Raw genomic sequence first — 56,720 nt, 5'->3', positions numbered from 1 at the left:
GAGGAGCGGCCCTGCGATGTTGCCACCAACGTCGCAGGGCCTTTTTCTCAAACGCTCGTCGTCAGGGCCGCCAGGTCGAATTCACCCTTCTGGACGCCGGACGTGAACGCCGCCCACTCCGCCGGGGTGAACACCAGGACGGGACCGTCCTGCACCTTGCTGTCGCGTAGTGCGACGTTTCCGTCGACGAGGGGGGCAACCTCGACACAGGCGTCTGCGCCATTGCAGAAGGTGCTCTTCCGCCAAGCCGCCTTCATAGGGTGGTTGTGCATTATCTCCCCAAATAGCTAAAGGGGCTCCATTGCCCCTTGTTGAGGTGGTCGTCTCTAACGTCGCCACAACATGGCTTTGCGCTGGATGAGCACGCGGGACTCGTTCTCATCGAGCGCCTCCGCCTTGATGTGTTCGAAGGCGGTTTCGTAACCGGCCACGCGTTCGAGGTCTTCAACGAAGTGGGCAGTATACAAGTGTTCTAGATACACAACATCGTCAAATGCCGCAAACTGCAGGTGAATAAACGCACCGGTGTTGACCGGGTGAAGTGCGTCCAGGGTGAGGACGTGCACACCGACATGCGGCAGCAGGGAGACCTCCAGGAGATGCTCCATCTGCTCGCGCATGACCGAGGGCTCACCGAAACGGCGCATGAGCGCCGCCTCGTCCAGCACTACTGTCAACCGGCAGGGATCCAGACGGTGCAGGACGCGCCGCTGCCGATCGAGGCGGACCTCCACCCGGCTCCGGACACCGCTGTGCGTGATGCGTGAGATGCCGCGGGTGGCCAGGATGACTTCCCGCGCGTAATCCTCGGTCTGCAGGAGGCCGGGCACAATCTGGGGCTCCCAGGATCGCTGAGAGATCGCCTCCGCCTCAAGCCCCAGGAATCTTGTGTACTCCTCGGGCAGAGCGTCCTCGTAATCTTCCCACCACCCCCGTTGCTCCGCATCCCGCAACAGGCCGATGAGCTCATCAAATTTGTCTCCACCAACCCGATAGAGCTTCACCATGGCCTTGATGTCGTCGGCGCTGGGCATGGTTCTGGCGGCCTCGATGCGGCTGATCTTGCTCGGGGACCAGCCGAGCTCCCTGGCCGCCTTGGCCCCGGTGAGCTTCTGGCGCTCGCGAAGCAAGCGCAGCTCCTGGCCGAGCCGCAGCCTGCGTACCGTCGGACTGCCCTGCTGCGATGGCACCGTCCGATCTCCTTGTCGGGAAGGAAGGTGTAGCCGGAAGGGATCGTTTGGGGGTCCGGCTTTCGGGACCGTTCGCTCAATCTTACCCTGCAAGTTGCACGCGCAGTGCCGTTTGCCCTTGCCAGAAGGCTTTCACGGAGAGAGCGTGGGAGCAAGACAACCTCCGTGAATCTCCATGGGTACGGCGATGTCTTCCTGCTGGGCGTCCTACCCAGGGAGTCTTCGACACTTGTCGTGCAAGTTGCACGGCAAGCAGAGGAGCAAGGTGCGAAGAAATTCAAATCTTCCTTGTTCAAGGTATTGCAGCAACAAGGACGTCGGAGGACGATCGGAGCAGGAGGGTTCTTGAGAGTGAGGAGGCTGGGCATGACGACATCACCGCACGCACCGGGCCTTCCGCCAATGACCGCGCGCCCGCTTGAGGGCCGCCCCGCCGGCAACGTCGCCGTCCCGCGAACGATTCACATCCCCAGGGAGGCCGCTTGCCGGAAGGATCTCGTCATCGCCTGAGAAACCTCGCGCCACATAAGCCGGCGCGCACGCCCGTCACATCAGGGCACGAAAAAAGCCGGGCCGAGGCTGATCACCGATTCACCGCATATGGGCTGCCACCCTGCGGCGAAACCGGTCATCAGCCGTCGGACCGGCAAAGAAGCCACCTCTAGAAATGCCGCGAAAGGGGTCTTCTATGTACCCACAAGGTACCAAGGGACTCGGCCGAATCAAGTCCCGGATCCGGGAACTCATCGCATGGGCCGATCGCGAAATCTGCATGGAGCCCGACGAATTCGCCCACCACGTCGGCTGGACCGTGACCAGGACCGGATTCGGCGCCCGTTCCTACCGTGACCCACGCTTCGACCAGCTCAGCATGCCACGCCGGGTGCCGGAGGAGGTGACCTGAGTGTCGCGTAACCCGCGTAACCAGATCTACCCCGCCAACGAGGACCTGCCCGCCGCCCGGGGCGGCCGGCCGCTGGTCCGGCTCTGGCGGGTGCGCACCGAGCTGTTGCTGCTCGCCGTGCTGGCGCTGTTCACGCTCACCTTGCTCGGCGCGACCCAGGAGGGCCGGTGGCTCCCCTTCGTCATGCTGACGAGCGCGATCTCGGTCCCGGCCGTCACCAGGACCGGCCGCAACTGGGTCACCGCCCACTTCTGGTGCGTGGCCTCCAGGCACCGCCTGCAGCGGGTCTGCCTGGAGACCACGATGCACACCAGGGCCGGCCGGATCCCCCTGGTGCTGTGGATCACGCCGACCGCGACCGGCGAGAAAGCCCTGATCCTCACGAGGGCGGGCATCTGCGCCGAGGAGTTCGAGGCGTACAGCGAAGAGATCGCGGCGGCCTGCTGGGCCAGGAGCGTCAACGTCTACCGGCACCGCACGCGGGCTCAGCTGGTCATCGTGGAGATCGTCCGGCGCGACGAGATCCCCGGCGCCACCTCCCCCGGGCTGGACCGGCTCTATGGCCGGCACGCCTGGATCTCGCTGAGACCCGACCTCGAGGAGCCGCCTGATCTGCGCACGCCGGTAGTGCTGCCGCAGGTCGGCTGAAAGCCTGGGGACAAGGGGCCTTTCCCCAGGGGGTAAGCCCCGGAGACCGCGGGGGCTCCGGGGCTTCCCCACGCGCGCGGCACGAGCCAAGATGAGTTCATCTGGCGAACTCAGGAGTCGTGATGACGTCGACCGTCCACCGGACTTGTCCCCTCTGCGAGGCCGTCTGCGGCCTGACCCTCACCCTCGACGAGGGCGGGCATGTGACCAGCGTCCGCGGTGACAAGGACGATCCGTTCAGCAAGGGGTTCATCTGCCCGAAGGGGGCCAGCCTCGGCCGCCTCGACGAGGACCCCGACCGCCTGCGCAAGCCGCTGATCAGAGAGGGCGACCTGTGGCGCGAGGTCGGCTGGGACGAGGCGTTCGCCGCCGTGAAGGCGGGGCTCGACCGGGTCGTCGACCGCCAGTCCATCGCGATCTACCTCGGCAACCCGAACGCGCACACCATGGCGGGCGCCCTGTACGGCGCGCCGCTGATCAAGGCGCTCGGCACCCGCAACGTCTTCTCGGCCAGCACCGCCGACCAGATGCCCAAGCACGTGGCCAGCGGTCTGATGTTCGGGCACCCCCTGGCCATCCCGGTCCCCGACCTGGACCGCACGGACTACCTGCTCATGCTGGGCGCCAACCCGCTGGAGTCCAACGGCTCGCTGTGCACCGCGCCCGACTTCCCGGGGCGGCTGAAGGCCCTGCGCGGGCGCGGCGGCCGGCTGGTCGTGGTCGACCCGCGCCGTACGCGGACCGCCGCGCTGGCCGACGAGCACGTGTTCGTCCGGCCGGGAACCGATGCCTACCTGCTGTTCGGCATCGTCCACACGCTCTTCGCCGAGGACCTGGTCACCCCCTCACACCAGGTCAACGGGCTGGCCGAAGTACGCGAGGCGGCCAAGCACTTCCCGCCCGAGTCGGTGTCCCGCCGCACCGGTGTGCCCGCGGCCGTGATCGTGCGGCTGGCCAGGGAGCTGGCGGCGGCGCGTACGGCGGCCGTGTACGCCAGGATCGGCACCTGCACGGCCGAGTTCGGCACGCTGGCCCAGTGGCTGGTGGACGTGCTCAACGTGCTCACCGGCAACCTGGACAGGCCGGGCGGCGCGATGTTCCCCAAGCCCGCGACGGAATTCGGGATGCGGCGAGGGAGCGCCGGCGCCTGGAGGAGCGGCGGGAGCGAAGCGACCAGAGCGGGGGAAGGCGACGGCATCCGGGCGACCGAGCCCGCCTCACGGAGTGAGGCCATGAGAACGCGCAGGCCCTACACGGTGGGCAGGTGGAAGAGCCGCGTACGGGGGCTGCCCGAGACGAACGGCGAGCTGCCCGTGGCCACGCTCGCCGACGAGATCGAGACGCCGGGCGAGGGCCAGGTCAAGTTCCTGATCACGGTGGCGGGCAACCCCGTGCTGTCGGCGCCCCACGGGGCCCGGCTGGACGCGGCCTTCGAGCGACTCGACTTCATGGTGAGCGTGGACCCGTACCTGAACGAGACGACCAGGCACGCGAACGTCATCCTGCCGCCGCCGCGGGTCCTGCAGTCGGGGCACTACGACTTCGCGCTGCTCGGGTTCGCGGTGCGCAACTACGCGCGATACTCGCCGCCGTCGCTGCCGCTGGACGGGCGGCCGTCGGAGGCCCAGATCCTGGCCAGACTGGCCATGATCGCCTCGGGCCTGGAAGGGGACCTGGACGCGTTCGTCATCGACGAGATGCTGCGCAAGGCCGCGGAGACGCCGGGCTCGGGAATCGAGGGGCGGGACATCGCGGAGCTGCGGGAAGCCCTGGAGGGCGAGACCGGCGGCGAACGCAGGCTGGACCTGATGCTCCGGCTCGGCCCGTACGGCGTGTGGGCCGGCAAGGGCGACCTGTCGCTGCGCAAGCTGCTCGACAACCCGCACGGCCTGGACCTGGGCGCCCTCGAGCCGCGGCTGGACGAGGTGCTGAAGACCGCCTCCGGGCTGGTGGAGCTCGCGCCGCCGCAGCTCATCGAGGACGTCGAGCGGCTGCGGAGCAAGCTGGACGAGGAGCCGCCGGAGATCGTGCTGATCGGGCGGCGGCACCTGCGCTCGAACAACAGCTGGATGCACAACGTGGGCCCGCTGGTCGGCGGCAGCAACACCTGCACGCTGCAGATCAATCCGGCCGACGTGGCCCGGCTCGGGCTGGGCGGGGAGGCCGTGGTCCGCTCGGCGAAAGGACAGCTCACGGTGCCTCTGGAGCCCACCGACACGATCATGCCGGGCGTGGTCAGCCTGCCTCACGGCTGGGGACACGCGGGCAGCGCGCAGAGCGTCGCGGCCGAGCACGCGGGCGTCAGCGTGAACACGCTCACCGACGAATCCGCGGTCGATATACCGAGTGGTAACGCAGTGTTCAACGGAGTTCCGGTCACGATTTCACCAACCGGGGTGATCATCGCACATTAGGGTGTCGCGCGTGACTATCGCGCCAGAAGAGGACCGCCTGAACGCCCAGATCTCCTTCGCCATCGAAATCGACAAGTTGAAGCGGATCATCCGCCGCAACCATCTCATCGACGGTTCGCGGCGGGAGAACACCGCAGAGCACTCCTGGTACGTGGGCATGATGGCGATGCTCCTCGGCGAGCATGCCCCGCCGGGGACCGATCTCCAACGGGTGGTGGCCATGTTGCTGGTGCACGACCTGGTGGAGATCGACGCCGGTGACACCTTCATCTACGACCCGGTGGAGGTCGCCGCCCAGGCCGAGGCCGAGCGGGCCGCCGCCGACCGCATCTTCGGCCTGCTCCCCGCCGACCAGACGGCGTGGCTGCGGGAGCTGTGGGACGAGTTCGAGGCCAGGCAGACGCCGGAGGCGAGGTTCGCCAAGGCGCTCGACCGTTTCGCCCCGATCCTGGCCAACCATCACACCGAGGGTGGCACGTGGCCGCTGTTCAAGGTCACGGCGGCAGAGGTCAGGGAGAAGGTGCGGATCATCGAGGAGGGCTCGCCCTCGCTCGGCACGTACGCCCTGGAACTGGTCGAACTCTCGGTGGCCAGGGGACACCTGTCCGAGTGACCCCCACATGGCTGGGGTAGGGGGACTTGTGTGAAAGAGGAAGTACGAGCGAAACGTCGGCAATTGCGAGGTTTCGCCGGTCCGGTTGCCCTCGCCGATCGGCTCGAGAAGTCGAAGGCCATGGACCGGCCGGTCAGAGTGCTGGCCAAGGCCGTACGCAACCGCATCGGCCCGGGCTGGCTGCGCGACCTGCTACACGGCGTGCCCATGGGCGAGCCGCTACACCCGCCGCTGGCCTCGATCAGCCTGGGCTGCTGGATGTCGACGGCCGTGCTGGACCTGGCCGGCGCGGATCCCCGGGCCGCACGCCTGCTGCTGGCCACGGGCGTCGCCAACGCGCTACCCACCATGGCCGCCGGGCTTACCGACTGGTCCTCGCTCCACCGCGAGCAGCAGCGGGTGGGCTTCGTCCACATGCTGTCGAACCTGACCGCGCTCGGCCTGTTCTCCGCCTCTCTGGTGGCCCGCGTACGCGGGCGGGAGCGCGCCGGCCGGATGCTGTCCTTCGCCGGGCTGGGCGTGGGCACGCTGGGGGCCTACCTGGGCGGCCACATGGCCTACCGGCAGGCAGCCGGGGCCAACCACGCTCCCCAGGTCACGCACCTGGTGCCGCTGGGCTGGCACGACCTGTGCCCCATCAGGGACCTGCCGGACGGCCGCCCGGTGGCCCGGCGACTCGGCTATATCCAGCTCTTCGTGCTGCGCCGGGGCGACGCCGTGACCGTGCTCGCCGACCACTGCCCGCACCTGGCCGGCCCGCTGCACCAGGGCCGCCTGGTCATGGACGACGGCGAGGCGTGCGTGATCTGCCCGTGGCACGGCAGCACGTTCCGGCTGGCCGACGGCTCGGTGCGGCACGGGCCCGCGACCGCTCCCGCACCGGTGTTCGAGACGCGGATCCGGCGGGACGGCACAATTCAGGTACGCCCGGGCTTGACGTGAACTTAAGTTGAGGTTCTACCGTCGGGATCATGGCAAAGATCCTGGTGACCGGCGCGACCGGCAATGTTGGCAAGCATGTGGTGGCCCAGCTCGCGGAGGCCGGACTGGAGGTGCGGGCGCTCGTCAGAGACCCCGGGCGCGCCCGCCTGCCCGTCGAGATGGTGCGCGGCGACCTGACCGTGCCCGAGACGCTGCACCCGGCCTTGGAGGACGTCGAGAGCGTGTTCCTGCTCTGGCCGGGCTTCGCGGCCGAAACCGCCGCGGGCGCGGTCGCGGCGATCGCCAAGCACGCGCGGCGCGTGGTCTATTTGTCGGCTGACGTGACGGACCTGGCCGAGGACGAGGAGCCGACGCTGTTCCACCAGGCCGTGGAGCGACTGATCCGGCATTCCGGGCTCGGCTGGACATTCTTGCGGCCTGGCGGTTTCGCCACGAACACGCTCATGTGGGCCGACCAGATCAAACAGGGGGTCGTGCGCTGGCCGTACGGGCAGGCGGCCAGATCCCTGATCCACGAGAAGGACATCGCGGCCGTGGCCGCGCACGTGCTCACCTCGGCAGGCCACGGCGGCGCCAAGTACGTCCTCACCGGACCGGAACGACTGACCCAGGCCGAGCAGGTGCGCGTCATCGGCGAGGCGATCGGGCGCGAGGTGCGCTGGGCGGAGTTGCCGCCCGAGAAGGCCCGTGACGAGCTCATGGCGGCCTGGGGCGACCCGGCGTTCGTGGACGGCGCGCTGGAGGCGTGGAAGGAGTTCGTGACGAGCCCGGAGCAGGTCACCGACACCGTCGAGCGGCTGCTCGGCAGGCCCGCGCTGACCTTCCGCCAGTGGGCCGAGGACCACGCGGCGGACTTCAGCTGACCTCGTCCGCCGGGTGCTCCACGAGCGCCAGGATGCGGCTCGACATGAATCTGGCCGTGCGCACGGGGGTGCCGCTGCGGGTGACCTCGCTCACCTCGACGAGCCCCCGGCGCGTGGCCACCTCGACCCGCCGACCGGCGCGGGTGGCCCTGATCTCGTAAGTGCGCGGGGTTCCGCCCGCGTCGATGACGATCTCCACCCGATCACCCTTCATGTACGGGTTATACCCGCAGCTGACTATCCGTACACCAGTACGATAATCGCCACAACCCCCACGCACACGATGACGCCGCGCAGCACGGGAGCCGGAATGCGCCGCCCCAGCTTGGCTCCCAGAAACCCGCCCGCCATCGCACCCGCCGCCACCGCGGCCACGGCCGGCCAGTCCACGTCCGCGACCATCACGAACAGCACGGCGGCCACGGCGTTGACGACCAGCGCGAGGACGTTCTTGGCGGCGTTCACCCGCTGGAGGTGGTCGTCGAGGAAGCTGCCGAGCAGGCCGATCAGCAGCACTCCCTGGGCGGCGCCGAAATACCCGCCGTAGATGCCCGCGGCCAGCACGCCCGCCCACAGCGCCGCGCCGCCGTGCGGGTGCGCGTGCTCGCGCCGCTCGGCCAGCCACCGGTTGAGCCTGGGCTGCACCACGACCAGCACGCAGGCCACCGCGATCAGTGCCACGACGACGACCTCGAACACGTCCGGATCCAGGAACAGCAGCAGGATCCCGCCGATCAGCGCACCTGTCGCCGAGGCCAGGCCCAGGCGCAGCAGGCGCTCGCGCTGGCCCTGGAGTTCGGTGCGGTAGCCGTACGCGGCGGTGAAGGAGCCGGGCACGAGGCCGATGGTGTTGGAGACGTTGGCGATGACGGGATCGATGCCGATGGCCACCAGGGTCGGGAAGGTGATCAGTGAGCCCGACCCGACGACCGCGTTGATGGCGCCCGCCACCGCCCCGGCCGCGCAGATCACGGCCAGTTCCCACCCCGTCACAAACGCTCCCTAGCTGTCTGGACTCTTGGGGGGTGTGAACAAGCCGCCAAGGCCCTCCAGGACCTTGCCCATCTCCGATGGGACGATCCAGATCTTATTGGCTTCGCCCTTGGCGATCTCCGGCAGGGTCTGCAGGTACTGGTAAGCGAGCAGCTGCTGGTCGGGCTTCCCCTCGTGGATGGCCTTGAACACCATCCCGATCGCGTCCGCCTGCCCCTTTGCGCGCATGGCCTGCGCCTCGGCCTCCGCCTGCGCCCGCAGCACGGCCGCCTCCGCCTCGCCGCGCGCCCGCAGCACCGACGCCTGCTTCTCGCCCTCCGCCTGCAGGATCGCCGCCTGGCGCTGGCCCTCGGCGGTCAGCACGGCGGCGCGCTTGTCGCGGTCGGCGCGCATCTGCTTCTCCATCGAGTCCTGGATGGAGGCGGGCGGGTCGATGGCCTTCAGCTCGACCCGGTTGACGCGGATGCCCCACTTGCCGGTCGCCTCGTCGAGCACCCCGCGCAGCGCGGTGTTGATGTCCTCGCGCGAGGTCAGCGTGCGTTCCAGGTCCATGCCGCCGACCACGTTGCGCAGCGTCGTGACCGTGAGCTGCTCGACGCCGACCAGGAAGTTCGCGATCTCGTACGTGGCCGCCTTCGGATTGGTGACCTGGAAGTAGATCACGGTGTCGATGGAGACCACCAGGTTGTCGGAGGTGATCACCGGCTGCGGCGGGAACGACACCACCTGCTCCCGCAGGTCGATCATGTCCTTGATGCGGTCGATGAACGGCACCACCAGGTTGAGCCCCGGCGTCAGCGTCCTGTGGTAGCGGCCGAGCCGCTCGATGATGGCCGCCGTGGCCTGGGGAATGATGCGGACGGTACGGGCCACCCCGAAGCCCACCGCGGCGACCACGACGAGGGCGACGATGAGCTGCTCGGTGGACATGGCGACGCTCCGAAGTCGAGGGAACCGACTCCGTAGATGATATTGCGTTTGCGCTTCTGACGGCCTTTATGGGCATAAATGGTGCACGCCAGGCTAGTGGGCGCGGGCGTACCAGCGGCCCTCCACGCCGCGCTCCAGCGAGAGCGGCACCCCGAACGTCTGGGAGAGGTTGTCCGCGGTCATGACGTGCTCCAGCGGCCCCTGGGCCACCACGGAGCCGTGCCGCAGCAGCAGCCCGTGCGTGAACCCGCTGGGCACCTCCTCCACATGGTGCGTCACCAGCACCAGCGTCGGCGCCCGGTAGTCGCCCGCCAGCAGCGACAGGCGGCGCACCAGGTCCTCGCGGCCGCCCAGGTCGAGCCCCGCCGCGGGCTCGTCGAGCAGGAGCATCTCGGGGTCGGGCATCAGCGCGCGGGCGATCTGCACCCGCTTGCGCTCACCCTCCGACAGCGTGCCGAACTGCCGCCTGATCAGATGGGCCGCCCCCATCATGTCGATCAGCTCGACGGCTCTGGTCACGTCGTTGGAGTCGTATTCCTCGGTCCAGCGGCCCATGATCCCGTAGGAGGCGGTCAACACGAGATCGATGACCTTCTCCTCCGGAGGTATGCGCTCGGCCAGCGCGGCGCTCGCCAGCCCGATGCGCGGCCGCAGATCGAACACGTCCGCCTGTCCGAGTCTCTCGCCGAGCACCTCGATCACGCCCTCGCTCGGATAGAGCAACGTAGCAGCGACCTGCAGCAACGTGGTCTTGCCCGCGCCGTTGGGACCGATGACGACCCACCGCTCGTCCTCGTTGACCGTCCAGTCGATGCCGCGCAGCAGGGCCGCTCCGTCGCGCCTGACGGCAACGTCCTGGAGCCGCAGCACCTGACCACCCATCCCCGATCCCTCCCTTTGGAGTCACCCTCGGGACAAACCTATTGCAGCGGGAGCGCTTATCGTGGATCGGTGCGCCCTGAATCGCCTGTCTGCCCATCCCTGGTCGCCTGGGGCAACGCGTGGCTGGCCGGCCACGTCGGCCTCGACGAGGCGGCTGACCACGTGGAAGCCGCCGGCGGGCCCACCGTCGCGGGCGAGGTCCCGCTGCGTAAATACCTCGCAAACCTGCGCGCCGACGGCCTGCGCGAGATGCGGCTCGCCCTGCCCGCGCCCGGAGATCCGCTGGGGTTGTCCGGCCCCGCGTCGTTCAACTCCGCAGCGGTGGACGTCGGTCAGGCCGTGATCGCCGTGCTCGACGGGCACAACCTCGGCCTGGTGCCCGCGCCGGACCGGCGCGGGTCGTCCTATGCGGGGGTACGCCTGGACGTGCATGACTCCGGACCCGTTCGCCACGACCTGCCGTCGCTGGCCGAGGCCGAGCGGGAGCTGTCGGACGCGATGCGGTCGGCCACCGAGGCCCTGGCCTCCGTCGCCGGTCCCGCGCAGGCCCGTCCCGAGCTGGGACAGCAGGACGGCGGGCTGGCACCCGGCTACCCGGCGCGGGCGCACCGCGTCTCCGCGCTGGCCGCTCGGCTGGCCGCGGTGCTGCGCCTGGCCGACGAGCGCGGGCTCACGACGGGACAGCTCGCCACGCGCGGCGCCGCCCTGCGCGAGCTCGACCGCGCGGTACGCCGTGCGCTCGTCGCCGCCCACCACGCGATCTTCGAGCCCATCAGGAATCACTGACCCGCCACATCCTGATCAGCTTGTCCTTGCCCGCGGTGACGATGGCCGGATGGTCGTCGACGGGGACGATGCCCACCGCGTACACGCCGCTCTTGTGCGCCTTGACCGGCTTGCCGAGCGACTTGCGGGTCTCGGGGTCCCACAGCCTGATCGTGCCGTCGGTGCTGCCGGACAACAGCACCGTGCGGTCGGCCACGGATCCGAAGGACAGCGAGTAGATGATCTTCTTGTGGCCGGACATGGTGCCGATGGTCTTGCCGTTCTTGGGGTCCCAGATCCGGATTTTTCCGTCTTTGCCGCCCGATGCCACGACCGTCTTGCCGTCGACCTTGCCCACCGTGACGGCGTACACGCCCTTCGAATGCCCCTTGTACGCCTTCCCGTACGCCTTGCGCTTGGCCATGTCCCACATCCGCACCGACTCGTCCTCGCTGGCCGAGATCGCGATCGCGCGGTCGCCGAGGTGGGTGGCGCTGAGCCAGTTCACCGGCCTGCGGTGGGCCCTGACGAGCTTGCCCGTGGCCTTGCGCTTCTTCAGGTCCCAGAACCTCAGGTAGCCGTTGGCGTCGCCGGTGACCGCGATCCACTTCCCCTTGACCTTGGTCACCGCGACGGCGTAGACGGCGTTGCCGTGCCAGCCGAGGACCTTGCCCTTGCGGGTCTTGAGGTTCCACAGGCGGACGCTGCCGTCGTAGCCGCCCGAGACGGCGATGGGGGTCTTGCCCATCATGGCGGCGGCGACGCCGTACACCTCTTCGCTGTGGCCCTTCAGGGTGGCCAGGCTCTTGTGCTTGGCCAGGTCCCACAGGCGTACCCGGCCGTCCTGGCCGCCGGTGACCAGCCAGGTCTTGCCGCCCATGGCCACCGCGGACAGCGTCTGGACGCCCTTGGTGTGGCCCTTGAGTGACTTTCCGTCCTGCTTGCCCAGCGCCGGGACCGTCTGCTGCCGGGGCTGTTCCTGGACGGGGGTGGGGGTCGGGGTGACCGTGACGACGGTGGGGGTGGGCGTCGGAGGCGGCGTCGGGGTGGCGGAGGTGGTCGCCTGGGCCAGGTTCGCCTTGCCCGGTGTGGTGCCGAGCATCCGCGGGCCGAAGTACAGCACGCCGCCGGCCAGGGTCAGCGCCACGACCAGCGTGCTCGCCACCAAGGCCGCCCGCCTGCGCCTCGCCTTGGCCGCGTCCGGCCTCTCCTCGATGGGGGAGTGCTTGAAGAACGCGTCGTTGTCGACCGGGCCGCCCTGCTCGGACCCCGGCGTCCGGCTCCAGCCTTCGTGCCCTTGACCAGGCCCGAGCATGGACGCTCGTCCCGGCGCAGGCGCTCGCCCGGGTGAACCCGCGTGGCCCGCCGCAGGTGGCGTGCCGGGCCGGCCGGGCGTCCCCTGATACGGCGGGGCGTTCATCGGATACGGCGGCGGCAAGTACTGCGGGGCCGGTGCGGGCGGCTGCGGCGGCACATACGGCGGGCTCGCCGGATACCCGCCGGCGGGCGCCTGCGGTGGCGGGTAGGCGCCGCCCGACGGGTTGGCCCAGCCGGAAGCCGCAGGGGCCGGCGGCCGGCCTTCCGGCGCCGCCCACCCCGGCGCGCCCGGCGGCTCCCCCTGCGGACTGACCCACCCCGAACCGGGAGGAGCCGCAGCCGGGCCGGAAGCAGGTGGAGGGGTCTGGGCGGCGGCCAGTTGGGAGCCGGTGGTGAGGGCTTCCTCGTCGTCGTGCTGCCCCGCCTTCCCTTGGTTCTCCAGCAGGGCGAACAGCACCTCGGCCGCCGTGGGCCGATCCTCGGCGCGCTTGCTCAGGCATGCCTGCACGATCGGCCGCAGGTCGTCGGGCAGCACCGACAGGTCCGGCTCCTCGTTCATCACCCGGTAGATGACCGCAGGCAGGCTGTCCTGGCCGAAGGCGGGCCGCCCCGTGGCGGCGTACAGCATCGTCAGGGCCCAGCTGAACATGTCGCTGGGCGCCCCCACCCGCTCAGCCGAGATCTGCTCGGGCGACATGTAGGCCGGCGTCCCCACAACCCCGCTGCTGATCGTCATCGCCGAGTCCAGCGCCCTGGCGATGCCGAAGTCGATCACGCGCGGCCCGTCGCCGCCGATGAGCACGTTGCTCGGCTTGAAGTCCCGGTGGACGATGCCCGCGCGATGGATGGCGGCCAGCGCGGTCACGGTGCCGACGGCCAGGCGGTAGAGCACGCCGCCCGCGCGCGGTCCCTCCCGCTGCACCACGACCTGCAGCGACACGCCCTCGACCAGCTCGCTGACGATGTAGGGCTGCTCGCCGTCCATGTTCGCGTCCAGGACCTGGGCCGTGCAGAACTGCGCGACCCGGCGCGCCGCGGCCACCTCGCGCATGAACCGCTCGCTGTCCAGCCCCGGCTTGTCGAGCCGGGTGTTCAGCAGCTTGATCGCCACGAGCCGCCCGTCGGGCGCCTCCCCCTCGAAGACGATCCCCTGCGCCCCCTTGCCCAGGCGGCCGAGCAGCCGGTAGCTGCCCAGCGTCTGCGGGTCGCCCGCCTGTAAGGGGTGCGTTTCCGGCACCTGGTTCCCCCCTTGTGCTAGACCCCCGATCACAAGCGTGATGGGCTTGCACGAAGCCCCGCAAGCCATCCCAGGTCACGAAAGATCAACGCTCTTTGCGAAAAATTTCCCCTACGCAATAATCATGGAGAAGATCGGGGATTTCCAGCACCGCACGGGGAGCCGTCACATGCGCAAAAGCCTCAGCCTGTTTTTAGCCGGTGGACTCGCCGCCGGGACCATGGCCGCTCCGGCCCAGGCCACCACCACCACCGCGGCCCCCGCGACGACGGCCGCCGCGACGACGAAGCTGGCGCCGTACTCGAACTTCAAGATCTCGGTCAAGCACACCAAGCGCACCAAGCGCGGCAGCAAGATCAACTATTACGTACGGGCGACGAACCTGGGCCCGCACTACGCCGACTACTACTGGATGGGCGGCGAGGTGCCCAAGGGCATCGTGTCCACCCTGCGCTGGAGCGGCCCGAAGGGCACCGAGTGCACCTGGGAGGACCGCTGGTTCTGGTGCTGGAGCCCGACGCAGCTGGAGAAGGGCGAGACCGACTGGCTCAACTTCCAGGTGACGCTGAAGAAGGGCACCAAGGGCACCGCCACGGCCCGCGTCGGCGTGCTGTCGTTCGACGTCGACCAGGGCATGGAGAACATCGACGAGGAAGAGCTCGAGCGCCTCGGCATCAAGGGCTACCACTGGCTCAAGAAGGTCAAGACCACGATCGTCACGCCGCCGCGCCGACCCTCGCGGAGCTACACGCCGCCGCCCCCGGTCAGGGAGTACGACCCGCCGTCCAGCCACGTGGAAGAGAACAAGAAGAAGGACACCTGACCCATCACCCCAGGCCGTGCCGTACGGCGTAGAGCGCGGCCTGGGTGCGGTCCTGCACGCCCAGCTTCATCAGCACGTTGGAGACGTGAGTCTTGACCGTCTTCTCCGCGACGGCCAGGCTCCTGGCGATCTCCCTGTTGGACCGGCCGGCCGCGATGAGCGCGAGCACCTCACGCTCGCGCTCGGTCAGCGGCACCGGCGCGGGCGCCCCCGGGGCGGCGCCGGCGGACAGCATCGCCTCGGCCGCCTCGGGCGCGAGCAGCACCTGGCCGCCGTGCACGGCACGCACCGCCTGGACCAGAGCGGGCGGGTCGACGTCCTTGTAGAGGAACCCGGACGCGCCCGCACGCATCGCCGGGCCCACGTCCGACCGGTCGCTCACCGACGTCAGCACGACCACCCTGGTCGGCGAGCCGGACAGCCGCTCCAGCGCGCCGAGGCCGTCGAGCACCGGCATCTTCAGGTCCAGCAGCAGCACGTCGGGGGCCAGCTCAGCGACCAGCTCGACGGCCTGCGCCCCGTCGCCCGCCTCGCCGACGACCGTGATGTCGTCGTGCAGGTCCAGAAAGGTGCGCAGCCCCTGCCGCACCACCGGATGATCGTCCGCGATCAGCACCCGGATCAAACGCCCACCTCCACGCGTACCGTGGTCCCCTGACCGCGGGCCGACTCTACGGTCATGACCCCGCCGACGGCCTCTGCCCTGTCCCGCATCGACACCAGGCCGAGGCCGCGCGAGTCCACCTGCTCGAACCCGCTGCCGTCGTCGCTGACAGTCAGGGCCAGCTTGCCATCCTCGTACGACAGGCGTACGCGGACCTGGGCGGCGCCGGAGTGCCTGAGGGCGTTGTGCAGCGCCTCCTGAGCCACGCGTAACACCGCGACCTCCACCGCCGAGTCCAGCGGCGGCAGCTCGGCGCAGTCGAACGCGACCACGGACGGGTGGAGCCGATCGAGCATGCGTACGTGCTTGCGCAGCGTCTCGGCCAGCCCGTGCCGGTCGAGCTCGGCCGGGCGCAGCTCGACGATCACCGCGCGCAGCTCCGCCAGGGCCTCGCCGGCCAGGCGCTGGACGCGTTCGAGCTCCACGGCCGCCTGGTCCGGGGCGCTCTCCAGCATGGCGCCGGCGGCCTGGGCGGTGAGCCTGAGTGAGAACAGCTTCTGTGTGACGGCGTCGTGCAGCTCGCGCGCCACCCGGTTGCGCTCCTCCAGCATGGCGAGCTCGCGACCGCGCTCGTAGAGCCTGGCGTTGGCCAGCGCGATCGCGGCGTGCGCGGCGAAGAGCGTGAGCAGGTCCTGATCCGCCTGCGTGAAGCCGCCGAGCTTGCGCTTGTTGGCCAGGAAGATGATGCCGAGCACCTGCTCGCCGTCGCGGATGGGGACGCCCAGGAAGTCCTTCATCACCGGGTGCGCCTTCGGCCACCACTCGAACCTCGGGTCCTTCCGCAGGTCGGGCAGCCTGACGGGGTCGCCCTCGCGGAGCATCGCGCCGAGCATGCCATGCTGTCTCGGCAGCGGCCCGATGGCGTCCCACTGCTTGTCGGTGATCCCCTCGGCGACGAACTCGGCGAACGAGCCGTCCTCGTCGGGCACGCCGAGCGCGGCGTAGCGGGCGTCGAGCAGGCGCTGCGCCGAGCGTACGATGACCTGCAGCACCTCGCGGACCGACAGGTGGCGGGTGACCGCGAGCACCGCCGAGCTCACCGCCTGCAGGATCGCGTCTCGGTCGGCCGTCACGGCACCCACCCTACCGATGGGAAATCCACCGAACGGGCCTTGCCGGTGGTCCTAGGACGATGTGCCCAGGCCGGGACCGCCCTCAGCCCGATGTCCGCGGGCCGCCGCGTTCCTAGCGTCGAAGCATGACGAACACCGCACTCATCACCGGCGCTTCCCGCGGTCTCGGCCTCGCCCTGGCGAGGTCGCTGGCAGGCGGTGGCTGGAACCTCGTGCTCACCGCCCGCGGGGCGGACGACCTGGAGCGGGTGGCGGCCGAGCTGGGCGCCACCGCGATCCCCGGCGACGTGACGGACCCCGCGCACGTCGAGCGGCTGGCCCGGGCGGTGCCCGAGCTGGACCTGCTCGTCAACAACGCCAGCGACCTGGGCGTGACCCCGCTGCCACCGCTGGCGGGCTATCCGCTGGAGGCGTTCAGTGCGCTGCTGGAGACGAACGTGACCGCTCCCCTCGCCCTCGTCCAGGCCACGCTGCCGGCCCTGCGCTCGGCGGGCGGCGCCGTCGTGAACATCACCTCGGACGCCGCCACGGGCGCGTACGAGGGCTGGGGCGGCTACGGCGCCAGCAAGGCGGCGCTGGAGCAGCTGTCGAACGTGCTGGCCGCCGAAGAGCCCGGGGTACGGGTCTGGTGGGTGGACCCCGGAGAGATGAACACCCGCATGCTCGCCGACGCCGTGGGCACCGAGGAGGCGGCCGCCGCCACCGATCCGGCCAAGGTGGCCGCCGCGCTGCACGACCTGATCGGCTCCCGCCCCGCCAGCGGAAAAGTGAGCCTGCAATGACGCTGGCACTCGACTTCGACCTGCCGCCCGGACTGTCGGCCCACGAACCGCCCGAGGCGAGGGGGATGTCCAGGGACGCGGTACGGCTGCTGGTCTCGCGCGGCGACCTGGCGCCCGAACACCACCATTTCCGCGACCTGCCGGGACTCCTCGATCCCGGGGACCTGATCGTGGTCAACAACTCGGCGACGCTGCCCGCGGCCGTCCGGCTGGACCGGCTGGCCGTGCACTTCTCCACGGCACGCGAGGACGGCACCTGGCTGGTCGAGCTGCGGCGGCGTACCCCCAAGGCGTCGGAGCCGTATGGCGGGGGCGAGGCCGGCGAGTGGCTGCCGCTGCCGGGGCGGGCCACGCTGCGGCTGATCGAGCGGGAGACGCCGCGGCTGTGGCGGGCGCGGCTGGACCGGGACGTGGAGGCGTACCTGCGCGCGTACGGGGCGCCGATCCGTTACTCCTACGTGGACCGGGATTGGCCGATCGAGGTCTACCAGACGGTCTTCGCGACCGTGCCGGGCAGCGCGGAGATGCCGAGCGCGGCGCGGCCGTTCACCGCCGATCTGGTGGCGGCGCTCGTGGCCGGCGGGATCGGGATCGCGCCGATCACCCTGCACACGGGGGTGGCCTCGCCGGAAAAGGACGAGCCGCCGTACGCGGAGCGCTACGAAGTGCCCGCCTCGACCGCGCGGCTGGTCAACCTGACCAGGGAGAGCGGCAACCGGGTGGTGGCGGCGGGCACGACCGTCGTACGGGCCCTGGAGACGGCCGTGGGCGCGGACGGGCGAGTGGCCGGGGCCGCGGGCTGGACCAGGCACATCGTCACGCCAGAGAGCGGCGTACGGGCCGTCACGGGGCTGATCACCGGCCTGCACGAGCCGCGATCCAGCCACCTGCTGATGCTGACCGCGATCGCGGGCGAGCAGGCACTGGCGCGGGCGTACGAGGAGGCGCTACGGAAGGGATATCTGTGGCACGAGTTTGGCGACACGCACTTGATCCTGAAGAAATAAGCTTTACATAGATTTTGCCATCGTGATAGGAACAGCCGACATTTACGGGGGCTTGTTCGTTCGCGTCCCCGTGCCCCTTCTCACCGGAGACGTGAATGCGCAACTCCCTTCCCAAGGCCGCCTCGCTTGCATTGCTGGCCGGCGCCCTGCTTGTCCCGGCTGTTCCGGCCGCCGCCGCGCCGGTCGCCGCCAAGACCGCGGTCACGGCCGCCGAGCCGTATTCCGCCTTCGACGTCAAGGTGAAGGCGCCCAAGACGGCCAGGGCCGGGGGCAAGATCAGCTACACCATCGTGGCCACCAACAAGGGCCCGCACTACGCGGACGCCTGGTTCGTGGGCGGCCAGTTCCCCAAGGACATCGACCTGCGCAAGATTTACTACCGGACGAACATCAAGGGCACCGAGTGCGCCCTTGAAGGACGCGCGTTCTACTGCCTCCTGCCTCAGGTCCTGGAGAAGGGCGAGTCGGTCACCGTCATCTTCGACGCCAAACTGAAGAAGTCGGCCACGGGCACGCAGAAGGCAACGCTCGGCGTGGTCTCCTACAACGTCGACCAGGGCATGGAGAACATGAGCAAGGAAGAGCTCGACCGCCTCGGCATCCCCGAGTACGGCTTCTCGAAGACGGTCAGGACCAAGGTCGTCCGCTAGCCGCCTCTGATGAGCAGGTCTGCTGTGGCCTAGCTCTGCGCCCGTGTCCGAATGCCGTACCTGCTGCACGAGCACCGGACCGGGCGCAGTACCGTGGCTGGATGTGGACCAGCGCAGCCTCCTGATCACCCTGACCGGCCCCGACCGGCCTGGCGTCACTTCGCGCCTCTTCTCCGTTCTGTCCGGCTTCCCGGTGACGGTCTCCGACATCGAGCAGGTCGTCATCCGCGGCAGGCTCACGCTCGGCGTGCTCGTCGCGTACGCAGGCGGCCCGTCGACGGGCACCGGCACCACGCTGGGCGCCATGTGGACCGCCGTGGAGCGGGTGGCCGAGGACCTCGGCATGGAGGTGGAGCTCTCCACCGGATCCCAGACCAAGGAGCAGCGCCGCCGCGGCCGCCTGTCGGTCAGCGTGCTCGGCGCCACCCTGCAGCCGGCCGCTATCGCCGGCATCGCCGGGCGCATCGCCGCCGCCGGCGCGAACATCGACCGCATCGAACGCCTCGCCCAGTGGCCCGTCACCTGCATCGAGCTGTCCGTCTCCGGCGCCGACCCCGACGCCCTGCGGATCGAGCTGGCCGCCGAGGCCGCCGCCCAAGAGGTGGACGTGGCCGTGCAGCGTACGGGGCTGTCGCGGCGGGCCAAGCGGCTGATCGTCATGGACGTCGACTCGACGCTCATCCAGGGCGAGGTCATCGAGCTGCTGGCGGCGCACGCGGGGTGCCTGGAGGAGGTGGCCAGGGTCACCGAGGAGGCCATGCGCGGCGAGCTGGACTTCGCCGAGTCGCTCCGCAAGCGGGTCGCGCTGCTCGAAGGACTGCCCGCCGAGGTGTTCGAGCAGGTACGCAAGCAGGTCGTCCTCACACCCGGCGCCCGTACCCTGGTGCGCACGCTCAAGCGGCTCGACTTCCGCTTCGCCATCGTCAGCGGTGGATTCACCCAGATCACCGACGGGCTGGTGGAGGAGCTGGGCATCGACTACTCGGCGGCGAACGTCCTCGAAGTCGTCGACGGCCGGCTGACCGGCCGGGTCGTCGGCGAGATCGTGGACCGGCCAGGCAAGGCCCGGGCGCTGGAGCGCTTCGCGCGCGAGGCCAAACTGCCGATCTCCCAGACGGTGGCCATCGGGGACGGGGCCAACGACCTGGACATGATCGCGGCGGCCGGGTTGGGCATCGCCTTCAACGCCAAGCCGGTCGTACGACAGGCCGCCGACACGGCCGTCAACACGCCGTACCTGGACTCGATCCTCTACCTGCTGGGGATCTCGCGGGACGAGGTCGAGGCAGCCGACGCCGAGGACGGCTCCCTCTTCCCACGCTGACCCGCGGTTGCCGGCGGCGTGAGGGTCTGGCGGGCGATGTGGGGGTTGGCGGGCGCGGTCCGGTCAGTTCTCTTTGGGGTCCCAGAGGGTGACCAGACGGCCCTCACCCGGATACAGGTCCGCCCACACGGATTCCACCTCGATCACCGCGAAGGCCCCCGGCCGGAAGACGTAATCACCTCCGGCCAGGCCCAGCGCCAGCTCGTGCACGCCCGGGTTGTGCCCGCACAGCACCACCGTGCCCAGGTCAGGATCTGACCGGCGGACCAGATCGAGCAGCTCCTCGGGGTAGGCCTCGTAGATGTCGCGCTCGTAGCTGATCCCCACCTCCGGAAAGGCGATCTCCGCCGTACGCCGGGTCCTGACCGCCGGCGAGCAGAGCACCACGTCCGGTACGAGCCCGGCCGCCCTGATCTCGTCGCCCACCCGTTTGGCGTCCCGCTCGCCGCGCCCGGTCAGCGGCCGGTCGCGATCGGCCAGGCCGGGCACTTGGGCGGCTTTGGCGTGACGCAGCACAATCAAGGTTCGCACCGGATTCATCCCGTCTTCGAGGCCCAGGTGGCCAGCGCTACGAGCACGGCCAGGATGACGAGCATGGCCAGCAGAATGATGCCCAGGGTCCTTGCGCCGTTGGGCCGCTTGTCATCTTTTTCCACGCGCCAAGTTTCCCACCGCGCGGCATCGGTTCCGCGCCCGCCTGCCGAACAGGCCCCGCACAACGAGACGCCCGCCCCCCACGCAGGGGAGCGGGCGTCTCCGCGGTGGAGCGAGGTGAGGCGCTACGACGCGACGGGCTCTTGCTCGCGGTTGTTGTCGCTGGCCGGCTCGCTCGTCACCGACCGCCGCTTGGACACGACGATGGCTCCGACGACCACGGCCACCGCCACCACCGTGATGCCGATGCGCAGGGCCGGGTTGCCCGCGTACAGGACCACCGCGGGGGCGACCAGCAGCGCGACCAGGTTCATCACCTTGATGAGCGGGTTGATGGCCGGTCCTGCCGTGTCCTTGAAGGGGTCGCCGACCGTGTCGCCGATGACCGTGGCGGCGTGCGCCTCAGAGCCCTTGCCGCCGTGGTGGCCGTCCTCTACCAGCTTCTTGGCGTTGTCCCAGGCGCCGCCGGAGTTGGCCAGGAACACGGCCATCAGCGTGCCGCAGGCGATGGCGCCGGCCAGGAACGCGCCCAACGGGGCGTACCCGAGCGCGAAGCCGACCGCGATCGGCGTCATGACCGCCAGCAGGCCGGGCGTGGCCAGCTCGCGGAGCGAGTCGCGGGTGCAGATGTCGACGACGCGGCCGTAGTCCGGCTTCTCCGTGCCGTCCATGATGCCGGGCTTGCTGCGGAACTGCTCGCGTACCTCGAAGACCACGCGCATCGCGGCCCGCCCGACCGCGCTGATCGCGAGGCCGGAGAACAGGAACACGACCGCGGCCCCGATGAGCAGGCCGACGAGGACGTTCGGCTGGTCGATGCTCAGGCTGAAGCTGGAGAAGGCGCCGAGCGCGTCCTTGATCGACTGGTCGGCCTTGGCGAGCTCGAGCTCCACTGCCGTGCGGAAGGCGCCGAACAGCGCGGTCGCCGCGAGCACGGCCGTGGCGATCGCGATGCCCTTGGTGATGGCCTTGGTGGTGTTGCCGACGGCGTCGAGGCTGGTGAGCACGCGGGCGCCCTCGCCCTCGACGTCACCGGACATCTCGGCGATCCCCTGCGCGTTGTCGGAGACCGGGCCGAAGGTGTCCATGGACACGATGACGCCGACCGTGGTCAGCAGGCCGGTGCCGGCCAGGGCCACGGCGAACAGCGCGAGTGTCACGTTGCCGAAGCCGAGCAGGAACGCGCCGTAGACCGCGCCACCGATGATCAGCGCGGAGTAGACGGCCGACTCCAGGCCGACGCTGATGCCGGCCAGGATGACGGTGGCGGGGCCGGTACGCGAGCTCTCGCCGATCTCGCGTACGGGACGCCGGGTGGTCTCGGTGAAGTAGCCGGTCAGCAGCTGGATGGCGCTGGCCAGCACCAGGCCGATCAGCACCGCGCCGATGGCGATGAGCCGTGGGTCGGCGTCGGACTGCACGGTGGAGCCGGTCAGGCCGGCGAAGTTGTCCGGCAGGTACACGAACGCGGCCACCGCCACCAACACCGCGGAGATCGCGGCCGAGATGAAGAAGCTGCGGTTGATCGCGGCCATGCCGTTGCGGTCGCGGTCGCGCATCCCGGTGACGAAGATGCCGATGATCGCTGTGAGCACGCCGATCATGGGGACGATGAGGGGGAAGATCAGCCCCTGCTCGCCGAAGGCCGCGCTGCCCAGGATGAGGCTGGCGACCAGCATGACCGCGTACGACTCGAACAGGTCGGCGGCCATGCCGGCGCAGTCGCCGACGTTGTCGCCCACGTTGTCCGCGATGGTGGCGGCGTTGCGCGGGTCGTCCTCCGGGATGCCCTGCTCGACCTTGCCGACCAGGTCGGCGCCGACGTCGGCGGCCTTGGTGAAGATGCCGCCGCCGACACGCATGAACATCGCCAGCAGCGCGGCCCCGAACCCGAACCCTTCGAGCACGTGAGGCGCCTCGCCCCGGTAGATGAACACGACCACGGCCGCACCGAACAGGCCGAGGCCCACCGTGAACATCCCGGCCACGCCGCCGGTGCGGAACGCGATGCGCATGGCGCGCTTCTCGCCCGACTCGTTGGCCGCGGCGGCGACGCGGACGTTGCCGCGCACGGCCAGCCACATGCCCATGAACCCGGTCAGCCCGGAGAACACCGCCCCGACCACGAAGAAGATCGACCGTCCTATGCGGACGTCGGCGTCTCCAGGTAGCAGGAGCAACAGGAGGGGTATCACGACGACGAAGATCGCCAACGTGCGGAACTGACGTGCGAGGTATGCGGCGGCGCCTTCTTGTACGGCACGCGCGATGTTCTGCATGCGCTCCGTGCCTTGGCCGGCGGACAGCACTTCGCGCACCAGTCCGCCGGCGACGGCTAGCGCGATCAGTGCGACCGCGGCGACCACGATCACGATGGTGAGATTGTTTCCGCTAAGGGCCAGATTGGACGCTGGCTCCGCTGCCAGCATGTGCCTGCTCATCGTTCTCCTCGGCAAGACCGGTCGTCCTGCCCGGGCGGTGCTGCGGCCTACCTCGGCGGGTGTTGCGGCACCATCCGGGTTGTGGGTGCCGCTTCCGGTTGAATCCGCATTCCGCCGGATCACCTTGGCCGGTGCCGGGAGTCTACGCACGCGCTGACCGGATATGAAGGCTCTGGAGCTCGCTAATTGTGCCCGCGTCCAGTAATCCGCTGCCTGTGCCCCGGTTTGGGTTCTGACAAGCAGTATTTCCCTTGGTTAACGGCCATGACAAGCCGGAAATACGTGCTGACCGAAACCTGGGGTAGGACACGCGTTCGAGAGGCCGTCACACACGGCCGCGTCTGGTCAACCCCCTGGCCGGCGACTGGCATGCCGCAAGCTGCGGCCGGAGCAGCCGCTCACGCTTGCAGAGAGGCACCGGTGCCCGTGCGCCGTTGCGGCGGCCGACCCCGTGCGGGTCAGAGGGCGTCACCCTGGAGGCCACCCGCCCCGGTCGGCGGGTGGCGCCTCGTTGGCTTGCCGTAAAAAGAGGAAGGTTTTACGGGTCTACGGCTCGCGCGGAGACATGATCGAATGGCCGCACACGAGACAAGACCAAATGGCCCCGCGGAGACAGGATCAATGCCTCCGCGGAGAGGGGATCACATGCCCGCGGCGGGCCAGCTCATGCGGATGTCGGTGCCTTTGGGCGTGGGGAAGACCTCGACGTCGTCGGCCAGCCCTGCGATGACCGCGAGGCCGAAACCCGTCATGAACGAGTCGGAGAGCATGCCCAGATCGAGAGGTTGCTCCTGCTTGAGCTCATCGCTGGGGGCATGATCGCTGACCGTGACCTCGAACCGCCCCGAGTCGTCACGTAGCTCGATGCGGATGGGCTCGCCCGGACAGTGGACGCGGTGCGCCTCAACTGCCCGGGAACACGCCTCACCCACAGCGAGCCTGACCTCGTCCAGCAGGGACTCCTCCACGCCGGTGCGGCGAGCGATCGCCGTCGCCACCAGCCGTGCCGTCCGCACGTGTGCGGGGAGAGCGCTGAACGTCAGCTCGACGGTAGCCATGCTACTTGTCTTTGCCGTGAGCTTCCTTGGCCTCGTCGACCGAAGCGTAGATCCCGAAGACCTTGGTCAGGCCGGTGATCCGGAAGATCTTGAGGATGCGCTCCTGCGTACAGACCAGCTCAAGGGAGCCGTCGTGCGCACGAACCCGCTTGAGCCCTCCGACCAGGACGCCAAGGCCCGTCGAGTCGAGGAAGTCGACCTTCTCCATGTTGACGAGAAGGTGGAAGTTGCCCTTGTTGACCAGGTCGATGAGGAGCTCACGCAATCTCGGCGCAGTGTAGACATCGATCTCACCCTCGACCTCGACGATGGTGAGTCGGTCCTCGTTGTGGTGATCCAACTTCAGATCCACAGATCCTCCAGCGCCTCGCCTGCGAAAGTACCCTTGCGGGCCTGGCAATCTGGAGCGTGGCCCCAGATTGTTCGACCCTGACGCGCGGCATTCAACCACGCGCCTGGCTTGTGTCTATACGAAATCACGATTCCCGGCGACTTTGCCCATCGATGCAAGACTGGAAACAGTGACTTCCACGGCATCCTCCCCACAACAGGCAGGTCCACTCCTCCACCACCTGCTTGGCGTTCCCGCACGTCATGAGCGCGTCACTCATGTCGAGCATGTTCCCGCACGTCAGGCGGGTCAAGCCCGATGGCCCAAATGGACCCCAGAAGTCCTTGTTACGCGCTTGGCGAACCGCGGGGTGACAGGACTCTGGCCTCACCAGTACGAGGCCGCCGACCTGGCATTCCGTGGCCGAAACGTGATCATTTCCACGGGCACGGCGTCGGGCAAGTCCCTGGCGTACCTCACGCCCGCGGTCGCCACGTGCCTCGACGGCGGGACGGTGCTGTACCTGACACCGACCAAGGCCCTGGCCGCCGACCAGCTCCGCGGGCTCCGCGAGCTGCGGATCACCCAGGTACGCGCCGCCTGCTTCGACGGCGACACGCCGTTCGAGGAGCGGAGCTGGGTACGCCAACACGCCAACTACGTCCTGACAAATCCAGACATGCTCCATCGGGGCATCCTGCCCCGGCACGCGCAGTGGTCCGCGTTCTTCCGCCGGCTGCGCATGGTGGTCGTGGACGAGTGCCACGGCTACCGCGGCGTCTTCGGCTCCCACGTCGCCCAGATCCTGCGCCGCCTGCGCCGGGTCTGCTTCCGGTACGGCTCGCGCCCCACCTTCTTGCTGGCGTCGGCAACGGCGAGCGAGCCGGGCGCGTTCGCGATGAGGCTGACGGGGCTTGAGATGGACGAGGTGACCATGGACGCCTCGCCCAAGGGTTCTACTACCATCGCGCTCTGGGAGCCGCCCCTGACGGAGCTACGGGGCGAAGGAGGGGCTCCCGTGCGGCGGACGGCTACGGCGGAGGCGGCCGATCTGCTGGCGGACCTCGTTCTGGCCGACGTACGCACACTCGCCTTCGTCCGTTCCCGGCGCGGGGCTGAGACGGTCGCCCTGTCGGCTCGCGCCAAGCTCTCCGACGTCGCCTTCTCCCTCCCCTTCACCGGTACGCCCACCGCCTCCGCCCGGACGGCAAGCGACCCGGCGGACGGCCGCACAGACGAGACGGGCGGCCATGTCGACGCAACGAACGCCGGCTCAGCAAGCCGCAACCCAACAGACGGCGACACGGCAGACGCCGACACAGCGAGCGGCAACGCCGACGTGACACGCGCCGGTGCCGGCGCGACGCGGACGGAGAGCGCCGCCTCCACGAGCACGACTCCCGCCGCCTGGGCCCCCGCAGACCCTCCTGACTTGGCCGACCTCCCCAACAAGATCGCCGCCTACCGAGCCGGCTACCTCGCCGAAGACCGCCGCCTCCTGGAGAAGGCGCTCCGCGAGGGCACGATCATGGGCCTGGCCACCACGAACGCCCTCGAACTCGGCGTGGACGTCTCCGGCCTGGACGCCGTGCTGATCGCGGGCTGGCCCGGCACCCGAGCCTCCCTCTGGCAGCAGGCGGGCCGGGCCGGCCGCGACGGCCAGGACGCGCTCGCCGTGCTGATCGCCAGAGACGACCCCTTGGACACCTACCTCGTACACCACCCCCAGGCACTCTTCGGCCAGCCAGTCGAGGCGATCGTCCTGGATCCCGACAATCCGTACGTCCTGGGCCCCCACCTCTGCGCCGCAGCCGCCGAGATCCCGCTGACCGAGGACGACCTGCCGGTTTTCGGCAGCACCACCCCCGACGTCCTGGAAACCCTGGTCAGTCAGGGCCTGCTGAGAAGGCGCCCGGCCGGTTGGTTCTGGACCAGACGCGAGCGCGCCACCGACCTCGCCGACATCAGAGGCGGCGGAGGCGCACCGATCCAGGTCGTGGAGTCGTCCACGGGCCGCCTGCTGGGCAGCGTGGACGAGCCGTCCGCCCACACCACCGTCCACACCGGTGCCGTCTACATCCATCAGGGCGAGACCTTCCTGGTGGAGCTCCTCGACCTGGAAGCCGGAGTCGCCCTGGTCTCCAGCTCCGATCCCGACTACTCGACGTTCGCCCGGGACATCACCGACATCTCCATCCTCGCCACCCAGCGCTCCCACTCGCTCGGCCCCGGCACGCTGCACTTCGGCGAAGTGGAGGTGACCAGACAAGTGGTCTCGTACCTCAAGAGGCGGCTGCACTCAGGCGAGATGCTCGGCGACGAGCCCCTGGACCTGCCGCCGCGCACGCTCCGCACCCGTGCGGTCTGGTGGACGCTGCCCGCCTCCGCCGTGGCCCCGCTCGCCGAGGCGGGCATCGACCTGGGCGGCGCAGCCCACGCCGCCGAGCACGCCTCCATCGGCCTGCTCCCGCTCTTCGCCACCTGCGATCGCTGGGACATCGGCGGCGTCTCCACGGAGCTCCATGCCGACACCGGCCTGCTCACGGTGTTCGTGTACGACGGCCACGAAGGCGGTGCCGGCTTCGCCGAACGCGGCCACGCCCGCGCGACGGACTGGCTGACGGCCACACGAGAAGCCATAGCCTCGTGCGAATGCGACCGCGGCTGCCCTTCCTGCATCCAATCCCCCAAATGCGGCAACGGCAACGAACCCCTGGACAAACGCGGCGCCATTCGCCTCCTGGACATCCTTTTGGCCCCGCAATAAATCAACCCGCCGGGTACGGTCGCAGCGCGCCCAGTACGACTACAGCACAAGTGCCGGACGTGACAGCCGCCCACATCCCGCATCACGCAGCCGAGCACCACCACCTCGCGTAGCCGCGACATCATGGCCCCGAACAGCCATGACGCCCGCCTTGACCCGACCCCGCCGGCAGGTCATCGGATCGTGCACATTTCGGCATATCCGCCGACGGCTTTTACACATGCCCAAATCCACAGCAGCCGATATCCGTTATCCGGATCCGCTAGTTCAGACCGTCTTGGTTCTGGCGGCCGGCGAAAGCGCGTTTGCGGTCATCATCGTCGTCATCCTCATCGGCGGCCCAGAAATCGCCGGCTCCGGGCTGTGGCCGCTCCCAGAAACCGCTGTCCTCCATGGACCTCGGCGACGGCGGAAGGTAGTCATCCCATCGGTCCTCGATGCGTATGGCGGCCCGGGGGACGGAAGCGGACGGCTCGGACACCTCCGTAACGGCCGAGCTGGGCAGCGCGATCCGTACCGGCTCCTGACGAGCCCCGCCCATCTCCTTGGCGTCGATTTCCGCGCGGTCGCCTGCTTCCTCGGCCTTCCGGACGGCACGCGTCTCACTCCCACCTAAGGGCACCCCTGCGGGCACCTCCTTGCGCGCCTGGCCGGGCACCGCCGGCTGAGGCCGTTCGGGGGCGTGCGGAGGGTCGGCGGCGGCCGGCGGTTTCCTGGCGTCAGACTGATCTTGGGGAACGCGGGTCTTGGCAACGGCCAGGATCACGGCGGGCCTTCTCCGAGGGGGCGCCGTGGACGGAACGCCGTCCTCATCGCCTCGCGCCGCATCGGCCGGCAGCCGGTCCCCATGGGCCCCCGCGTTGGCAGTGACGGTGGGCAGCGGGTGTCGCCCACCGTCGGGCCGCGTTTCCCCGTCCGAGCGTCCAGCGCCGTCGAATCGCCTTTCTCCGTCGAATCGCCGTCCCACGTCGAGTTGTCGTGCTCTGTCGGCAGCGAGCGCACGCCGGCGGGCCCAGCCTCCAGCGTGGGCGCCGAGCAGCAACAGCAACAGGCCGCCGGTGACGTAGAAGCCGTACTGGCTGATGTTCCCGAGCGGGGATTCACTCGACCGGGGCTTCACGCCACCGGCCTGGACGGGAGCGGGATCCGCACCGTTCTTGGAGTCGGCAGGAGTCAGGCTCGGCTCAACCCGGGCTTCGGCGGTCGGGATCGGGAGGTTGCCGTTCGGATCGGTGTCGGGGATAGCAGGCAGTTTCGAGGTCGTCGGCTTGCGGGTCGTCGGCTTGCGCGTGGGCTGGGTCTGCTTCTTGGTGGGCAGGGTCGGCAGCGAATCGACCTTCTTGGTCGCCTTGGGGGTGACCCGGGTCTTGGCCGTTTCCTTCTTCGGCTGCGCGGCGGGCGGGGCGGGGACCGTGACGTAGGCGGCGCCCGAGTCATCCGACCCGATCGACCCGCCGTCGCCGTCGCTCCTGAACGCCTTGACCGTGAACCCCACCTTCTCCCCCGCGGCCTTGTCCGGCACGGCGAGCACCGCCTCGCACGAGGAGCCGGCACACGCGCTGTCCGCGGGCAGCCGTCCCACGATGCCGGAGCGGCTGTTGGAGATCTCGTACGACTGCAGGTCGGGCTCGGAGCCCTTGCTCCAGGTCACGACGACCTTTTTGGTGCCCTGGAGACTCGCGTTCACGTTGCCCGGGGCCTCGGCGGGCCGGCGTAGCTTGAACGTGCTGCCCGCGTACCTGGTCCCGGTGAGCTCTCCCTTGAGGGTCACGGTGAAGGCGCCGTTGGGGGCGTTCCCGGCGTCGAACGCACCGGAGATCGTCTGGTTGGCCCCGCCTTCGGCGACCTTCTGCGCCGGCGTGGCGGGCCCTTCGACGTACAGGCCCACGCGGAGCTGCATCAGCCCCGTACGCGCGGCGATCGTGACGGACGGGCTCGAAACCACTTGGCCGTCGGAGGGCGACGTGATCTGCCCGGCGGAGTCGGCCCCTGCCACCCCGGCCCCGGTCACACCCGCTCCGGTCACGATGGGACGCGTCGCCACAGGCCCGGTGGCCATGAGACTCGTTGCCGCAGCCGCTTGGGAGGAGCCGCCGAGGAGCAGGGAGCCCACCGCGACGATCCCCGCAGCCACCACTCTGCCAACCACCGTCACGACGCTTCCCTTCATCGAGAGCCTCGCGCCGCCCGGCCGCCCTGGGGGCGCCGCGCGACGACCGGAAGTGCAGTCCGCCCGGCGATACGGTCACCGACCGCCCCCGGACCGTCACCCTGGCGACTCCGTTCCGGCTCTCCCAGACGCCTTGTCACAGAAGGCATGGACCGAGGGTGAGCGGAACGTTACGCCACATATCCAACTCTTGGACACCGTGTCCAAGTAGTCGTGACTTGATTGCGACCTTGCCTCGCAAGCACCAAACGCCGCGTACCGTCCAGCCAGTTGTTGCGTCTCACTCAAGCCGGGCCAGTCTCAGTGAAGATGGGCCATCCGCTGAGTTGTCTCACTACAGTTGAGCCACCGCGCCGACCACGACCGTGATCGTCATTGGGGTGGCTGTCGATGTCTGAAGCTGCGTCGGTTCCACAGGCGGAGGAGGGTGCGGCTTTCGAGGTGCTCTTCGTCGAAGGCTGCGGGGGCAAGCGTGGCGGGCCGCTGCTGGGGTACTGGAACACGTCCTTCGAGAACGTCGAGCCCGTACGGAAGTTCTCGTGGCACCAGGGACAAAGCAGTTTCGCGGGAGTGTGGTGGTGGGCGACCAGCGGCGAGCACATCGGGTACGAATCCTGGCTGGAGCGCGATCACGTGATGGCGCTCGACTTCGATCCGGACGTGGTCGGCTTGTCCTCGCAACCCTTCCGGCTGTCGTGGGTCACCTCGGGCAAGGTTCGGCGGCATGTCCCGGATTTCTTCGCCCGCCTGGCGGATGGGACAGGCATGGTGATCGACGTCCGTGCCGATGGGCGGATCTCGCCGGAGGATGCGCAAACCTTCGCGGCCACCGAGCGCGCCTGCCAGCAGGTGGGGTGGACCTATCGGCGGGTGGGCGAGTTTGACCGTGTTCGCGTGGCCAACCTGCGGTGGCTGGCCGGCTATCGCCATCCCCGCTACCGCCAGGCCGAGGCAATCGCGGATCTCTTGGAAGCGTTCGCCGCGCCCGTGCCGCTGATGATCGGGGTGTCGCAGGTGGGAGATCCTCTGCGGCTGCTTCCCGCGCTGTTTCATCTGCTGTGGTCGCAGCGGCTGGTGACCGATCTGACCTCGGCACTGTTGTCGGCTGCGTCGGTCCTGGTGCGCAGCGAGGAGGAAATGTCGTGACGGTATCGCGCCCGCCGAGGGTGAAGGTCGGTGAGCAGATCCGCTGGGGCGGCGCGCTCTACGTGGTCCGGCAGATTTCTGATGGCCAGGCCGTGTTGGAGAATGTGACGGGCGTGGTCTCGGTGGTGCCGTTGTCGTGTTTGATCGGTGACCCGGCCCTGGAACTGGTGACCTCGGCGCCGCCGGCACCGCTGCCTGCGACGCAGGTGCTGGACGGCTTGCCGGACGAGCTCGTGGAGCGGGCTCGCTGGTGGGAGGGCCACATCCTGCAGGTGCTGGCCACGTCGCAGGCGGGAGCGGCACTGCCAGCGGTTTCGTTGCGGCAGCGCGAGCTTGCCAAGGTTGCCGAGTTGGTGGCGCAGGGCCATCGGGTGAGTTTCACGACCTTCAAGCGCCAGCGACGGGCTTATGAGCAGCACGGTTTGCTGGGGCTGGTCGACCAGCGGGCGCTGCGGCCGGAGACGCTCACCGGGCGGATCGATGAGCGGGTGGTGACCGCCGTCCAGCAGGCGATAGCCGCGGAAACGGGGCGCTCGACGGGCACGGTGACCAGGCTGCGCCACCGGGTCGAGCAGATCCTCGAGGCCGAGCACGGGCCGGGCGTGGTGCCGGTCCCTGGCCGAGCGACGTTCTATCGGCTCATCCAGCGGCTGTCGCAGGGCCAGCACACCTTTGACTCGGCCCGCACTCGCCGCTCCTTGGCCAAGCGGCCCAACGGCCCGTTCGGCACCAAGAACGCGGTCCGGCCGGGCGAATGGATGCAGATCGACTCCACCCCGTTGGACGTCGCGGTGGTGCACGACAACGGGGCCGTGGACCGGGTGGAGCTGACCTGGATGATCGATCTGGCCACCCGCTCGATCACGGCGGCGGTGCTGAGCCCGACGACCAAGGCGGTGGACGCGGCCCTGTTGCTGGCGCGCACGCTGACCCCCGAGCCAGTGCGGCCGGGCTGGAGTGACGCGCTGCGGATGGCACGTTCGGTGCTGCCGCACCGCAGGATGGTGGAGATCGATGAGCGGTTGGAACACGCGGCCGCCCGGCCGGTGATCGTCCCGGAGACGATCGTGTGTGATCACGGCAAGGCCTACCTGTCGCAGGCCTTCCGCAACGCCTGCCGGGCCATGGGCATCAACGTGCAGCCCACCCACAAGGGATCGCCCTGGGAGAAGGGGACGGTCGAGCGCAGCTTCGACTCACTGGACACCCTGTTCAGCCAATACGTCGCCGGCTATCTGGGAACCAGCGTTGAGCGCCGCGGCCAGGACGCCTCGGCTCAGGCAGTGTGGTCGATGCTGGAGCTGCAGGAATTGCTCGATGAGTGGATCGTCGCTGCCTGGCAGAACCGGCCCCACGACGGGCTTCGCGATCCGCTGACCCCCGCGGCGGCGCTCACACCGAATCAGAAGTACGCCGCGCTGGTGGAGATCGCCGGATACGTGCCGGTGCCGCTGGCAGGCTCGGACTACATCGAGCTGCTACCCGCGTGCTGGCGGGCGATCAACTCCTACGGCATCAAGATCAACCATCGGCGTTACGACAGCCCCGCGCTCAACCCCTACCGGCGCCAGCACTCAGGTCTGGCCTCCCGCAGAGGCTTGTGGGAGGTGCACTTCGACCCCTACGACGTGTCGCGCATCTGGGTACGCAACCACCACGACGGCGGCTGGATCACCGTCGGCTGGACTCACCTGTCGACCACACCGGCCCCGTTCGGCGAGTTGGCCTGGGACCATGCCCGGAAGATCTTGGCGCGCCAGGGCGTGGACGCGGCCAGCGAGCAGGAGATCGCTCAGGTCGTGCGCGACCTGTTGACCAAGGCTGAGCAAGGGCCGCAACGGCCAGGACGCGATGACCGCGTCGCCGGGCGCACCGCGACCACCGCCGCGGTGGTCTCCCCCATGCTCCCTTACGAGGACGAGCCAGACCCCGACCACGTGACCGAGCCCGACGGCACGGAATCGGAGCGGGAGCAGACCAACGTGGCCAAAGTCATCCCGCTGCCGATCTTCGATGCTCGCGAGGAGGCGAACAAGTGGCGGTTCTGAACGAAGTCAGCCAGCTGGAGGATCGCCGTCAGCCGACCACCACGCTGGAGGGCTGGCAGCGCTTCATCGCCGCCGACCCGCCCCGCTTCGAACTCCTGCCGCAACAGCAGTGGCGGCAGTTGGGCGATCCCGAACGGCGGGACTACGACGAAGCCCGCATCGCCCATCACGCCGAGCTCGTGGTGGTGACCACCTCGGCCATCTCGGAGATCACGACCGAAGGGCGGCTTCTCACCCTGCTCAATCAGCGGGAGATCGGCGCCCGCCGCGGTCTGATCGTCTCCGGCGCGGCTGCCACCGGCAAGACGACCGCGATCAAACAGCTGGGCCGCTTCCATGAGCTGCGCACCCGCAACCGCTACCCCGCCAGCACCGACCGGATCCCGATCGTCTACGTCACCGCCCCGCCCAAAGGGTCCCCGCGCAAGCTCGCCATGGAGTTCGCCCGCTTCCTGCAACTGCCGCCGGCCAGGCCCCGGCAGAACGTCACCGACATCGCCGACGCCGTCTGCCAGGTGCTCATCGACGCCCGCACCGACATCGTGGTCGTCGATGAGATCCACAACCTCAACCTGGCCACCAGCGCCGGGGAGGACCTGTCGGACCACATGAAGTACTTCACCGAGCACCTGCCGGCCACCTTCATCTACGCCGGCATCGACGTCGAACGCTCCGGCGTGTTCACCGGCACCCGCGGCAAGCAGATCGCCGGCCGCTGCAGCGTGATCACCACCGGCGCCTTCCCCTACAACACCGAATGGAAGCAACTGGTGGCCGGGATGGAATCGGCCCTGCGGCTACACCAGCACGAACCCGACACCCTGGTCGGGCTGAGTAAATACCTGCACCAGCGCACGGGCGGCCTGATCGGAACCCTGTCCCACCTCGTCCGCGCCGCCGCCATCCGCGCGATTCTGACCGAAAGCGAAGCGATCACCAAGTCCTCGCTCGAACGGGTCCGCGTGGACTACGCCGCTGAGTCGGCCACGCGCCGCTCCGGCGCCTCCACATGACCAAGACCAGCAGGCGCTCATGGCGCAGCGCCCCGGTGAAACGGCTGCCGCGCGCGGTCCGTCTCGTCCCCGATGAGACACTGCGGTCCTATCTGGCTCGCTTGGCCAAGGCTAACCACTTGAAATCGGACGACCTTCGCCTGCACCTGGCGCCCGACCTGACCCCGACGAGTCGCACCGCCCATACCTGGCTGGAGTCGCTCGCCATCGCCTCGGGCGCCAGCATCGACGTGCTGTGCTACGCCCTACCGGAACTGCGCGACCAGCATCCCGCGCTTCACCTGCTGTCCCTTCGGGGACGCACCATCGCCGGCAAGCCCAACACTCTCGGTTTCGCCTGCCGACGGTGCATGGCCGCGCGAGGGATCTTCACGCCGGTCGAGCGGTGGACACGTCATGAGCACAACGTGTGCGTCCGGCATCAACTCTGGATCGGCCGCGGTCTTGTCCAAGCCGACGCCCAGTTCAGCGTGGCTGCCCTCCCGGAGATCGTGCGCGCCCAATCCTGGCATCTCCGTCTCCTGAGACGACACGGTCGAAGCTGGGTCTATCGCGCGTTCTTAGATGCCGACATGATCCGCAGCAGATGGATGGCCTACAAGCTCTGGCACACGGTCGCGGAAAGGCGACAACGCGCACTCACCACCCAACCTCTCTGGCGAGGCCATCCGGCGACCCACGCCGCCCTCTATCCCGAAGTGGTCGGGCTGACCAGCCTGCTCGCCTCGATCTACTGGCGTCAGCGAACCCTTACCGACGACGTCCACGAACTTGATCGCTTCTACGCGGCGGTTCACTCCCGGGTTGTCCCGGACTACCAGCCCACCGGATATCGCGATCACCTGGTGCGCTGGATCTCCGACCAGCGCAAGCTCTACGACCTGGCCGGACTTCTCGATCTCGTCCACACCGACACTCCTCGCGAGACCATCGAGAGCACCCCATGGAAGGCATAGGGCTGGCTTGCCCGCCAGGGTCTCCCGGTCCACGGACGGGGCCGCCTCTGTGTCGAGCTGCGTCTGCGGCCTTGACATGCGTTGCAGCTGTCGAGCGATCATGGCGCGTGACTCGCGCCCTGTCGACACCGCCCACCGTTGCTCCCGGCTCTCTCGCTGACTCACTCCAACCCTTTCTCCCCGCCGCTGGCGGCCTGCTGCTACGCCCCTGGAAACGGGCCGACGCACCGACCTTCCTCGCCGCCTACCAAGATGAGGAACTCAGGCGGTGGCACACACGCCGCCCCGTGACCGAGGCCCAAGTCCTGGAGTGGTTCGACACCTACCACCAGGACTGGAAACGAGAGAAGGGCGGTCACTGGGCGATCACCCTCGACGGCGGCGAGGTGCTCGGCCGGATTGCCCTACGCGGCCTCGACTTCGACGACGGCATAGCCGGAGCCGCTTATTGGGTGCTCCCGGCAGCCCGCGGCGCCGGCGTGGCCACTCGCGCCCTCACGGCGCTCACCGCCTGGGCCATGGACGAGATCGGCTTCCACCGCCTGGAACTGGACCACTCGACGCGCAATCCAGCCTCATGCAGGGTCGCCCTCAAGTCCGGCTACCTCCTGGAAGGCACCAAACACAGCGCCGCCGTGCATGACGACGGACGCCACGACATGCACCTGCACGCCCGTATCCAAGACGCTTGAGCTCACCCGCCTAATCCGGCCATCGTCCAGCGGCTTACCAATTTGGCCCATGATCACTGGGACGGCAGGTCGGCGGACCGTCTCATTGAAGATGAGCCATCCCAGCACCAGATGCGCTTCATGGCCCGTGATCATCAAGACGGGACACCAGTGTTGTGTCGCACTCAAACGCCCCGCTGGCATGTCCCGGGCTTCTTCGGGCGTCTGCGTGATGGGACCACCGTGGCGGTCACCGCACGGGTGATCCCCGGCCGCGCCCTCGACGCGATTCTCGAAGCATGTCGGCACAAGACGGGCCCGCCGCGCTCCGGGTCATCGGACTTCGCAAATCCTTCGGCGACAAGGTAGCCGCCGACGACGTACATCTGACCGTGCCTGCGGGGACGTTCTACGGTCTGGTCGGCCCGAACGGCGCGGGCAAGACGACCACGCTGGCAATGGCCGTCGGGCTGCTTCGCCCGGACGCCGGTCGCGCCGAGATCTTCGGTACCGACGTCTGGCGGGACACCGTACGGCCAAGTCGCTGATCGGGGTGCTCCCTGACGGCAACGCGATGCCGGAGCGGCTCACGGGGCGGGAGGTGCTGACCTATCTGGGGCTGCTGCGCGGCCTGCCGGCCGAGGTCGTCACCGCGCGCACGGATGAACTGCTTGAGGTGCTTGAGCTGGACGCGGCCGACCGATCGTTCGTCATCGAGTACTCCACCGGCATGCGCAAGAAGATCGGGCTGGCCGTCGCGCTGCTCCACGCACCGCGCCTGCTCGTCCTGGACGAACCGTTCGAGGCGGTCGACCCGGTCTCGGCCGCGACGATCAGAACCATCCTGCGCAGGTTCGTCGCCGGCGGCGGCTCGGTCATCATCTCCAGCCACGTCATGGCGCTGGTGGAGCAGCTCTGCGACCACGTCGGCGTCGTCTCCGACGGCCGCGTCGTGGCGGCGGGCCCGCTCGATGCCGCGTCCGTTCCCCAAGAGAACCGGCGCCCGCCTCGTGGCGGCCAGGGAACTGCGCGCCTGGTGGCGCGATCTGACCCGGATCCATCTGCTCGGCGTCGCCTTCTCCTACGCCCTGGTGACCCCGCTGCTGCTGTCCTCGATCGGCGCGTGGGTCGTGGCGCCGTTCACCGGCCTCATCGCGGTCGTGATGGCCGCGTCCTCGTCGTCGAACCTGTACGGCTCGGACGGAACCGCGCTCTGGCTCACGCTGATGACGCCGGGCGCCGAACGGGCCGATGTTCGCGGCAGGCAGCTCGCCTGGCTGTTGACCGTGGGTCCCGCGGTCCTGGTGCTCTCGGTAGCCGGCACCGCGATCAGCGGCGAGACCTGGGCCTGGCCCTGGGTCCTCGGCCTGCTGCCCGCCATGCTGGGCGGCGCGGCCGGGCTGATCGTGTTCCTCGGGGTCACCTCACTGGTCCCCGGCACCGACCCGCATAAGCGCGGCGGTAACCCGCTCAACAGCGGTGCCGACGAGAGCGCGGAGACCGGGGTGGCCTGGCTGGCCCTGCTCGCGGTGCCCGTGACGGCGCTGCCCGGCCTCGCGCCGATGATGATGAAGCTCCTCCACCTCGACGGCCGCGTCTGGTTCCTCGCCCTCCATCTGCCGGAGATCCGGCAGTGGCCAACGATCATCTTCATGATCGGGACAGGGCTGCTCATGTACGGCTACGCGATCATCATCCCGAAGCGTGTAGGTTCCGAGGCATGAACGACCCCTTTCCCCCGTCCAGGTGGGAAGGCCTTTTCGAACGTCTCGTCGGTGCCGTTCCCTTCATCACGCTGGGCGTCTCGCTGGTCATCAGCATCGCCTCGCCGGATCAGCCGGAAGGGGTGTGGCTGACCACTCTCGGCCTGTCCGCGCTGGCGCTGGCCTGGGTGCTGTGCTCGCACACGCTGCTGCCGTCCCGCTGGCGCGGGCGACGGGGCACGACCGTCGCCCACTTCACCGGTGTCCTGGTCACCGCCGCACTGCTCTCCCTGCACGACCCGATCTTCATCATCTACACGATCTCCGGGTTCTTCATCGCCAGCCAGTTCGCACCGTCGAAGTGGACGTTCGCCGCGGTCGCCGCCACCTCCGCCGTCCTCTACGGGAGCTCGCTCGACTGGTCCCAGGCCACCGTTCAGCTCATCGCCTTCCACGTCGCGATCATCGCCGTGCAGACCCTGGCCATCGGCGGCGGCGCCATCCTGAGCATCAGAGTCGAGGAGCGGCAGCGTAAGTATCGCAAGGCGCTCACGGACCTGGAGGCAGCGCTGGAGGAGAACGCCGGCCTGCACGCCCAGCTCATGACGCAGGCCCGCGAGGCCGGCGTGCTCGACGAGCGCCAGCGCATGGCCAGGGAGATCCACGACACGCTCGCCCAGGGACTCGCCGGGATCATCGCCCAGATCCAGGCCGCCAAGCGCGTGGCGGCAAAGGAGCCGCACCTCGATCTCGCGCTCTCCCTGGCACGGGACAGCCTGGCCGAGGCCAGACGGTCGGTTGACGCGCTCAGTCCAGGCCAGCTCGAGGACGCCCACCTGCCGGACGCCCTCGCCACCATGGCGCGGAGCTGGGCGGAGACCTCAGGTGTCCAGCTGCACATCGAGATCACCGGGGAGCGCGTGCCGCTCAGTCCGGCGATCGAGGTCACGCTGTTCCGCGTCGCGCAGGAGGCCCTGACCAACGTGGCCAAGCACGCGGCCGCGTCCCGCACCGGCCTCACCCTGTCCTACACGGGAGCGGCCGTCCTGCTCGACGTTCGCGACGACGGAACAGGCTTCGACGGCCGGGAAGGTAAGGGGTTCGGATTGAACAGCATGCGGCATCGGGTACGCGGAGTCAGCGGCACCCTTGAGATCGACAGCACGCCGGGCGAAGGCACCGCGGTCAGCATCAGCGTCCCCGCACTGCAGGTAGGTCCGCGGTGATCCGGCTACTGATCGTCGACGACCACCCGATCGTCCGTGGCGGGCTGCACACCGTCTTCGCCGCCGAACCCGACATCGAGGTGGCGGGCGAGGCGGCCAACGGGCGCGAGGGCGTCGAACGGGCCGCCGCGCTCGGCGTCGACGTGGTCCTCATGGACCTGCGGATGCCGGAAATGGACGGCGTCACCGCGATCGCCGCCCTGCGCGAATCCCACCCCTCGATCAAGACGCTCGTCCTGACGACGTTCGACGGCGACTCCGACGTCCTGCCCGCCATCGAAGCCGGAGCCACCGGCTACCTGCTCAAAGACGCACCGACCGACGAGTTGCTGCGCGCGGTCCGGGCAGCGGCGGCAGGCGAGCCGGTGCTGGCACCCGCGGTCGCCGGGCGGCTGATGGGCCAGGTCCGCAAGCCGGTCCGGGCCGCGCTCACCGACCGAGAGCTCCAGGTGCTCGCGCTGGTCGCGGCCGGCGCGTCCAACCGCCGGGCCGCAGCCAAGCTGTTCATCGGCGAGGCGAGCATCAAGACCCACCTCCTGCACATCTACGACAAGCTCGGCGTCCGCGACAGAGCAGCCGCCGTGGGCGAGGCCTACCGTCGCGGCCTGCTGACCTGATCCTCGCGGGACACCATCCGAGATCTACTGCTCACCCGCCACAGGGCAGCGGAGGCGCTCCAGCGCGAAACTCGGCCGACTCGTCGGTGGCGCGGATCGCAGCGACATGTCGACTTGGCTCATGATCATTGAGACAACTCGTCGGGTCGTCGTCTCATTCAAGCGAGCCATCCCAGTGCAGACCCCGCCCATGTGGCCCATGATCATTTGAGACGGGACACCAAGACCCCTCGCCACCAGCAAGGCAACGCCGCCGAGCCGGCGCGCCGCCGTCGTGTCCCGTTGTTCTTGCTGCTTGCCGGTACGCGCGCCTGACAGTCGCCGCCAGCCGAGGGCGGCCTTTCTTAAGGATCGCCTTCGATGGGAGTCGCCTCAGCTGGACCCGCTCGCGATCTTCCAGTAACGGTGTGGGCGCCGACTATCGGCAGCGAGATCGGTAACGAGGTCCAGACATCGGCGATCTCGTCGGTGATCTCGCATCTGGTCAGTTGAACGCCATTCCGGGCCGCCAGCGCCAAGGCCCTGGCGCAGGCGCCTTCCGGATCGAGCAGCGCGTGCCTGGCCGCGGCCAGGGCGCTCAGGTCTGCGGCGGTGTTGACGCGATGGCGGGCCACCCGAACGGAACCCACGGTGGCGAACGCCGTGGCGACGGCCATCAGGAGCCCCATAACGGCCACACCCCACAGCGTGGCTGAGCCTCGTTCTCGTGAATTGATCGCTACCTCCGTTTCATGCCTGTGAGCTGTGGCCGCCGCCATCAGCACGTGACGCGCCACGTGCCTGCGGTGGTGGTCGTAAGGGCCGCACTGCGCCAGCTCGGCCGGCGGTGCCGAACGACGAGCTGCCATGGAGCCGTTGTCGCCCTGACGGGGGCGAACCGGCATGCCCTTTGCCCTTCTGGGACGACGGTGGGGTCAACGGCTCCATGACGCTCTCAGGGCAGGAGGATCGTCATGGTTCTGTGGCGGCGGTGGCCGAGGCGGCTACGCGGACTGCCGGTAGCGAAGCGCCCCAGGCAGGTCGTACTTGCACCGTGATCTGGACTTTCGTGGTTTCCGTGTCGCGGGTCACGTCTACTTGGGCATCTGGCCGGGTGGCCGCGCGGGCGACATCGCGGACCTGGTCCAGCGGCTCGCCTCTGGCGGCGGCTCTTGCCGCCGTGCGGGCCGCGTCCACGCATTCCACTTGGGCGCTTACGGCCTGGATGGCCCAGAGTGCGGCTGCCAGGACGACCATGAGGGCGGGCAGCATCGCGGCGGTCTCGGCCGTTACGGACCCCCGCGATGCCGACCGCTCGGCGTCCTCGGACGTCCGCGCGCGGCGGAGGGTCATGCGTTCGTGGTGTTGAGTGCTCGGTCGATGAGGGACGACAGCATTTCCTGGACCTCTGGACTGCTGACCACCTTGAAGAGGAGGGCAGCGAAGGCACAGGCCGCGATGGTTCCAACCGCGTACTCGGCTGTGGACATGCCTCGTTCCCTGTTGGCGGCCGCGTAGCGGAGCCACGTGTTCGCCCGCCACCGCGGGCTTCGGGCCCGGCTGCCGCAGAGGGCGGGCATCGACAGTGCGTGTTGTTGTGGGGCGTGGGGCGCTGCTGGATGCTCGGGCGCTACGCGGGACGGCTTTCGCGACTCATCGGCTGGGTGAACGGCTGCTGTGGCGTCGTGGGCTGCGTCATCGCGGGAGGTGGCGCGAGTGAGGCTCTGGGAGTTCTTTCGGGCCGTGTTGTTCCAATATTCGGTGTTGTTCCTTGGCGCTGAGGTCCGTGACGTGGTCTGAGTGCCTTCTGGGGCGGCGCTTACGTTGTCTAGCGTGGCGGCGGGACTCTGCATCGTGCCTCCAGGTCTCGAGGAGCCGGGTCTCGTCCCGGCGGGAGTCCTAGGGTCGCCGAAAAGGATGCGGGCCGGTGGAGCGAGTGGCGTTCTGTGGATAACGATGAGTTGTCCACAAGCTGGGGGTTGAGCTGGGGGTTTACGACTACGCTGCCCCATGTTGACCGCGCGCACTACGGGATGACGATCGTGGAGGCGAGGCCGGCTATCACCGGGATGATGCCGAGCAACACGAACGCCGGCAGGAAACACAGGCCCAAAGGTGCCACCGCCTTGACGCCGACTCTCCTGGCCGAGGCGACGGATGCGGCTCTGGCGGCTTCGCGGGCGTCGTCGGCGAGGCGGGTCAGGACGTCCGCCACAGGGGCGCCGCTTTGAGCCGCCCGGCTCATGGCCCGGGAGAGCTGGCCCGTGGCGGGGTCCTTGGCGAGGGTGGCCCAGGTGGGCTCGGGGTCGGCGCCGAGCCGTAGCTGGCTGCTCACCCAGCTCAGCCGCTGGCCGAGCGGGCCGCCTATCGCATTGGCGGCGATCTCGGTGGCGGCGCTCACGGGGCGCCCGGCCAGCAGACAGGCGGTCATCAGGTCGGCGGCGAACGGCAGGTCGGAGACGATTCGTGCGCGCTCCTGCCGGGTTTGCGGGGGTTCCTTCCTGCGGAGGTACGTCACCGCGGCCGGGATGGTCAGGATGCCCGCGATGATTCCGACACTGCCCCCGATCAGAAGGGCGGTCATCAGCCCTGCGCATGTCCCGGTGATGATTGTTTTGCGGGAGATCGGTTGCGTTCGGTCGTCGGTGGGATCGAGCCAGGTTGGGTGGGGTTGTTCGCCACCCGGGTCTTGGGCGGTGCGGCTTGGGAGCTCGCGGAGATTCGCGACGGCTGCGGGGCGAGGACGAGAGATCAGGTGACCGCAGCGGCGCTTGCCGGCAGGACGTATTCGGGCCAGGCGTTCGCTCGGCGTCCTCGGTGAGAGCCACAGCCACGTGGCCATGCCGGCGGACAGGGCGGACAGCAGTTGGAGCACGCGAAGGATCCAATCGATCTCGTTGAGCGGTGACAGGCGGGCTCTGGGCGGTTCGGTCTCGTTGGGCGGGGTGGGCGGGGAGGCTCCGGGGCGGTTCGGTCTCGCTGGGCCGGTGGCGGGAAGGCACCGGGGCGGTTCGGTCTCGTTGGGGCCGGTGGGGAGGCTCTGGCAGATTGGTTCAGCGTTGTGCCTGGCTGGCCATGCGGCTGGTCCACCACAGGCCGCAGGCGTCGAGGGCGATCCCCGTCACCAGGCATGCGAGGCCGGGGATGCTGCCGAACAGGAAATCCAGCGGATGCATGTTCAGGGCTCCGGCCATGAGGAGGCCGAGGGCAGGGAGTGCGGCGAGCATTCTGGCGGTGGTGCGGGGTCCCGCCAGTTGCGCTGCGACGTCCTGGCGGTGGGCCTGGGCTGTGCGTAGCGTGCTTGCCACGCGTTCGACCAGGGCCGCCAGGCCGGCACCCACCGTGACGCCGACCTCCCAGCAGGCCGCGAGCCGCCGTAGTCCCTCGCCTCCCTGCGGAGGGGCGCAGGCGGCCAGGGCTGCGGAGACGTCGCCACCGTCTCTCGCTGCCGCGACGATGGGGCGCAGGGCATCGGGATCGGGGAAGTCCACTGCTGTCATGGCTCTGGCCAGGGCCTCTCCCGGGGTGCGGCCTGCGGACAGCTCCGCGGACAGTGCCTGGCACAGCTCGATGGACGCGTGCCGCCAGGCCTCCGCGCGGCGTGCGGGGCTCGGGCGGGTGAGCAGCTTGCCCAGTGACCGCCATCGCCATTGAGGCCGGTTCCGATCTGAGGCCAGCTTGGCCAGGCGGGTTGCGGCGAGGTCCGGGCCTGTCCACAACCACACGGCGCAGGCTGTGGACAGCGCGGCGACCAGGGCGGCGTCGGTCATCATCGCTGCCCACCCTCCGTTGTCGTGCTGGCGGCCGGAGGTACGGCTGTGCCGGGTCTCCGCTTCGTCGCCGGCTGCATGGCTCCTGCCAAGGCTTCGTAGCCCGGACCGATTTGGGAGTTGCCCCTCGGGTCGAAGGTGAGTGCTGGGACCGATTCCACGAAACCGGTCGAGGTCCTTGCCAGCAGGCAGATCTCGGCGATGCGCCTTCGGCCGTCCGGGCGGCCTCGGGTCAGATGGATCACCGCGTCGAGGGCCGCGGCGAGTTGGCTGTGTACGGCTTCCCTGCTCAGACCGGCCGCACAGCCCAGCGCCTCCAGGCGGGGTGGCACGTCGGCCGCGGTGTTGGCGTGCAACGTGCCGCAGCCGCCCTCGTGGCCGGTGTTCAAGGCGGCCAGCAGATCCACTACTTCCGAGCCCCTCACCTCCCCGACGACCAGGCGGTCCGGGCGCATCCGCAGCGCCTGCCGTACCAAATCACGCAGGCCCACGCCGCCCGCGCCCTCCAGGTTGGCCGGACGGGTCTCGAGGCGTACCACGTGGGGGTGGCGGGGGCGGAGCTCGGCCGAGTCCTCTACGAGCAGGAGGCGTTCGCCTGGGTCGGCGAGCGAGAGCAGGGCCGACAGGAGCGTCGTCTTGCCTGTGCCGGTGCCGCCTGTCACCAGGAAGGCCAGTCTGGCGGTGACCATGGCGGTCAGCACCGGGATCGCAGACGGGGTGATCGTGCCCGCCGACACCAGGTCCGCCAGCGTGAACGTGCGGCGTGGCGGCAGCCGCAGCGACACGCAGGTGCCACCGGACGCGATGGGCGGGAGCACTGCGTGGAGCCGGACGCCTCCCGCCAGCCTGGCGTCCACGTATGGAGACGCGTCGTCCAGCCGCCTGCCTGCCGCGGCCGCCAGGCGCTGGGCCAGCCGGCGAACGGCTCCGTCGTCGGCGAAGGTGACCGAGGTGCGGCGCAGGCCGCCGCCGTCGTCGATCCACACCTCGCGCGGGCCGTTGACCAGGACGTCCGTCACATCGGGCCGGGCCAGGAGCGGCTCCAGCGGGCCCGCGCCTATCAGGTCCGCGCAGAGGGCACGGGCCACTGCGAGGATCTCCGCGTCGCCGTAGACGGATCTCTCGGCTCTCAGGGCGACGGCCACCTGGGCGGCGCTGGGTTCGGCGCCTGTCCTGGCCAGGCGGACGCGTACGGCCTCCACCAGTTCCGGGGACACGGCCACGTCCGGTGACATGGCCGCCTGGTCTGGGGAGGCGGTTGGCTGTTGCCGGGGCTCGGGTGTGGTCGGTTTCAGGGGGCTCGCCTGCTTTCAGGGTGTGCCGGGTCGCTCTAGACGGCAGTACTGCACTGTTCTAGACGGCAGTGCTGCTCTGGACCGCGTGCTGCTCTGGACCGCGTGCTGCTCTGGACCGCGTGCTGCTCTGGACGACGTGCTGCTCTGGACCGCGTGCTGCTCTTGGCGGCGGTGCTGCTCACGGCGGCGGCGATAGGAGCTCTCGTAGCAGGGATGCGCAGAGGCCGCCGAGGACGGTGCGCGGGCCCAGTTTGGGCAGTTCGCCGCGGTTGAGAGTGGCGGACAGCCTGGGCTGGTCGGGCAGGCTGCCGACGCACGGGACGCCCAGCGATGCCGCGGCCGTCTCGTCGTCCACGACACCGGGGCGGAGGATCGCACGGACGTCAGAGGTGTGCTTGCGGATCTCACCCAGCACCTGGGCCGTGGAGAGGATCCCGCGTACGTCGGCGGGCGCCAGCACCAGGGTCGTCCGCGCTCTGGTGAGAGCCTCGATCGCGGCCGGGTCCAGGTGGCGCGGGAGGTCTACTGCCACCAGGTCGAAGCCTCGCTGACCGGCTTCGAGCACCGAACGCATGGCCTGGGCCGGGATCGCCGCCACCTCGCCTCTGTGGAAGGAGAGGACCGCCAGGTCGCCGAACGACGGCAGGGCCGCCTGAAGTGCGCTGGAGCTGATCCGGCCTTCCCTGGCCACCAGGTCTCCCCAGCGGGCGCCCGACGCCTCCTCCTGTCCCAGCAGCGCGTCTATGCCGCCGCCCAGCGGGTCGGCGTCCACCAGCAGCGCACGGAGGTGGTCGCCGGAGGCCCTCAGGGCCAAGCAGGCCGAGAGCACGCTCGCGCCTACGCCGCCGCGGCCCCCGATCACGCAGATGACGGCTCCAGAACGGGGCTCGGGCTCCATGGCGTCCGCCAACCGTTCCACGAGGTGGCGTTCGTCGCCGGGGAGGCTCACGACTGCTTGGGCGCCCACCGCCACGCATTTTCGCCAGGTGTCCGGGTCTTCTGGGTCCCGGGTCACGAGGAGGACCTGATCCCGGGGTGGCGGTGCGGTCGCGGCCACGACGTCGGCCTGGTCGGCGCCCACTGCTATCAGCGGGGCCAGATTCCAGTAAGGGCGGGCGTGAGCGGGGACATGGGCGACGTCGAGATGTGCGCCTGCCGCGGCCGCTATGCGGACCAGGTCGTCCAGCAAAGCGTGGTCTTCGGTGATGACCAGGGGACGGTGCATCTTCGGCCTCCCGTTTCGGTGGGAGGTCCACCTTGCGGCGGATGGCGCGGGGGCCGAGAGGGCGAACGGGGTTCTGGGGATAGCCGGGCGGGATCGCGGCACGGCTGTGGACGACAACGGCTCCGGCACTGGCGCGGCGCGGCGGGCGGAACTGGGGTGGCCGCCTCGCGGGCGACGGGCGGCCAAAACCGGTGTGGGGCGGCGGCCGAGCTGAGGCGGGCGCGGCGACCGAGCTGAGGTGGGCGCGGCGGCCCAGCGGCGCATGAGCGGGAGCCCGCGTCGCGTGGGAGCGGGCGATCGCGATGTGGCACAGGCCCGAAGTCGCGCAGGCACGATGTCGTGCAGATGGTGGGAGCGGGACGTTCAGAAGGCGGGGTGGCCGGCCGCTGAGGGCGGAAAAGGGGCGACCCCCGCCGGGGGGGAGAGCGGGGGTCGCCTGATCGGTCCGGCTCCGGGGGGGTAGAGCCGGTCCCGTTTCAGAAGAAAGCTTTCATCGCTCAACCTGAGCCTGGCAAGGGACTTGCAAAGCTATCCCGTACACGAGGGGCCCAGTTTCAAGCGACACCTCCGTATGCTGCCCGATCGACTCAAGTTCCGTCGAGGAGCAAACTCGCATTTTCACCAAGTTTTTTGCAGGACTGATAACGATCACATAAAGGTGATCACGGAGAGTGATCATCATGGGTTGACAACAGAGCCAGCAGGGCCGCCGTGCTCGGATGTTCGAGGCCCCGGTCCATAGGTGGGTAAAGGTCTTGCTCCAAGGGGTTCCCATCAGGGCGAATCCGTCGTAGAAAGTAAATACGGACCACTTGTCCGGGTGCGTCAGCCGGGCACCCACGCGCGACCAGCCGCGGGAGGCGCGTCGTGGCGGGCTTGTCCCGCTCCGACGGATATAGGTGCACGCTTGGTAACCCGGTGTGACGCACCGGCAGACGGCGTCTCTTGATCGAGACGCCGTCAGCTATGCCGACACCCCCCGCGCCCCTGGCTCAGGCCTCGCCTCCGCGACTCTCAACCCCGTTGCAGAGCCTCGCAGATAGCGGTCGTCTCCCGTACTCCCAGGATTACCGCGGAGGCACACTGCTGTACCCACTGGGCGACACCCTCCGGCGTCCCGCTCACATAGGCCCGCAGCCCATCGGCGTACGTCAGCTCCAGATGCCCCACCTCCACGGCCACCAGGGACTTCGGGTCCAGCCCGTACTCCACCAGGGTCAGCCGCTCGGCCGAGCGTGCCACCACCCCGTCGGCCACGCCGAACGGCCGCAGCACGGCCAGCTCGGCGTGCACCACGGCGGCCAGCACGATCGCGGGGGCCTTCGTGGGCCGTTCCAGCAGGTCCACCAGGCCGTCCATGCGGATCGCCGTCTCCTTGGCACCGGGCGCGTGCCCCAGACCCAGCGGGTCCGGGGCCTCGTCCTCCGTACGGGGACGGCCCAGCACGGCCTGCGGCGCGAGACCGGCCGCGGCCACGGTGTGCAGGCGGGCGAGCACCTGCCTGGGCGCCTTGCGCCACGTCGGGCCCATCCGCCCCATCTCCGCCGACACGCGCAGCGCGCCCTGGACCAGCGGGTCGTGGGCCTCGTCTCGGCGCAGCACGTCCAAGGGCACGTCCACGCCCTCGATCGCGGCCGACGCACGGGCGCCGCGCAGGGACGATTCCGTGGACACCGCCGGGCTGGCCCTGCGCAGCACGCGGTGGCGGTAGAGCCTGTCGACGGCCTGGCGGGCCTCGTCCACCGCCTCAGGTACGCCGGGGAGCTGCGCGATGACGGCCAATGGGTCACTCACGGGACCCGACCTTACCCGCGGGTACGACTCCAGGGCTCACACGCCCCCCGAGGCCCCGACCGGTCCGGTCCGCTTGCAGGTCTGGTCCAGCGATCGACCGAAGACCCCAAAGAGCCGGAAAGGGCGCATAGGTTGGATGGCGCCGCCGCACCGGTACCCATCAGCGCCCGCTATCGGCACACGCATCGCGCACTCACTACGGGTAGCAGCCGAGACGGAAAGCCCGGAATGGACGGCCATGCGGCCGCTCCGAAAGAACCCCCATAAACCAGAGCCCATACGGTCACACATTCTCCTGATTTCGAGATGACAACATTTCAATAGCGTTTGTCATGCGGCCAGATAAACTCCCTCATCCCCAGCGAGACGGTACAGACCTGTCTAGACCTCTTGTGTGTGGAGGTCGTGAGCTGGTGAAGTGGGACACGACCTATCAATCTGGCCATAGAAGGAGCACGAGGTGGCCCCGGAGACCCCAGGCAACGAGACCCAGGCGCTGTCCAACCTGCTACAGGAGAACCGCCGGTTCGCACCACCGGCCGACCTGGCGGCAGCCGCGAACGTGACCGCGACCGCATATGACGAGGCCGCCGCGGACCGTCTCGCCTTCTGGGAGCGCGCCGCCGAGCGGCTGGCCTGGGCCAAGCGGTGGGACCAGACCCTGGAGTGGAACGCCCCCTTCGCCAAGTGGTTCGTCGGCGGCGCGCTCAACGTCGCCTACAACTGCGTCGACCGCCACGTCGAGGCGGGCCGTGGCGACAAGGTCGCCTATTACTGGGAGGGCGAGCCGGACGGCGACACCCGCACCCTCACCTACAACGATCTGAAGACGGAGGTCAGCAAGGCCGCCAACGCCCTCCAGGAGCTCGGCGTCGGCAAGGGCGACCGGGTCGCGATCTACATGCCGATGATCCCCGAGCTGCCGATCGCGATGCTGGCCTGCGCCCGTATCGGGGCGGTCCACTCGGTGGTGTTCGGCGGGTTCTCGGCGAGCGCGCTGAAGAGCCGCATCGACGACGCCGACGCCAAACTGGTGATCACGGCCGACGGCGGCTACCGCAGGGGCAAGCCGAGTGCGCTCAAGCCGACCGTGGACGAGGCCGTCGCCGAGTGCCCGCAGGTCGAGCATGTCCTCGTCGTACGGCGTACCGGCCAGGACGTCCCCGCCACCGACAAGGACGTGTGGTGGCACGACGTCGTCGACCGCCAGAGCGACCAGCACACCGCCGAGCCGCACGACGCCGAGGACCCGCTGTACATCCTCTACACCAGCGGCACCACCGGTAAGCCCAAGGGCATCCTGCACACCACCGGCGGCTACCTGACCCAGACGGCCTGGACGCACCACGCGGTCTTCGACCTCAAGCCGGACAGCGACATCTACTGGTGCACGGCCGACATCGGCTGGGTGACCGGGCACTCCTACATCGTGTACGGCCCACTCGCCAACGGCGCCACCAGCGTCATCTACGAGGGCACCCCGGACACCCCGCACCGCGGCCGGTTCTGGGAGATCGTGCAGAAGTACAAGATCACGATCCTCTACACGGCCCCCACGGCGATCCGGACGTTCATGAAGTGGGGCGACGACATCCCCGCCAAGTACGACATGTCCAGCCTGCGCATCCTGGGCTCCGTCGGCGAGCCGATCAACCCCGAGGCCTACGTCTGGTACCGCGAGCACATCGGCGGCGAGCGCTGCCCGGTCGTGGACACCTGGTGGCAGACGGAGACCGGCGCCATCATGATCAGCCCGCTGCCGGGCGTGACCGCCGGCAAGCCGGGTGCCGCGATGCGCCCGCTGCCTGGCATCGTCGCCGACGTGGTCGACGACCAGGGCAACAGCGTCCCCGACGGCGGCGGCGGGTTCCTCGTGGTCAAGGAGCCGTGGCCGTCGATGCTGCGGACGATCTGGGGCGACGACCAGCGCTACATCGACACCTACTGGAGCCGCTTCGAGGGGATGTACTTCCCCGGCGACGGCGCCAAGAAGGACACGGACGGCGACCTGTGGCTGCTTGGCCGCGTGGACGACGTCATGCTGGTCTCCGGCCACAACATCTCCACCACGGAGGTGGAGAGCGCGCTGGTCAGCCACCCCAAGGTGGCCGAGGCGGCCGTGGTGGGCGCGACCGACCCGGTGACCGGGCAGGCCATCGTGTCGTTCGTGATCCTGCGCGGCAGCGCGGAGGAGGGCGACGACATCGGCGTCGAGCTGCGCAACCACGTGGCCAAGGCGCTCGGCCCGATCGCCAAGCCGCGCCAGATCCTGGTCGTGCCCGAGCTGCCCAAGACCCGCTCCGGCAAGATCATGCGTCGCCTCCTGCGCGATGTGGCGGAGAACCGCAGCATCGGCGACGTCACCACCCTGGCCGACAGCACGGTGATGAACCTGATCTCCGAGAAGCTCCCGTCGGCCAAGCCCGAAGAGTGACAAATAGGCGCATGTCCCCCTAAAACCTCACCAAAGGGACATGCGCCTATCTCGGGCGGCTCCGGCGTGCCGGCTCGGGCCGGAGGCTGGTACGCCGTCGAGATCAGTGCGTCTGCGGGCGGGGCGAAGCCGGACGGATCAAGCGCAGGCGCTATCTTCTCCGATCGGGTAGTTCTGGGAGTGAAAGCGCGACTCGTACTCGGAAGTTCCTCGGCGTGTTCGACGGCGCCTGACTGTCAGCACGGCCCGGCCTGACGAAACTGTCGGGGCGGTGGTGCTGCCACACCTTCGGGTGCGCGAGCATCGCGATGCGCTGAATGATGTTTGACACGGCCACCGGGCCTCGATAGGAGACGTTCATGCCGCAGACTCCCGAGGAAGAATCCCTGGGCTCGCTGGTCGCCCAGGCGAGCCAGCACATCTCGACCCTGGTCCGCTCGGAGATCGAGCTGGCCAAGGCCGAGTTCAAGTTCGACGCCAAGCGGGTCGGCACGGCGGGCGGCCTGTTCGCCGCAGCTGCCTTCATGGCGCATCTGTGCCTGATCCTCGCCTCGTTCACCATCGGCTTCCTGCTGGCCGAGTGGATGCGGGTGTGGCTGGCCTTCCTCATCGTGACAGTGTTCTACCTGCTGGTGGCGGGTCTGCTGGTGTTCATCGGGATGCGGCGGCTGAAGGGCCTTGCGGGGATGAAGCGCACGGCCAGGTCGATCAAGGGCCTCAAAGAGATCGCCAGGCCCGAGGAGCCGGCACTCCCCGAAGTGCGCCCCGACCGCGAGCCGGTGACCCGTGATGGCAGCTGACGAGTCGGTCGTCCACATCGAGGGCCCTTGGACGCATCGCGCGGTGCACGCGGGCGGCACCCGCTTCCACGTCGTCGAGGCCGGCGAAGGGCCGCTGGTGCTGCTGCTGCACGGGTTCCCGCAGTTCTGGTGGACCTGGCGTCACCAGCTCACCTCGCTTTCCAAGGCCGGATACCGAGCCGTCGCCGCCGATCTACGCGGCTACGGCGGCAGTGACAAGCCGCCACGCGGCTACGACCTGCCCACGCTGGCCGCCGACGCGACCGGGCTGATCCGCGCGCTTGGCGAGACCGGGGCGATCGTGGTCGGGCACGACTGGGGCGGGCTGCTGGCCTGGACGATGGCCGTGATGGACCCCAAGTGCGTGCGGCGGCTGGTCGCCGTATCGGCTCCGCATCCGCTGCGGCTGCGCAATGCGCTGCTGACCGACCCGTTCGGCCAGCTCAAGGCCAGCGGCCAGGCGCTGGGGTTCCAGTTGCCGCTGCTGCCCGAGTACCGGCTCAGGCGCGCCGGCGCGGCGCTGGTCGGCCGCTTCCTCGACGAGTGGTCGGGGCCGGGGTGGCCGGCTGCCGAGGAGACGCGGGTCTACCGGGAGGCGTTCATGATCCCGGCCGTGGCGCACTTGGCGCTGGAGTACCATCGCTGGTTCGGCCGCTCCCAGCTGCGTCCCGATGGCCGGCGCTACGCCCGTGCCATGCGCACCGAGGTCGAGGCTCCCACGCTGCACCTGCACGGGGCGCTCGACCCGCGCGTCCTGCCGCGGACGGCGCAGGGTTCGAGCCGCTACGTGGCGGCCCCGTACCGGTGGCGGCTGTTCGAAGGAGCGGGCCACTTCCCCCACGAGGAGATCCCCGACGTGTTCGACACCGAGCTGCTCGGCTGGCTGGCAGACCCGGAGCCTGACCGATGAGAGACCGCGATCCCGAAGGCAGGCCGCGCAGCGCCAGGCCGCGTGACGCGTACGGCAGGCCGCTGCCCTACGGCTCGTCCGGCGTGCCCAGGGTGCCCGACGACTACGCGCCCACCACCGAGCAGGCCCTCGCCGACGGCCGCCGCTTCCTGAGCGAGGGGCTGCCGTTCAACGCGCATGAGGTGTTCGAGGGCCGCTGGAAATGCGCTCCCGAGGAGGAGCGCGAGCTGTGGCAGGGGCTCGCGCAGATCTGCGTCGGGCTGACGCACCTGCAGCGCGGCAACGGGCGCGGCGCGATAACGCTCTTCAGCCGCGGCGCGGCCAAGGCGCAGGCGTACGGAGGCGCGTACGACGCGGTCGGCAAGGCCGCCTCCAACCTGAGCGAGGACAGCGACGCGGACCAGGCCATCGCCCTGATCCTGGACAAGCTACCCGGCTAGCTGGGAGGTGCGGGGTCAGTCGCACCCCTGCGTGCTGGCCGGAGTGGTGTCGTTGCGGCCGGCGGCGGCGTCGGGGGCGACCTCCTCGGCCGTCAGCACGTAGCCGGTCTCCTTCTCGTTGATCGCGGCGGCGAAGATCACGCCGTAGACGCGGCCGTCCACCGTGAGCAGAGGGCCACCCGAGTTGCCGGGCAGGACGATGCCGCGGATCGCGTAGACCTCGCGGGTGACGGTGTTCTCGCGGTAGATGTCGGGGCCCTCGGCGTCGAGCTGGCCGCCGATCCTGGCCGGTTCGGCCGTGAACCCCCTGCCCTTCGGGAACCCCGCGATGATCGCGCTGTCGCCCCTGCTGCCGTCACCGTCGAAGGCGAGCTGCGGCAGGTCGAGCCCGGGCACGTAGAGCACGGCGATGTCGCGCCGCGGGTTGTAGCGCACCACCGTGGCCGTGTGCCGGACGTTGTTGGAGTCGATGACCTGCAGGTCACGGGTCACGCCCGCGACCACGTGCGCGTTGGTCATGATCCGGCCGGGGGCGTAGACGAAGCCGGTGCCCTCGATGTGCTTGTTGCAGCTCTCCGCGTTGCCCTGGACCTTGACGATGGCCCGCCGCGCCCGGCCCAGCTTGTTGCCCTGCAGCACGCTCTGGTCCGGCGGCGGCACGTCGATGAGGCCGGCGCCCGCGCCGATGGCGTCGAAGACGGGCGGGAACTCCGAGCGGTCGATGAACTTCTTGAACGGCTGCTGCCAGTTGCGCGCCGCCTGTGGGATCGCGTCGTCGACCGTGGTCAGCAGCGCGGAGTTCTTCACCTGGTCGACCAGCGGGGTGAAGGCCGTCGAGACGATCAGCGAGCCGATCAGCCAGGCGATGACCAGCACCGACAGGGCGCTGGCGAACGTGCCGCCGACCGCGTCGGCCACCTTCGCCGGCTCCCACGTGACGTGGCTGCGCACGACGGCGCCGATGGTCGAGGACGCGAACTGCCCGATGGTGGCGGCCAGGAAGACGATCACGATGGCCAGCAGTGCCTGCGGCGTGTCACCCGCGACGACGGCCCTGGAGATGGGCGGCGCGATGAAGACGCCGAGCACGGCGCCGCCGACGAACCCCACGAAGCTCATCGCCCCGATGATGAAGCCCTGCCGGTAACCCGAGATGCCGAAGGCGATCACGAGGCCGATCAATATGAGGTCAAGCAGATCACCGCGCACGCTTCAAAGGTAACCAGCGATACGGTCAAGTGTGCACGTCTTCCGCCAGGACGGCGTCACCCCCCTGGCTACCTTGGCGCTATGCCGCCGGCCGAGGGAACAGTGCGCGATCTCATCGAGGCAGCGCTACACGACAGGGACCCTGACGGCCCGCTGCGCTGGCACGTGATCTCCTTGCTGCGCCAGCGGGGCGATCTCGAGTCCTTCATCGAGGCGCGGCGGCTGTGCGCCGCGGACTCCGTCGCCGAGCGGCTGCTCGGGGTGGACATCATGGGGATGCTGCGGCCGTTCGTGGACCGTACGCTGCCGGTGCTGCGCTATCTCGCCGCCAGCGAGGACGACGCCATGGTGCTCTACTCGGTGCTGATCGCGTTCGGTCACCTGGCGGACCCGCGCTCCCTGCCGTCCGTGATCGACCTGGCCGGCCACGAGGACGCCAGGGTCAGGTACGGTGCCGCGTACGCGCTGCAGCACGTGCTCGGCGACCCTCCGGACCCGGCGGGGCTGGACACGCTGCGCACCCTGGCCTGCGACAGCGACGCGGACGTGGCGGGCTGGGCCTCGCTGGGCGTCGCCCTGAGATCCGCGCGCTGACCCTGGACCGGGGCCGGGCTGCTATCCGCGTGCTGCCAGATTGACCACGTCGGGCGGCAGCTCTTCTATGCGCGTGGCATCCCACGGCTGTTCGAGCCCGGCCGCGCGCAGCATCGAGTCCAGCACCATCGCCGTGAACCCCCACACCAGCATCCCCCGCACCCGGAACGCCGGGCCGGCCATGCCGCTGGGATGCCGCAGCATGATCCGGTTGCCGGGATCGACCAGCTCGGCGATCGGCACCCGCTCCACGGAGTCGACCTCGTCCGGCGAGGCCGCGTGCACCGCCGACGGCTCGCGCCACCAGCCGAGCACCGGCGTGACCCGGTTGTCGCTGTGGTTGAGGTAGAGCTCGGGCATCGTGCACAGCACGTCGACCCCGCGCGGGTCGAGCCCGGTCTCCTCCTCCGCCTCGCGCAGCGCCGCCGCGATCGGACCGCCGTCCTCGGGATCCACGCCGCCGCCGGGGAAGGCGGGCTGGCCCGCGTGCCTGCGCCCGCGCGTGCTGCGCTGGATGAGCAGCACGTCGGGCCCGAGCGGCCCCTCGCCGAACAGCATCAGCACCGCAGCCGGTCGGCCGGCCCCGGCGGGTGGCCGCAGGTATTCGGGCACAGTCGTCCGGCCGGCCTGAGCCGCCAATTTGTCGAGCCAGTCGGGCACTTGGGTCACGCATCCTCCAACACGCCGGGGTTCCGGTGACTTCCCCCGGGGTCAGGAGAAGGGGCCGGGCCTGACAAGCTTCTCGGCCTCGGCGGCCGCCGTGGGGCCGGTGCCGTACGAGGGGCAGAGCGCGGACAGCGGGCAGACGCCGCAGGCCGGGCGCCGGGAGTGGCAGATGCGGCGGCCGTGCCAGATCACCCGATGAGAGAAGATCGTCCACTCGCGCTTGGGCAGCAGCTCCGCCACGACGTGCTCGATCTTGACCGGGTCGGTCTCCTCGGTCCACCCGAAGCGCCGCACCAGCCGCTGGAAATGGGTGTCGACGGTGAGCCCCGGCACGCCGAAAGCGTTGCCCAGGACCACGTTGGCGGTCTTGCGGCCGACGCCGGGCAGCGTGACGAGGTCCTTCAGCTTGTTGGGGATCTCGCCGCCGTAGCGCTCGCACACCGCCTGGGCCATGCCGATGATGCTGTTGGTCTTCGCGCGGAAGAAGCCGGTCGAGCGGATGATGTCCTCCAGCTCGGCCCGGTCCGCGGCGGCGTAGTCCTCGACCGTCGGGTATTTCGCGAAGAGGGTGGGGGTCACCATGTTGACCCGCTTGTCCGTGCACTGCGCGGAGAGGATGGTCGCGACCGTCAGCTCCAGCGGGTTGCGGAAATCGAGCTCGCAATGGGCGTCGGGGTACGTCTCCGCGAGGATGCGGTTCATCTTGCGCGCCCGCCGCACCAGTGCGAGCTGGGTCTCCGGCTTGCGCCCCGCCGCGTTCGTCGCCATGCCGCAAGAGTAGAAGCTCTCGCCGATGATTGAACCCGGGACCGCCTGGATCGCGTACAACCTGGCGACACGGGAGGCGGTGACCATGGGCGGTCAGGGCGCGACGCTGGTGGACTTCGTACGTTCCTCGGGACCCCTGCGTGGCCAGGCGCTGCATCGCCTGGCTCTGGGGTGCGCGGCCGCCATGACCAGGCTGCACGCGCGCGGCGTGGCGGGGCTGCGGCTCGGCCCGGAAAGCGTGGCGCTCGGCGCCCGGGGCCAGGTGCTCATCGGCTGGCATTCCGCCGCGGCGGGGCATGAGGACGCGGTGGCGGCGGACGTACGGGCCTGGGCGGATCTGGTGGTCTTCGCGGCCACGGGCGCTGCGGACGGCAATCCCGCGGTCCTGCCTCCGGCGCTGCGCATCGCGGTCGAGCAGTGCCGCAGGGCCGACCCCGAAGCGCGCCCGCGAGCCGTCGACGTGCTGCGCGTCCTGCTCGGCCGATCCGTCGCGGCCGCGGTGGCCTCGGTGGACGACCTCCTCGCCTCCTGAACGGGCCCTCGCGTGCGGGCGGTGTGCGGGCCCAGGACGAGGCTTCGGACTCCTGAACTTCCGACAAAGGGGGTGCCTCTGCCCAAACCACTCCGGCATTCCCATAACCTGTGTGTGCCGCCTGGAGTGGGGTGAGTCACAATGGCAGCAGAGGAGGCAGAGTGAACACCGACGATGTGCTGGGCAAGGCCCCCCTGTTCGCCGCGCTGGACCGCGAGAGCGCAGCCGCGCTGCGTACGAGCATCACCGAAGTCCAGCTGTCCAAGGGGCAGACGCTCTTCCACGAGAACGAGACCGGCGATCGGCTCTATGTCGTGCTCGAAGGCAAGATCAAGCTCTCCAGGACCTCGCCCGACGGCCGAGAAAACCTGCTGAGCGTGCTGGGGCCGAGTGAGATGTTCGGCGAGCTGTCGCTGTTCGACCCGAGGCCGCGCACGGCCACGGCGACGGCGCTGACCGAGGTGCGGCTGGCCGGGCTCGGCCACGACGACCTGCGCCCCTGGCTCACCGGCCGGCCCGAGGTGGCCCTGCACCTGCTGCGCGCGCTCGCGCAGCGCCTGCGCCGCACCAACGACGTGCTGGCCGACCTGGTGTTCACCGACGTGCCAGGACGCGTGGCCAAGCAGCTTCTCGACCTGGCCGAGCGGTTCGGCACCAAGACCGAGGACGGCGTGCGGGTGCACCACGACCTCACCCAGGAGGAGCTGGCCCAGCTCGTCGGCGCCTCACGCGAGACGGTCAACAAGGCGCTGGCCGACTTCGCCCAGCGCGGCTGGCTGCGGATCGAGGCCAAGGCCGTGACCATCCTCGACATGGACCGGCTCTACAACCGCTCCAGATAGTCCAGCTGGGCCCGCACGGAGATCTCGGCGGCGGCCCAGAGGGATCTGTCCACGTCCGCGTACACGATGCGGACGATCTCCCGCGGCGTGCGCGCGCCCTGCGCCTGCGCCGCCCTGATCTGGTCGAGCCGCTGGCGGCGGTGCGCGATATAGCCGTCGAGCGCGCCGATCGGGTCGGGCAGCACCGGGCCGTGCCCGGGCAGCAGCGCGTGCGCCTCCAGGCTCTCCGCAGCCGCCCTGAGCCGGTCGAGGCTGTGCAGATAGTCGGCCAGGCCGCCGTCGCCGGCGATGATCGTGGTGCCCCTTCCGAGCACCGTGTCGCCGGTCAGCATCGCGCGGTCCTGCGGCAGCCAGAAGCACAGCGAGTCGAACGAGTGCCCAGGCGTGCCGTACACGTGGATCTTCAGGCCGGCCACGGTCACCACGTCGCCGTCGGCCAGCCCCTCGTCGCCGAGCCTGTGGCGCGGGTCCAGGGCGCGCACGGGCGCGTCCACCATCGCGGCGAAGTCCTTGGCGCCGCCGCTGTGGTCGAAATGGCCGTGGGTGAGCAGGATCTGGGTGACGCGCCGCCCGGCGAGGTGGTCGCGTACGCGGCGCAGGTGCACGGCGTCGTCAGGCCCGGGATCGACGACGATCACCT

At 69.6% G+C, this 56,720-nt stretch carries 54 protein-coding genes and 1 pseudogene (1 of these 55 running past the window's edge); 29 read left to right on the top strand and 26 right to left on the bottom strand.

All coding sequences use genetic code 11. The features are described from left to right. Positions 1 to 47 precede the first annotated feature (47 nt). Positions 48 to 257, bottom strand: coding sequence for a DUF397 domain-containing protein (locus tag ACTMTI_RS37140; RefSeq protein ID WP_441125368.1), 210 nt, complete (start codon positions 255 to 257; stop codon positions 48 to 50). Between the two features lie 69 nt (positions 258 to 326). Continuing rightward, positions 327 to 1,190: a helix-turn-helix domain-containing protein gene (locus ACTMTI_RS37135; protein ID WP_441125367.1), complete on the bottom strand. Its 864-nt coding sequence runs from the start codon at positions 1,188 to 1,190 to the stop codon at positions 327 to 329. Positions 1,191 to 1,962: 772 nt separating this feature from the next. Here ACTMTI_RS37135 and ACTMTI_RS37130 point away from each other — a divergent pair. The 6 genes from ACTMTI_RS37130 (at position 1,963) to ACTMTI_RS37105 (ending at position 7,574) form a co-directional block, all read left to right on the top strand. Beyond that, complete coding sequence (locus tag ACTMTI_RS37130; protein ID WP_441125366.1) at positions 1,963 to 2,094, top strand: hypothetical protein; 132 nt, start codon at positions 1,963 to 1,965, stop codon at positions 2,092 to 2,094. Then, a complete protein-coding gene (locus tag ACTMTI_RS37125) occupies positions 2,095 to 2,742 on the top strand; it encodes a hypothetical protein (protein ID WP_441125365.1) in 648 nt (215 codons plus the stop codon). It begins immediately after the preceding gene. A 122-nt stretch (positions 2,743 to 2,864) separates the two neighbouring features. Further along, positions 2,865 to 5,156 carry a molybdopterin-dependent oxidoreductase gene (locus ACTMTI_RS37120; protein ID WP_441125364.1) on the top strand — a complete coding sequence of 764 codons (2,292 nt, stop codon included), beginning with the start codon at positions 2,865 to 2,867 and terminating at the stop codon, positions 5,154 to 5,156. Position 5,157: 1 nt separating this feature from the next. Beyond that, complete coding sequence (locus tag ACTMTI_RS37115; protein WP_441125363.1) at positions 5,158 to 5,769, top strand: HD domain-containing protein; 612 nt, start codon at positions 5,158 to 5,160, stop codon at positions 5,767 to 5,769. A 63-nt stretch (positions 5,770 to 5,832) separates the two neighbouring features. Then, positions 5,833 to 6,711 (top strand): Rieske 2Fe-2S domain-containing protein, encoded by an 879-nt coding sequence (locus tag ACTMTI_RS37110; protein WP_441125362.1) that lies wholly within the window; start codon positions 5,833 to 5,835, stop codon positions 6,709 to 6,711. Positions 6,712 to 6,740: 29 nt separating this feature from the next. Next, positions 6,741 to 7,574: an NAD(P)H-binding protein gene (locus tag ACTMTI_RS37105; protein ID WP_441125361.1), complete on the top strand. Its 834-nt coding sequence runs from the start codon at positions 6,741 to 6,743 to the stop codon at positions 7,572 to 7,574. Here the strand turns inward: ACTMTI_RS37105 and ACTMTI_RS37100 are convergent. The 4 genes from ACTMTI_RS37100 to ACTMTI_RS37085 all read right to left on the bottom strand — a co-directional run bounded on the left by ACTMTI_RS37100 (position 7,567) and on the right by ACTMTI_RS37085 (position 10,379). After that, entirely contained in the window at positions 7,567 to 7,788 is a 222-nt protein-coding gene (locus tag ACTMTI_RS37100) for a hypothetical protein (protein ID WP_441125360.1), read from the bottom strand. The two genes, ACTMTI_RS37105 and ACTMTI_RS37100, sit on opposite strands and share 8 nt — an antisense overlap. A gap of 23 nt (positions 7,789 to 7,811) precedes the next feature. Then, positions 7,812 to 8,567 carry a sulfite exporter TauE/SafE family protein gene (locus ACTMTI_RS37095; RefSeq protein ID WP_441125359.1) on the bottom strand — a complete coding sequence of 252 codons (756 nt, stop codon included), beginning with the start codon at positions 8,565 to 8,567 and terminating at the stop codon, positions 7,812 to 7,814. Between the two features lie 9 nt (positions 8,568 to 8,576). Continuing rightward, positions 8,577 to 9,497 carry an SPFH domain-containing protein gene (locus tag ACTMTI_RS37090; RefSeq protein ID WP_441125358.1) on the bottom strand — a complete coding sequence of 307 codons (921 nt, stop codon included), beginning with the start codon at positions 9,495 to 9,497 and terminating at the stop codon, positions 8,577 to 8,579. A gap of 93 nt (positions 9,498 to 9,590) precedes the next feature. After that, positions 9,591 to 10,379, bottom strand: coding sequence for an ABC transporter ATP-binding protein (locus ACTMTI_RS37085; protein ID WP_441125357.1), 789 nt, complete (start codon positions 10,377 to 10,379; stop codon positions 9,591 to 9,593). Between the two features lie 69 nt (positions 10,380 to 10,448). Here ACTMTI_RS37085 and ACTMTI_RS37080 point away from each other — a divergent pair, with 69 nt between their 5' ends. Beyond that, positions 10,449 to 11,165 (top strand): hypothetical protein, encoded by a 717-nt coding sequence (locus tag ACTMTI_RS37080; protein ID WP_441125356.1) that lies wholly within the window; start codon positions 10,449 to 10,451, stop codon positions 11,163 to 11,165. Here ACTMTI_RS37080 and ACTMTI_RS37075 read toward each other — a convergent pair. Beyond that, positions 11,152 to 13,698, bottom strand: coding sequence for a protein kinase domain-containing protein (locus ACTMTI_RS37075; RefSeq protein WP_441125355.1), 2,547 nt, complete (start codon positions 13,696 to 13,698; stop codon positions 11,152 to 11,154). The two genes, ACTMTI_RS37080 and ACTMTI_RS37075, sit on opposite strands and share 14 nt — an antisense overlap. A 169-nt stretch (positions 13,699 to 13,867) precedes the next feature. Between ACTMTI_RS37075 and ACTMTI_RS37070 the strand changes: the two genes are divergently transcribed. Then, the gene (locus ACTMTI_RS37070) at positions 13,868 to 14,521 is read left to right on the top strand and encodes a hypothetical protein (RefSeq protein ID WP_441125354.1); all 654 of its coding nucleotides are present in this window, start codon (positions 13,868 to 13,870) and stop codon (positions 14,519 to 14,521) included. A gap of 4 nt (positions 14,522 to 14,525) precedes the next feature. On the opposite strand, the gene ACTMTI_RS37065 is transcribed toward ACTMTI_RS37070, so the two are convergent. Next, the gene (locus tag ACTMTI_RS37065) at positions 14,526 to 15,146 is read right to left on the bottom strand and encodes a response regulator (RefSeq protein WP_441125353.1); all 621 of its coding nucleotides are present in this window, start codon (positions 15,144 to 15,146) and stop codon (positions 14,526 to 14,528) included. Next, positions 15,143 to 16,258, bottom strand: a complete 1,116-nt coding sequence (locus ACTMTI_RS37060) for a GAF domain-containing sensor histidine kinase (protein WP_441125352.1) — start codon at positions 16,256 to 16,258, stop codon at positions 15,143 to 15,145. Before ACTMTI_RS37060 ends, ACTMTI_RS37065 begins: the two co-directional genes overlap by 4 nt. Positions 16,259 to 16,383: 125 nt before the next feature. Between ACTMTI_RS37060 and ACTMTI_RS37055 the strand changes: the two genes are divergently transcribed. The 4 genes from ACTMTI_RS37055 (at position 16,384) to serB (ending at position 20,021) form a co-directional block, all read left to right on the top strand. After that, positions 16,384 to 17,040: an SDR family NAD(P)-dependent oxidoreductase gene (locus ACTMTI_RS37055; RefSeq protein ID WP_441125351.1), complete on the top strand. Its 657-nt coding sequence runs from the start codon at positions 16,384 to 16,386 to the stop codon at positions 17,038 to 17,040. Continuing rightward, positions 17,037 to 18,047, top strand: a complete 1,011-nt coding sequence (locus ACTMTI_RS37050; RefSeq protein ID WP_441125350.1) for an S-adenosylmethionine:tRNA ribosyltransferase-isomerase — start codon at positions 17,037 to 17,039, stop codon at positions 18,045 to 18,047. The genes ACTMTI_RS37055 and ACTMTI_RS37050 overlap by 4 nt, the downstream gene beginning before the upstream one ends. 95 nt (positions 18,048 to 18,142) lie before the next feature. After that, positions 18,143 to 18,697 carry a hypothetical protein gene (locus tag ACTMTI_RS37045; RefSeq protein ID WP_441125349.1) on the top strand — a complete coding sequence of 185 codons (555 nt, stop codon included), beginning with the start codon at positions 18,143 to 18,145 and terminating at the stop codon, positions 18,695 to 18,697. Between the two features lie 103 nt (positions 18,698 to 18,800). Continuing rightward, entirely contained in the window at positions 18,801 to 20,021 is a 1,221-nt protein-coding gene (serB, locus tag ACTMTI_RS37040) for a phosphoserine phosphatase SerB (RefSeq protein ID WP_441125348.1), read from the top strand. Between the two features lie 63 nt (positions 20,022 to 20,084). Here the strand turns inward: serB and ACTMTI_RS37035 are convergent, their stop codons facing one another. From ACTMTI_RS37035 to ACTMTI_RS37020, 4 genes are all read right to left on the bottom strand, one after another. Then, entirely contained in the window at positions 20,085 to 20,552 is a 468-nt protein-coding gene (locus tag ACTMTI_RS37035; RefSeq protein ID WP_441125347.1) for a SixA phosphatase family protein, read from the bottom strand. Positions 20,553 to 20,800: 248 nt separating this feature from the next. Beyond that, positions 20,801 to 23,116 carry a sodium-translocating pyrophosphatase gene (locus ACTMTI_RS37030; RefSeq protein ID WP_441125346.1) on the bottom strand — a complete coding sequence of 772 codons (2,316 nt, stop codon included), beginning with the start codon at positions 23,114 to 23,116 and terminating at the stop codon, positions 20,801 to 20,803. Between the two features lie 641 nt (positions 23,117 to 23,757). Next, positions 23,758 to 24,174 carry an ATP-binding protein gene (locus tag ACTMTI_RS37025; protein ID WP_441125345.1) on the bottom strand — a complete coding sequence of 139 codons (417 nt, stop codon included), beginning with the start codon at positions 24,172 to 24,174 and terminating at the stop codon, positions 23,758 to 23,760. Between the two features lies 1 nt (position 24,175). Continuing rightward, positions 24,176 to 24,526 carry an STAS domain-containing protein gene (locus ACTMTI_RS37020; protein WP_020542579.1) on the bottom strand — a complete coding sequence of 117 codons (351 nt, stop codon included), beginning with the start codon at positions 24,524 to 24,526 and terminating at the stop codon, positions 24,176 to 24,178. Between the two features lie 409 nt (positions 24,527 to 24,935). Here ACTMTI_RS37020 and ACTMTI_RS37015 point away from each other — a divergent pair, with 409 nt between their 5' ends. Continuing rightward, positions 24,936 to 27,272 carry a DEAD/DEAH box helicase gene (locus ACTMTI_RS37015; RefSeq protein WP_441125344.1) on the top strand — a complete coding sequence of 779 codons (2,337 nt, stop codon included), beginning with the start codon at positions 24,936 to 24,938 and terminating at the stop codon, positions 27,270 to 27,272. Between the two features lie 262 nt (positions 27,273 to 27,534). Here ACTMTI_RS37015 and ACTMTI_RS37010 read toward each other — a convergent pair whose 3' ends face one another. Beyond that, on the bottom strand, positions 27,535 to 29,427 hold the full coding sequence (locus ACTMTI_RS37010; RefSeq protein ID WP_441125343.1) for a hypothetical protein: 1,893 nt from the start codon (positions 29,425 to 29,427) through the stop codon (positions 27,535 to 27,537). Positions 29,428 to 29,832: 405 nt separating this feature from the next. Here ACTMTI_RS37010 and ACTMTI_RS37005 point away from each other — a divergent pair, with 405 nt between their 5' ends. The 9 genes and pseudogenes from ACTMTI_RS37005 (at position 29,833) to ACTMTI_RS36965 (ending at position 38,822) form a co-directional block, all read left to right on the top strand. Continuing rightward, positions 29,833 to 30,588 (top strand): TnsA-like heteromeric transposase endonuclease subunit, encoded by a 756-nt coding sequence (locus ACTMTI_RS37005; RefSeq protein ID WP_441125342.1) that lies wholly within the window; start codon positions 29,833 to 29,835, stop codon positions 30,586 to 30,588. Next, positions 30,585 to 32,636, top strand: coding sequence for a Mu transposase C-terminal domain-containing protein (locus ACTMTI_RS37000; RefSeq protein WP_441125341.1), 2,052 nt, complete (start codon positions 30,585 to 30,587; stop codon positions 32,634 to 32,636). The genes ACTMTI_RS37005 and ACTMTI_RS37000 overlap by 4 nt, the downstream gene beginning before the upstream one ends. Beyond that, positions 32,624 to 33,649, top strand: a complete 1,026-nt coding sequence (locus ACTMTI_RS36995) for a TniB family NTP-binding protein (protein WP_441125340.1) — start codon at positions 32,624 to 32,626, stop codon at positions 33,647 to 33,649. The genes ACTMTI_RS37000 and ACTMTI_RS36995 overlap by 13 nt, the downstream gene beginning before the upstream one ends. Beyond that, the gene (locus ACTMTI_RS36990) at positions 33,646 to 34,605 is read left to right on the top strand and encodes a TniQ family protein (protein WP_441125339.1); all 960 of its coding nucleotides are present in this window, start codon (positions 33,646 to 33,648) and stop codon (positions 34,603 to 34,605) included. Before ACTMTI_RS36995 ends, ACTMTI_RS36990 begins: the two co-directional genes overlap by 4 nt. Then, positions 34,593 to 35,297, top strand: coding sequence for a GNAT family N-acetyltransferase (locus ACTMTI_RS36985; RefSeq protein WP_441125338.1), 705 nt, complete (start codon positions 34,593 to 34,595; stop codon positions 35,295 to 35,297). The genes ACTMTI_RS36990 and ACTMTI_RS36985 overlap by 13 nt, the downstream gene beginning before the upstream one ends. Positions 35,298 to 35,575: 278 nt before the next feature. Beyond that, positions 35,576 to 36,249: pseudogene (locus ACTMTI_RS36980) on the top strand (ABC transporter ATP-binding protein); the annotation flags it as partial. Beyond that, entirely contained in the window at positions 36,248 to 37,000 is a 753-nt protein-coding gene (locus ACTMTI_RS36975; protein WP_441125435.1) for a hypothetical protein, read from the top strand. The pseudogene ACTMTI_RS36980 and the gene ACTMTI_RS36975, both read left to right, overlap by 2 nt. Beyond that, positions 36,997 to 38,205, top strand: coding sequence for a sensor histidine kinase (locus tag ACTMTI_RS36970; protein ID WP_441125337.1), 1,209 nt, complete (start codon positions 36,997 to 36,999; stop codon positions 38,203 to 38,205). The genes ACTMTI_RS36975 and ACTMTI_RS36970 overlap by 4 nt, the downstream gene beginning before the upstream one ends. Continuing rightward, positions 38,202 to 38,822, top strand: a complete 621-nt coding sequence (locus ACTMTI_RS36965; protein WP_441125336.1) for a response regulator — start codon at positions 38,202 to 38,204, stop codon at positions 38,820 to 38,822. The genes ACTMTI_RS36970 and ACTMTI_RS36965 overlap by 4 nt, the downstream gene beginning before the upstream one ends. Positions 38,823 to 39,166: 344 nt before the next feature. On the opposite strand, the gene ACTMTI_RS36960 is transcribed toward ACTMTI_RS36965, so the two are convergent. The 8 genes from ACTMTI_RS36960 to ACTMTI_RS36925 all read right to left on the bottom strand — a co-directional run bounded on the left by ACTMTI_RS36960 (position 39,167) and on the right by ACTMTI_RS36925 (position 46,885). After that, positions 39,167 to 39,598 (bottom strand): Rv3654c family TadE-like protein, encoded by a 432-nt coding sequence (locus ACTMTI_RS36960; protein ID WP_441125335.1) that lies wholly within the window; start codon positions 39,596 to 39,598, stop codon positions 39,167 to 39,169. Between the two features lie 175 nt (positions 39,599 to 39,773). Beyond that, positions 39,774 to 40,154, bottom strand: a complete 381-nt coding sequence (locus tag ACTMTI_RS36955) for a TadE family type IV pilus minor pilin (RefSeq protein ID WP_441125334.1) — start codon at positions 40,152 to 40,154, stop codon at positions 39,774 to 39,776. After that, positions 40,151 to 40,291, bottom strand: coding sequence for a DUF4244 domain-containing protein (locus tag ACTMTI_RS36950; protein WP_441125333.1), 141 nt, complete (start codon positions 40,289 to 40,291; stop codon positions 40,151 to 40,153). Before ACTMTI_RS36950 ends, ACTMTI_RS36955 begins: the two co-directional genes overlap by 4 nt. 536 nt (positions 40,292 to 40,827) lie before the next feature. Next, positions 40,828 to 41,385, bottom strand: coding sequence for a type II secretion system F family protein (locus tag ACTMTI_RS36945; RefSeq protein ID WP_441125332.1), 558 nt, complete (start codon positions 41,383 to 41,385; stop codon positions 40,828 to 40,830). A gap of 469 nt (positions 41,386 to 41,854) precedes the next feature. After that, entirely contained in the window at positions 41,855 to 42,574 is a 720-nt protein-coding gene (locus tag ACTMTI_RS36940) for a type II secretion system F family protein (RefSeq protein WP_441125331.1), read from the bottom strand. Continuing rightward, the gene (locus tag ACTMTI_RS36935) at positions 42,571 to 43,806 is read right to left on the bottom strand and encodes a TadA family conjugal transfer-associated ATPase (protein ID WP_441125330.1); all 1,236 of its coding nucleotides are present in this window, start codon (positions 43,804 to 43,806) and stop codon (positions 42,571 to 42,573) included. The genes ACTMTI_RS36940 and ACTMTI_RS36935 overlap by 4 nt, the downstream gene beginning before the upstream one ends. Positions 43,807 to 44,044: 238 nt before the next feature. Further along, entirely contained in the window at positions 44,045 to 45,091 is a 1,047-nt protein-coding gene (ssd, locus tag ACTMTI_RS36930; protein ID WP_441125329.1) for a septum site-determining protein Ssd, read from the bottom strand. Positions 45,092 to 46,105: 1,014 nt separating this feature from the next. Further along, positions 46,106 to 46,885 (bottom strand): oxidoreductase, encoded by a 780-nt coding sequence (locus tag ACTMTI_RS36925; RefSeq protein ID WP_441125328.1) that lies wholly within the window; start codon positions 46,883 to 46,885, stop codon positions 46,106 to 46,108. Between the two features lie 460 nt (positions 46,886 to 47,345). Here ACTMTI_RS36925 and acs point away from each other — a divergent pair, with 460 nt between their 5' ends. The 4 genes from acs (at position 47,346) to ACTMTI_RS36905 (ending at position 51,469) form a co-directional block, all read left to right on the top strand. Continuing rightward, a complete protein-coding gene (gene acs, locus ACTMTI_RS36920) occupies positions 47,346 to 49,319 on the top strand; it encodes an acetate--CoA ligase (RefSeq protein ID WP_441125327.1) in 1,974 nt (657 codons plus the stop codon). A 359-nt stretch (positions 49,320 to 49,678) separates the two neighbouring features. After that, the gene (locus tag ACTMTI_RS36915; protein ID WP_441125326.1) at positions 49,679 to 50,119 is read left to right on the top strand and encodes a phage holin family protein; all 441 of its coding nucleotides are present in this window, start codon (positions 49,679 to 49,681) and stop codon (positions 50,117 to 50,119) included. Continuing rightward, positions 50,109 to 51,029: an alpha/beta fold hydrolase gene (locus ACTMTI_RS36910; RefSeq protein ID WP_441125325.1), complete on the top strand. Its 921-nt coding sequence runs from the start codon at positions 50,109 to 50,111 to the stop codon at positions 51,027 to 51,029. Before ACTMTI_RS36915 ends, ACTMTI_RS36910 begins: the two co-directional genes overlap by 11 nt. After that, complete coding sequence (locus ACTMTI_RS36905) at positions 51,026 to 51,469, top strand: DUF309 domain-containing protein (protein WP_441125324.1); 444 nt, start codon at positions 51,026 to 51,028, stop codon at positions 51,467 to 51,469. Before ACTMTI_RS36910 ends, ACTMTI_RS36905 begins: the two co-directional genes overlap by 4 nt. A gap of 15 nt (positions 51,470 to 51,484) precedes the next feature. On the opposite strand, the gene ACTMTI_RS36900 is transcribed toward ACTMTI_RS36905, so the two are convergent. Beyond that, entirely contained in the window at positions 51,485 to 52,678 is a 1,194-nt protein-coding gene (locus ACTMTI_RS36900) for a MarP family serine protease (RefSeq protein ID WP_441125323.1), read from the bottom strand. Positions 52,679 to 52,759: 81 nt separating this feature from the next. Here ACTMTI_RS36900 and ACTMTI_RS36895 point away from each other — a divergent pair, with 81 nt between their 5' ends. Continuing rightward, complete coding sequence (locus tag ACTMTI_RS36895; RefSeq protein ID WP_441125322.1) at positions 52,760 to 53,272, top strand: HEAT repeat domain-containing protein; 513 nt, start codon at positions 52,760 to 52,762, stop codon at positions 53,270 to 53,272. A gap of 21 nt (positions 53,273 to 53,293) precedes the next feature. On the opposite strand, the gene ACTMTI_RS36890 is transcribed toward ACTMTI_RS36895, so the two are convergent. Further along, the gene (locus ACTMTI_RS36890; protein ID WP_441125321.1) at positions 53,294 to 53,941 is read right to left on the bottom strand and encodes an NUDIX hydrolase; all 648 of its coding nucleotides are present in this window, start codon (positions 53,939 to 53,941) and stop codon (positions 53,294 to 53,296) included. A gap of 42 nt (positions 53,942 to 53,983) precedes the next feature. Next, entirely contained in the window at positions 53,984 to 54,706 is a 723-nt protein-coding gene (nth, locus tag ACTMTI_RS36885) for an endonuclease III (protein ID WP_441125320.1), read from the bottom strand. 25 nt (positions 54,707 to 54,731) lie between these two features. Between nth and ACTMTI_RS36880 the strand changes: the two genes are divergently transcribed. Both ACTMTI_RS36880 and ACTMTI_RS36875 read left to right on the top strand, forming a co-directional pair. After that, entirely contained in the window at positions 54,732 to 55,238 is a 507-nt protein-coding gene (locus ACTMTI_RS36880) for a hypothetical protein (protein ID WP_441125319.1), read from the top strand. A gap of 161 nt (positions 55,239 to 55,399) precedes the next feature. Beyond that, positions 55,400 to 56,080, top strand: a complete 681-nt coding sequence (locus tag ACTMTI_RS36875; protein ID WP_441125318.1) for a Crp/Fnr family transcriptional regulator — start codon at positions 55,400 to 55,402, stop codon at positions 56,078 to 56,080. Here ACTMTI_RS36875 and ACTMTI_RS36870 read toward each other — a convergent pair. After that, positions 56,062 to 56,720 carry the 3' portion of an MBL fold metallo-hydrolase gene (locus ACTMTI_RS36870; protein ID WP_441125317.1) on the bottom strand. Its footprint extends 133 nt past the window's final position, so only the last 659 of its 792 coding nucleotides appear in the window; its start codon lies off the right edge, out of view; the stop codon is at positions 56,062 to 56,064. The genes ACTMTI_RS36875 and ACTMTI_RS36870 overlap by 19 nt on opposite strands.

The sequence above is a fragment of the Nonomuraea sp. H19 genome (assembly GCF_052068215.1).
Taxonomy (GTDB): domain Bacteria; phylum Actinomycetota; class Actinomycetes; order Streptosporangiales; family Streptosporangiaceae; genus Nonomuraea.
Note: the sequence above shows the minus strand (reverse complement) of the source record. Positions and strands in the feature narration are given on the sequence as shown.

Coding starts and splice junctions, on each gene's coding strand:
- nth (WP_441125320.1), bottom strand. CDS start 54,706: ATGGCGACGAACGCGGCGGGGCGCAAGCCGGAGACCCAGCTCGCACTG.
- ACTMTI_RS36985 (WP_441125338.1), top strand. CDS start 34,593: ATGGAAGGCATAGGGCTGGCTTGCCCGCCAGGGTCTCCCGGTCCACGG.
- ACTMTI_RS36910 (WP_441125325.1), top strand. CDS start 50,109: ATGGCAGCTGACGAGTCGGTCGTCCACATCGAGGGCCCTTGGACGCAT.
- ACTMTI_RS37070 (WP_441125354.1), top strand. CDS start 13,868: ATGCGCAAAAGCCTCAGCCTGTTTTTAGCCGGTGGACTCGCCGCCGGG.
- ACTMTI_RS37025 (WP_441125345.1), bottom strand. CDS start 24,174: ATGGCTACCGTCGAGCTGACGTTCAGCGCTCTCCCCGCACACGTGCGG.
- ACTMTI_RS37105 (WP_441125361.1), top strand. CDS start 6,741: ATGGCAAAGATCCTGGTGACCGGCGCGACCGGCAATGTTGGCAAGCAT.
- ACTMTI_RS37120 (WP_441125364.1), top strand. CDS start 2,865: ATGACGTCGACCGTCCACCGGACTTGTCCCCTCTGCGAGGCCGTCTGC.
- ACTMTI_RS36935 (WP_441125330.1), bottom strand. CDS start 43,806: ATGTCACCGGACGTGGCCGTGTCCCCGGAACTGGTGGAGGCCGTACGC.
- ACTMTI_RS37085 (WP_441125357.1), bottom strand. CDS start 10,379: ATGGGTGGTCAGGTGCTGCGGCTCCAGGACGTTGCCGTCAGGCGCGAC.
- ACTMTI_RS37045 (WP_441125349.1), top strand. CDS start 18,143: ATGCGCAACTCCCTTCCCAAGGCCGCCTCGCTTGCATTGCTGGCCGGC.
- ACTMTI_RS36990 (WP_441125339.1), top strand. CDS start 33,646: ATGACCAAGACCAGCAGGCGCTCATGGCGCAGCGCCCCGGTGAAACGG.
- ACTMTI_RS36915 (WP_441125326.1), top strand. CDS start 49,679: ATGCCGCAGACTCCCGAGGAAGAATCCCTGGGCTCGCTGGTCGCCCAG.
- ACTMTI_RS37005 (WP_441125342.1), top strand. CDS start 29,833: ATGTCTGAAGCTGCGTCGGTTCCACAGGCGGAGGAGGGTGCGGCTTTC.
- ACTMTI_RS37130 (WP_441125366.1), top strand. CDS start 1,963: ATGGAGCCCGACGAATTCGCCCACCACGTCGGCTGGACCGTGACCAGG.
- ACTMTI_RS37055 (WP_441125351.1), top strand. CDS start 16,384: ATGACGAACACCGCACTCATCACCGGCGCTTCCCGCGGTCTCGGCCTC.
- ACTMTI_RS36955 (WP_441125334.1), bottom strand. CDS start 40,154: ATGACCCTCCGCCGCGCGCGGACGTCCGAGGACGCCGAGCGGTCGGCA.
- ACTMTI_RS36975 (WP_441125435.1), top strand. CDS start 36,248: ATGCCGCGTCCGTTCCCCAAGAGAACCGGCGCCCGCCTCGTGGCGGCC.
- ssd (WP_441125329.1), bottom strand. CDS start 45,091: ATGCACCGTCCCCTGGTCATCACCGAAGACCACGCTTTGCTGGACGAC.
- ACTMTI_RS37090 (WP_441125358.1), bottom strand. CDS start 9,497: ATGTCCACCGAGCAGCTCATCGTCGCCCTCGTCGTGGTCGCCGCGGTG.
- ACTMTI_RS36945 (WP_441125332.1), bottom strand. CDS start 41,385: ATGACCGCCCTTCTGATCGGGGGCAGTGTCGGAATCATCGCGGGCATC.
- ACTMTI_RS37030 (WP_441125346.1), bottom strand. CDS start 23,116: ATGAGCAGGCACATGCTGGCAGCGGAGCCAGCGTCCAATCTGGCCCTT.
- ACTMTI_RS37140 (WP_441125368.1), bottom strand. CDS start 257: ATGAAGGCGGCTTGGCGGAAGAGCACCTTCTGCAATGGCGCAGACGCC.
- ACTMTI_RS36880 (WP_441125319.1), top strand. CDS start 54,732: ATGATTGAACCCGGGACCGCCTGGATCGCGTACAACCTGGCGACACGG.
- ACTMTI_RS36970 (WP_441125337.1), top strand. CDS start 36,997: ATGAACGACCCCTTTCCCCCGTCCAGGTGGGAAGGCCTTTTCGAACGT.
- ACTMTI_RS36950 (WP_441125333.1), bottom strand. CDS start 40,291: ATGTCCACAGCCGAGTACGCGGTTGGAACCATCGCGGCCTGTGCCTTC.
- ACTMTI_RS36940 (WP_441125331.1), bottom strand. CDS start 42,574: ATGATGACCGACGCCGCCCTGGTCGCCGCGCTGTCCACAGCCTGCGCC.
- ACTMTI_RS37050 (WP_441125350.1), top strand. CDS start 17,037: ATGACGCTGGCACTCGACTTCGACCTGCCGCCCGGACTGTCGGCCCAC.
- ACTMTI_RS37100 (WP_441125360.1), bottom strand. CDS start 7,788: ATGAAGGGTGATCGGGTGGAGATCGTCATCGACGCGGGCGGAACCCCG.
- ACTMTI_RS36895 (WP_441125322.1), top strand. CDS start 52,760: ATGCCGCCGGCCGAGGGAACAGTGCGCGATCTCATCGAGGCAGCGCTA.
- ACTMTI_RS36905 (WP_441125324.1), top strand. CDS start 51,026: ATGAGAGACCGCGATCCCGAAGGCAGGCCGCGCAGCGCCAGGCCGCGT.